We start from the raw sequence: 54,495 nt of genomic DNA, 5'->3' as shown, positions 1-54,495 counted from the left end.
ACATCGGCTCGATCGCGGTGATGGTCGTGCATCGCGGAGCCGTTGTTGCCGAATGGGGCGACACGTCCGCCACGACGCCGCTCGCTTCCGTGCGCAAGAGCCTGCTCAGCGCGCTGATCGGCATTGCGGTCGAGCGCGGCGAGATCAGGCTGTGGCAGCCGATCGGCGGACTCGGCATCGACGACAACGAGCCGTCGCTGACGGCCGAGGAAAAGAGCGCCACGGTGCGCGACCTCCTGATGGCGCGATCGGGCATCTATCACGCCACCCTGTACGAAACGGCGGCGATGGCGGCGCAGCGCCCGCGCCGCTACAGCCACAAGCCGGGCAGCTTCTGGTACTACAACAACTGGGATTTCAACGCGCTCGGCACGATCTATGAGCACGCGGTGCGCTCGTCGATCTTCGATGCCTTCGAGCGCGAGATTGCCCGGCCGATCGGCATGCAGGACTACCGGCCGTCCGACGGCGAGTATTTCACGGGCGCATCATCGGTCCATCCGGCTTATCCCATCAAAATGAGCGCCCGCGATCTTGCCCGCTTCGCCCTGCTCTACCTCCACAAGGGCCGCTGGCAGGATCGCCAGGTCGTCCCCGCGCAATGGGTCGAGGAGAGCACGCAGCCCTACTCGCGCTCCGAGTACGGCCCCGGCTACGGTTACCTGTGGTGGACCGGCCCGTTCGACGGCGGCTTTGCGCCTTCGGTCGAGCCACCCCAAGGCACCTTTTTTGCCCAGGGCGCTGGCGGTCAGTATGCCTTTGTCATCCCGGGCTACGACCTGGTCGTCGTTCGTCGTGGCCCCCACGTGGATGGCGGCGCGAGCTACAGGGAGATCGGCCGGCTGTTGTGGCTCGTGCTCGATGCTGGCGGCTTTCGCGACATCGGGCCGGATGCGTCGATCGCCGCGGCATGGACTGCGCCCGCCACGGGCGAGACGCTCCAGCGGATCCTGCCGGGCAAGACCTTGATCTATGGCGAGACGGCAAGCCAGGGCCCCTACCGGATCAGGCTCAATGCCGACGGCAGCGCCGTCGTTCTGCGGGGACGCGAGCTGACCGAGCTCGACACCGGCTCCTGGAGTGTCCGCGACGGCCAGCTCTGCCGGGCCTGGAAGAAGCTCGGGTCCCAGTGCTCCGCCGTCATCAGCGACGGCGCGAAAATACAGCTGTTCGATCGCGCCGGCCTGATGACGATCGACGGGCGCTTCGCCGATGATTGATCGATGGAGAGGGACTATGCGCGGTCGCATGCCAATGGTTGCTTACATCGTCGCAGCATTTCTGAGTGCCGTGACGTCCGTGGCGACGATCATCCAGCCTCAGTGGTTCGAGCTCCTGTTCGACGAAGCACCGGACGACGGCGATGGAAGCCTCGAGACCATCGTTGCCGTTGTCGTTGCAGCATTGGCCTGCGTCGCCTTCGCCCTGTTGGCTCGGCGAGAATGGCGGAGCGCGCGGCTCGCCCGCGGGACGGCGCCGGAAACCCGGGCCTGATCGCGATATCGTTGTTGCCGATACCAGCCTCCAGTGTCATGGGCCCGTATGACCTTGCGGCTGAACTTTGGCTTGCGCGCGCTTGATGGAGAACGCCAGTCGAGCCAGATCCGCGCCAGAACCGTGAAAGCGCGCGCGCCCGTCGATGTCTTCGATTTCAATGATCCGCTGTGGGTGAGGGCCGACGGCTTTGACCCAAAGGATGCGGTACCGGCCGTCGCAAATGAAACAGCTCTCGATCACTTGCGCCATGTGTCTTCCTCCCTTCGCCCGCCGAGGACGCGAACAGCCAGCGCGCTGCGCCACAGCGAGCCCAACTTCAGAGCCGCTTACCGCCCTCCACCTTCACGGACGACGAACCTCGCGACTTCGATGTCATCCTCCGAATAGAAACCCCGATCCAGGCCGATCCGGACCTGGTCGACAAATTCGTCTTCACCCGGACGGTCCTGGCATTCAATGACGACGGGATAGGAGCCTTTCAGGGTATCCCTGATAAAGACGTCGACAATCCTCCTCACCGGACCACTCCATTCGACAAGGGGCACCGCACAGCAATCGGTCCAGGGGACGCCCTCACCAATCTTGCGCGACCCCGAACGCAAACCCCCGCACCGGCGGGAGCTCTGCAGGGACTGCGTTCCCGTCCCAACGCGAATGCTGCTCAGGAGCAGGGGGATGGGCCGGGAGGGCCGGTACAGCCGATTGCGCATCCTCATCGCCGACTCGCCACCGCAGGACTGCCCTGATGCCTGCAATGGTCAGCGCCACCGAGCGGCCCTCGTGTACATTGAGCAAGCCGGCGGCCTGGGCGACCTCCAAGGCCCGCTTGAACTGATCATCGTGCATCCCTGCGCGTTTCACGGTGTCGCCAATCCACCGCCATGGCAGCGGCTCGTGCAGGGTGTCCTCGTAGAGAGCGCAGGCGAACCGCATGGCCAGGCTGTAGTCCACCTTTGGCATCGCGGACTGTCCGCACACGCGGCTCGCTCGCTTCATCTGTGCTTCCGGAGCCTTGGAAGGGCACGGCTTGGACGTGGGCGGCTTGGGCGTGGGCGGAAGGGGAGCCGGCAGCAAACAGGTCCTGCCCTTCGCATCCTTTCCCAGCCTGGGCACGTCGCCCAGGAAGGCCTGCAAGGCTTCGTTGGACGGCGGCACCCACTTCTGGTCGGGCAGCTGCTGTTCCACGTATGCGGCCAGGATCTGGCCGTCCGAGCTGTATTCGACGAACATTCTGGTCCCCCAATCCCGGCCTGCACGGGCCATCCCAAAACGACTTCGCCGTCACAACCTGCAGGCTGGTCCGGCCCCACCCGTGACGCCGTCACGAAATCGAGCCGTCGAGACGCGCGCGCGAGCACGCGCGTTGCCTACCGAATGGTTGTCACGAACACCCCAAGAGCCTGTTGCCGTTCGCCCTACCCAAAGCCACCGGCAACCGCGCCTCAATTAGCTTTCAGGGGTGCGTGCGGACAATCTTACTTTGACGACCTGGCCGCTGGGTCGCGAATTGTACGTCGGCTTTAGCCCCGACTGGCCGAAACGCAGCCTGCGTAGCGCCTCATCGTCGGCTTGTTCACCGGGGCGTCGACGCCCGAGAGACAGCTTGTTCGCGCCACTTGTACATTCCGTACCACTCCTGTCTCATGCGCCCAGGAGGATTCAAGACTTGACCGACCAGCAGCCGCGCCCCCTCAAAGGCGCATGGGGCATGACCGCCCTCCTCCTCCTGTTCATGCTGATCAACTTCGCCGACAAGGTGGTGGTCGGGCTGGCCGCCCAGCCGATCATGGCCGACCTGAAGCTCAGCCCCGAGCAGTTCGGCCTGCTGGGCTCGTCGTTCTTCTTCCTGTTTGCGATCTCCGGCGTCGTGGTCGGCTTCATCACCAATCGCGTCCAGACCCGCCACACGCTCCTGGTCATGGCGATCATCTGGTCGGTCGTGCAGTTCCCCATGCTGGGCACGGTCACGCTCGAGATGCTGATCGCCTGCCGGATCATCCTGGGCGCGGGCGAAGGGCCGGCCGCGCCAGTCGCCCTGCACTCCATCTACAAGTGGTTCCCCGACCAGCTGCGCGGCATGCCGACGGCGATCATCGCCCAGGGCTCGGCGCTGGGCGTCATCATCGCCGTGCCGACGCTCAACTGGATCATCGTCAACTATTCCTGGCACTGGGCGTTCGGCGCGCTCGGCATCGCCGGCCTTTGCTGGGTGGTGCTCTGGCTGATCTTCGGCCGCGAAGGCACGCTGGTCGACCAGCCGGCCCACGTCGCCGAGGGCATGGTCGAGCGCGTGCCCTACCGCCGCCTGCTGACCTGCCCCAGCATCGTCGCCGCCTGCTGTGCGGGCTTCGCCAGCTACTGGGGACTGGCGCTCGGCCTCACCTGGTTCACCTCCTACCTGGTCGACGGCCTGGGCTACAGCCAGACGGTGGGCGGCAACCTCACCATCCTGCCCTGGATCTTCGGCATGTGCGTGGTGCTGGCCGGCGGCTGGCTCTCGCAGCGCCTCAAGAAGGCCGGCGTCTCGAGTCGCCTCAGCCGCGGCGTTCTCGCCGCCTCCACCGTGGCCCTGGGCGGCTGCATCCTGCCCTTCGTCGGCAGCATGCCGACGCCCGGCCTCAAGGTGGCGTTCCTGGTGGTCGGCGCCGCCATCGGCAGCTCCATCTACGTGGTGACGCCGATGATCGTGAGCGAACTGACGCCGCAGCCCCAGCGCGCCGCCATGCTCGCGATCACCTCCTCGATCATCACGCTGGCCGGCGTCATCGCGCCGCTCGCCATGGGCGCCACCATCCAGAACGCGTCCTCGCCGGTCGTAGGCTACGAGCAGGGCTACGTCATCCTGGGCGGGCTCTTGCTGGCGGGCGGCATCATCGGGCTGCTGTTCATCCGGCCCGAAGCCGACCGGGCGCGGCTTGCGGCGCATACCGTCATGCTGCCGGTCGCGGTGCCGGCGCGCGCTTGACTAGAGGGCCGCTCAGACGGCGGCCAGCGGGTCGGGACCGTAGTCGTTCGGGCCGGGCGTGCCGCGCAGGAAGCCGCATTCGATCAGGTACCAAAGTCCGCCGATGACCGGCACGAAGACGATCAGCACCCACCAGCCGCTCTTGTTGCGGTCGTGGTAGCGCTTGATCGCGACGGCGACCGAGATCCAGGTTGCGATCACGACAAAAGCAAGGATCACGATACTGGCAACCGGCCCCATGGCCGCTGCGATCTTTTCGGGATCGCCTGACATTGCCGCTCCGCCCAGGATCACAGCGAACAGGATCACCTCGATGACGGCGATTCCGAGTGCGACCAGCCAGAACTTGGCGCGGTTGGCACGACCCTGAACGCTGAACAGAAGATTTGACATTTTGCCGTCTCCGCCGTTGCCCGAGATGGCGCCGACCTTACCGGGCTGCAGGGACGGCGACTGTGCCGTTTCTCACATCCGTTCAGCAGCCGCCCGTGTACGAGTCGAGACTACCGTCCAGGCTTGCGAGCGCATCATCATGGCCCGCACCCCATTGTTGAACATGCTCCTGAACCTGTCACGGGAGCGAGCCGCAGCCGAGCGATCGGCGCGGGCCAGAAACCGACCAGGATCCGCCGCGATCGGCCGTCGCACCGTCTTGCGCGGCGCGGCAGGCATCGCCCTTGCCTCTGCGCTGCCGCTCGCCGGCCTGGCGGCAACCGCGCGGATCGCCGTTGTCGGCGCGGGATTGGCCGGCCTGACAGCTGCGCGCGACCTGCGCAAGGCTGGACTGAACCCCGATGTCTACGAAGGCAGTACCCGGATCGGCGGCCGCTGCTATTCGGCCCGCGGCATTTTCGGCGACGGCCAGGTCGCGGAACATGGTGGTGAATTCATCGATAGCGATCACAAGGAGATACGCGAGCTCGCCAAGGACCTCGGCCTCGCCCTCGATGACGTGCTGCAGGCGAAGCCCCCGAACACGCATTCGCTCTACGTCTTCAACGACAGACCCTACAATCTCGCCGACGCGACGCGCGATTGGCAGCCTCTCTACCCGATCCTGCAGGCGCAGAACGCCGCGCTCGGCGAGTACAGCTACCAGGGCGCCAACGCCGAGGCCCGTCGGTTCGACGCGATGACCATCGCGCAATGGGTCGGCGCTTATGTCCCCGGCGGTCGCGGCGGACAACTCGGACAGCTCATTGAAACCGCCTTCGCGGAGGAGAACGGAGCCGACTCCGATCAGCAGAGCGCTCTCAACGTCATCTCCGTTCTGGCCGTCGACAAGCGAAGCCACTTCAATCTCTACGGCACCGAAAGCGACCAGCGCTTTCATGTCAGCGGCGGCAATGACCAGATTGCGACCCTGCTGGCCAAGTCGCTCGGCGACAACATTCGCACGGCAGCGCCACTGGTCGCGATCACGAGCCTGCCCGACGGCAAGGTTCGCCTTAGCTTCAAGCGCGACAGCGGCGTTGGCGACGCCGTCTACGACCGCGTGATCCTGGCGCTACCCTTCTCGGTGATGCGTGTTGCGGTGGACTATAAGCAGGCCGGATTCCGCCCGCTGAAGAACCAGGCGATCGCAACGCTGCCGATGGGCGCCTCGACCAAGTTCCAGCTCCAGTTCACGCGCCGCGCCTGGACGGACGCCGGCTGCAACGGCGAGATGCGCGTGCCGTCACAGACCTTCCAGACGACCTGGGAGGTGAGCCGTGCGCAGCCGGGCACGCGGGGCATCCTCAACTTCTTCTCCGGCGGCACGCTGGCCATCAATGCCGGCAAGACCGATTCCGTCACCCTGGCTTCCACGGTGATGGGCGAAGCGGCGCCGATCACGCCGGGGCTGAGCGAGATCTGGACCGGCCTGATGATCAAGGACGCCTGGAAGAACAATCCCTGGTCGCTCGGGAGCTACAGCTATTACTCGCCAGGCTACCAGACAGCGGTTCTCGGCATCGAACGCGAGCGCGAAGGCAACTGCTTCTTCGCCGGCGAGCATACGGCCGACCAGGGCGGCTTCCTGAACTCGGGCGTCCAGACCGGCATGCGGGCAGCCAGGGAGGTGATCGCCTCCCTGCGCTAGCCTGCAGTAGAACATCTGGAGCTTGGACTGGTGCTCGGTCCCCCTGTGCTTCCTGTTGCGGTGCCGGCGCGCGCCTGATCCAATCGAGCTGACGCAAAGGAGGATCGCATGCCCCTCTCGTTCGGCCGACGTCCCTTCCTCGCGGCCTTGCCGCTCGCTCCGCTCGCGACGGGCGGCGCCCAGGCACAGGGCGATCCGCTCAAGCGGCGCGAGGCCACCTTCAAGATCAAGGACTTCCACCTCGAAAGCGGCACCGTCATGCCCGAGGTCACGATCGCCTACGAGACCTACGGCACGCTGGCACCGGACGGGCGCAACGCCGTGCTGCTGACGCACGGCTACACGTCGGGCCAGCACATGGCCGGCCGCGCCGGCGCCAACGGCGCCGAAGGCTCGTGGGACGGGCTGGTCGGGCCCGGCAAGGCGATCGACACCGATCGGCTGTTCGTCGTGTCGTCGAACATGCTGGGCTCGTCCTTCGGCTCGACCAATCCCGCCTTCGCCAATCCCGCGACCGGCAAGCCCTATGGCCCGGACTTCCCCGACATCACCTTGATCGACATCGTCAACGCCCAGAAGGCGCTGCTCGAGGGGCTCGGCGTAAAGCATCTGGTGGCGGTCGCCGGGCCGTCGTTCGGCGGCTACCAGACCTTCCAGTGGGGCGTCACCCATCCCGATTTCATGGACGGGCTGGTGGCCGTCGTCAGCGCGCCCAAGGGCTCGGGCGGCGAGGCGGCGGTGAAATCGCTGGTCGATTCTCTGGCCAAGGATCCCAACTGGAACGGCGGCCGCTACTACGACAAGGGCGGCGTGACGGGCATCCTGACCGAGATGCGCGTGGCGACGCTGAAGCGCTACGGCATCGACGAGCAGCTCGCCGCCAAGTTCCCCGACAAGGAGGCGCGCGAGGCCGAGATCAAGCGGCGCGCCGAGACCTGGTCGAAGGTGTTCGACGCCAACTCCCTGGTCGTGCTGCGCAAGGCCTCGGTGCGCTTCGATGCCGAGAAGGACATGGTGAAGATCAAGGCCAAGGTCCTCTACGTGCTGTCGCGGACCGACAAGCTGTTCCCGCCGTCGATCGCGCCCGACGTCATGGCCAAGCTCACGGCCGCCGGCGTCAGCGCCGACTATTTCGAGATCGACAGCGACTTCGGCCACTCCGCCTCGGGCCTCGACGCCGCCAAGTGGGCGCCGCGGCTCAAGACCTTCATGGCGGGGCTGGAGAAGCGGAGCTGACCCTTGAACTAGGGCTGTTTGCTGACCAATACGGCGTCTGAAAGTCGAGCGCGCCAGTAGTCCTCGATTCGTGAAACCACACCCGGATGAAGCGCGACGTAACCGACCTCGGTTGCCTGCGTTTGACCTTGTTGCAGCCCCCAGCGGAAGAAATCCACGGCTGCTCTGGTGCGAGACGCGATCCGCGGCGTTGCGTACATCAAGGCGAACGAAGTTGCCGCAATGGGATAGGCGTCTTCACCGACAGGGTCGGTAATGACGACATCGAAATCCTGTGCGCTGCTCCAGTCCGAAGCAGCCATGGCCGCTTCGAATGCCTTGACGGTGGGGACCGGATACCGTCCGGCCCTGTTCTGGACGAGCGCATACGCCAGCCCAGTCCGCCGGGCGTAGGCGAAGTCGACATAGCTAATTGAATTCCTGGTCTGCTTCACGAAGGCGGCGACGCCGTCATTGCCCCTGCCGCCAACACCCACCGGCCAGGATACCGACAAACCCTCACCAACCTTGCCGCGCCAGTCGGCGCTCACCTTGGAAAGGTAGTTGGTCAGATTGAAGGTCGTCCCCGAGGCATCGACCCTGTGAGCGACGATGATCGTTGCGGCAGGCAAGCTGATGCCCGGGTTGAGCTCGGCAATCTTCGGGTCGTTCCACCTTGTCAGCTTGCCGAGATAAATGTCGGCGAGCAGCCCGCCGGTCAGCCGGACGTCGCCCGGTTTGACGCCGTCCAGGTTGAGGACCGGAACGACGCCCCCGACGACGAGGGGAAACTGCATGAAGCCAAGCCGCTGCAGCTCGGCGGGTTTCAGCGGGGCATCGGTGGCCGCGAAGTCGACCGTACCGGACCTCAGGCTCGAGATGCCGGCGCCGGATCCAATGCGCTGATAGCTCAGGCCTTCACCGCCCTTGGCGCTGTAGTCGGTCGACCACTTGGACAGAATTGGCGCAACAAATGTCGAGCCTGCGCCTGTTATGTCGTCTGCCTGTGCTGAACTCAGTTGCAGGCAAGCGGCGACTGCGCCAACTCCAATGTACCGGAACAGGCCCATTGCAATCTCCGCGCAACAATTCGTCGTATGGGGTGTAATCTTTCCCCGCCCCCATCGATGTGACTTTCACCACACCCGGGGGCGTGGCAGCCCATGCGCGAATGGGGCAAGCCTCCTAGGAGACCGACGCTGCGTTGCCTTCCAGCCAGCGGCTCGCAGTCCTTACGGTAGAAAAAACCCGCATTGGGCGTCGAGCCGAAAGCAGGACACCAAGAATTCGCGCAAGTTCCTCGCTTTGCCGCTGCCGTTCCGACACCACTACGGCCAAAGCGCCATGCGGCCGATCATGATAGCCTCTGGCCTCCGCAACCACTGACATCACTTCAGAAAAGTCCATTGCTGGCGTCCCGGCACGCCAATCGAAAAGCTTTCGATACTCGAGAGCCCCGGCACCAATTACCGCTTCCAGATAGGCATCCACATCGGCGCGCGTGATTGCGCCCTCTGCCGTAACGGAAACCAACCGCCGTCTTGAATCGATGAAGTAGTGCATCGGCATTTGCAAAGACTACCACGAAGGCGGCCCGAGCGGGAGGGTCGCTATCGGCAATGGTCTGTGCCAGCCTGGCGCGCATCCGGCCTTACGAGCGCCCTCACCACGCGGTGAGGTCGGTGACGAGATCTTTGTCCAGGGCCAGGCTTTCCATGCCGCTGGAAAGCAGAATACCGCCTCGACTGTGGTGTCCGCTCCCGGCGATGTTCCGTTTATGGTGCAGGAAGTGACCGATTTCGTGCGCCATGACGCCGATGAACGCTTCGCCATAGTCGAACACGGGGGGATTGCCGTCGTCGACGACCACGCATACCTGCTGGTCATCCAGATACTCCCCAGCCGCCTCGGTCGCCCTTGCATCATAGTCGCCGACGAGGAAGCAGGTGATATCGGCGCCTTTCGTCTTGTGAGGGACGATATACGTTCGAAAATCATCCCGCATGATTTTGGGTCCCAGGGCCTTCTTGACCGTGAACCACGAGGCGTCGACCTGGGTGAAAAAGATGTTCGCCTGGGCGCCGAAGATCCAGTTCAGCCGGGTGAGCATCCAGGGCGCGTCCTCCGGCTTCCATCTCGTGGCCTCGATCTCCTTGTTCGATTGATCGAGCTGCCTCAGGAACCTGAACGCGATCTTGAAGTCCTTGCGCGGCAGAAGGCCGACGTCCAGCTTGACGCTTATGTTGCCGCGCGTGGCCTTGAGCTCCGGAACACCTTTACCATTGGCCGTGACCTTGTAGCCGCGCGAGAGGCTATCCGGCGGTGCGGTGGCAAACAGCGCCGTACGTAGGCGCAGCAGCTGATCGTCGCGCTCCTGGCTTTTTTTCTTCCCATAGCGATAGTTGATGTATTCCAGAGCGACGCCTTCGACGTCATCGAAGCCGACACGTTCAACCTGCAATCGACTGTCGTGCGACAGGTTGACGTCCTTGCTGTCGCGCAGGCAGACCAGGTTGAAGCCCGGCCGGGGAACGATCATGAAGTCTTGCTCGGCGTATACACCAGAATGATTCAAGTACTGAACGAAGCGCGGCATGGCTTCCTCCCAACCTCAATTCACGATGGCGTCGCGCAGGGGCCGGCGATTCAGCCAGTGACAATCTGGCCGCCGACGACCTTGGGAAAGGTATCGAAGTGCGACTTGAATTTCGCCAAACGTGGCGTGCCGACGATGGCGGCCGTTCCCACGGCGAATTCGAGGATCATCAGCGCGATCGATTCTGCATTGTGCAGCTTGAACCACTTGCCGATCGACAGGAAATGCGGCTCGAAGGCATACGCATTGTCGTCGATCTCCAGGCCCGTGCCGTCGCGCGGCCCGACGAAATGGCACATCTCATGGATCACGGTCCATTGCTTCTCGATGGGGGCGGGCTGGTTCGTGAAGATCGGTCCGAGGAAGACGGTGTGGCCCGGCGCCTTTATGTTCACACCCTTCTCGACGTAGATCTGGAACTGCTTCGTCGACAACTTGTCGCCACCGCGCACGGTCCAGGCGATGACGCCGGCGTCGGCCTTCGGATCGAACATGATGATGCTGTCTATGCCCTGCGCGCCGAACGCATTGGCGCGCGAGACCTGGAAATGGATGGCCGAAACGATCCCGAGCAACTTGCTGGCTTCGCCTGGAGTGACCTTGACCTTCGCTGTCTCGAAATGCTTGTTCAGCCAGGCCATGGTTGTCGGCGTCTGATGCAGCAGCTTGAAGCGCAGCGACATCAACGAGCGCTCGAGGTCCTTCAGGATCTGCTTTCCTTCCGCCACCATTTGCGCACCAGTCTGGGGCGTCTTCGGCGCCGTCGAGGGAGAGCCGGCGGCCTGTCCCGGCCGACCGTCGAGGCCGAGGCGGCCGGGGGGAACGGAGGCCGAGTCGCAAATGAGCGTCGTCAGTGCCTTGATTGTCGGCCCATGCGGATCGATGCGCCCATCCGGCCGGCTCAGGACCTTCGCCTGAAACTTGTCGATCGCCGCCTGCGTCTTCGGGCCGATGAGTCCGTCTTCGGCCAGCAGAACCGCCGGCCCGCCCTCTTCCGGCGGCGTCGAATTCAGGAAAGCCTGCACAAGCTGGACATCAGCCTTCTTGTTGGTTCCGCCTTTTCCGACTGAACCGACGATCGGCTTGTCGGTCGCGTCGTTGCTGCAGAAGAAGCACTTCCTGTGTGATGAATGTGCGACCAGCGACATTGCCATCTCTCCCCAATCAAAAGGCTGCGGAACAGGCGACGTACGAGCATGCAATCATAAGCACGGCAGGCCTCGGCGCCAGAAGAGACCCGCTTGCTCGTCTTGAGTCGCAAGACCTCTAGAAGCGGCCTTGGATGCCGCCGGCAAACGAACCCTTGAGGTCAATCTGCGGTCGCGATTCTGCGGACTGGCTCGTCCAGTCAATCGTGCCCCTGAAGTCGCCCTGCACGAACAGGCCGAGCTGGGGCACCGTTGCCCCGGGCTTGTCGACCAGCTTCAGGACGTAGCGGGCATTCGCGGCACCGCCCACCGCGAACTGTATGGGCGGGCCGATCGACTTGAGATCAAACACCGGCTTGACGCCCCACTGGAAGCCAAAGCTCATGGGCGAAACCGGGTCGAGCTCGAGAGGCCCGACTTTCTGGACGGGTCTCGGCACGGCGCCAATGATCGTCCCACGGAAAGGAAACGACTGCGGCAGGTGATCGAGGAGCCGCATGATCTCGTTGAAGCTGCGCGTCGCCGGATCGATCGGATCATTCCGAACCGGCACCGTCGTAAGGAAGCTCACCGTCTGGCCCGCCGGTGTCAGCACCGGAATGCGGGAGAGCGAGTCGGGGGGAAGGAAAAATGGCGTCACGACTGGGGGCGTCAGCGGCGGCAACGTCAATGGCGGGATCAGACGTGGCGGCTGGATGCCGCGCGGAGACCCGCTGACGGTCGATCCCTGTTGAGGGACCAGAGCGAGCGCGATCGGCAGCTGCTCCTCCTCGAACAACTTGGCCATCGTCCGCGGCCCGACGATTCCATCCGCCGTCAGCTGGTTTGCCTTCTGAAACTCGACCACACGTGCGCGGGTCCGCGGCCCGAAGTCGCCATCTACCGCCAAAGGCTCAAGGCGGCGGATGTGGAAGTTCAGCACGTCCTGAATGGCACGGACGTCCTCGCCCTTGCAGCCCTGTTTGACCAACCGGCCCATCAGATCCTCCGTTCAAGGCCACCTCGTCCTCCCCAACCTTGGAGAGCCGGAAGCCGCTCGTTAGACCTCCACGATCTTTGCGTGGTGCGCGCGTGCTGGAAAGAGACCACGCGCATGGGCTGCTCGTGCCGAGGTGCTTCACATGGCGCGGTCGCGCCACGATATCGCAGCCGCTATTGTGGCGGGCTTTCCGCGTCGTAGATGTGATTTACCGCACATCAGCGAAGGAAGGCTGGCATCGGCTGACTGGAAGCTACGAGCGCGCAAAGGCGAGAAGCGGCCCCATGTCATGGTTGTCTGCTGCTCTCAGCGCCACGATGTAACGGCGGCGCAGCTCACTGGTATCGGCAAGCCTGCCGCCTCCCCAGGTGAAGGAAATTCCGCCCAGCCGCTCGATCAGGAGATCGGCCATCAGCCGCGAGTGGCGGCCGTTGCCGTTCGGAAACGGATGGATCGCCACCAGCCGGTGATGGAAACGCACGGCGATCTCATCCGGCGGATAAGTCCCGTTCCCTACCCAATAGCTCACATCACTGAGCAACTGCGCCACGTCCGGGCCAATGCGGTAGGCATCGACTCCGACATTGCGCGCCGTGGTGCGGTAAGTTCCCGCCCACTTCCAGACATCACCGAACATTCGCTTGTGCAACATGATGACGAAGTCAGCGGTCAACATGCCGGCCGGATCGCGGCTGCGCCGCCCGCGCGCCCAAGCCGCTCCGGCAATGATGTTCTCTTCCTCGGCGATGTTGAGATCGCCGCGGTTCGTAATCCAGCTTTGCCGGAGTTGTTCCCGCTCCTCGGCCTCGAGCGGCGTTGCATCCTCAGGCTCCTGGAAGAGATCCGTCATTTCTCATTCCAGAGGTCGCGGTCATTGAGCACTGTGCGGATGTAGGACTCGATCCGCTTCTCGGTCGAGGTGTCGCCCGTCTCCTGGGCTTCCAGCTTCATGGTGTGGGCGACGCGCCCAAGTTCGCGTATTGCGATTTTGCGGGCGCGTTCATTCACGGCCTCTTCCAGCGATTTCTTGGGGACCAGGACGTAGACGAGCGTGCAGTCGAGCGCCTCGGCAGCGCGCCGCAACGAGCTGATCTGGATCGACCCCGACACTTCGGATTTCTCAAGAGCTTCGACAGTCTGCGGCCGCACCTTCATGCGGGCAGCCAGTTGGACGCCCGTCATCCCGAGCGCGTCGCGGATCGCGCGGATCCAGCCTTTGGGCGGCGGCGCAAACCGGTCTTCTGGCTTGAGGGCCACAAGCCGCTCGTCGATCCTTTGTCGCGCCAGTTGTTTTAGTTCTTTTTTCATATCATAACCTGATTTTAACTATTTGTAATCAGTCTATAATGTGATTTATAAAACGACAATATCAGTCTATGGCCTGAGTCTCGTGGAGACAAACCAGCCTATGGTCTGATAATTCAAGCAAGGGCGCCGCGGCTCGAGGCCTTCAGAGGGACTGGAGAAGCGCAGCTAGCCTTTGACCGCCCCGGCGGTCAGGCCGGACGACATGTACTTGCGGAAGGCGTAGTAGATCGCGGCGGGCGGCAGGGCGTAGATGAAGCCCGCCGTCATCAGCAGCTCCCAGGGCGAATCGTCGGCCGACAGGAAGTTGCCCAGCGCCACTGGCAAGGTGATCGCCGTCTCGCGCGACAGCAGCAGGAAGGCGTAGAGATATTCGTTCCACGCCAGCAGGAGCGCATAGGTGCCGACGGCGATCAGCGACGGCACCATCAGCGGGATGTAGATCAGGCGGAAAAGCTGGAACGGCGAGGCGCCGTCGATCAGGGCGGCCTCGTCGAGCTCGACCGGCAGCTTGTCCGACGCCTGGCGCAGGATCCAGATGGCGTAGGGCGAGGCCACCGTCACCATCGCCAGAACCAGCGCCCAGTCGTTGTTGAGCAGGCCGTACATGCCCATGGTCTTGTACATCGGCACGGCGAGGAAGGCCGCCGGGATGAAATAGGTGAACAGCGCCAGGTTCATCACCAGGCGCCCGCCCTTCATGCGCAGCCGGCTGATGGCGAAGGCGGCGGCGCTGGCGATCAGCAAGGTCAGTACCGCCGTGCCGGCCGAGATCACCAGCGAATTGAACATCTGCAGCCAGAACTTGTAGAGGAAGTGGTGCTTCTGGCCGAACACGATCTCGAAGTTGCGCAGCGTCGGGTTGGTCGGCCAGAGCTGGCCCGAAAACGCCGCGTCCTTGGGCGAAATCGCGAACAGGAACATGTGGTAGATCGGGATCAGGGTCCACAGCAGGACCGGGATGCCGACCAGCAGCAGCGCGGCCTCTGTGCTGACGCCGCGCATGAGCCCGCGCATCCTCATTTGGACCTGCTCCTCATTTTGAGAGGCGCTTCATCATGAAGAACACCAGCGGCAGGATCAGCGGCAAGGCGCACACGATCGAAGCCATCGCGAGCCCGACCTGGTCGAGCCGGAGATAGCGGATTCCCAGCGTTGCCAGCACATGGGTGAGATCGGCCGGCCCGCCTCCCGTCAGCAGGTAGACGCTGTTGAAGTCGCCGACCGTGAAGATCATCGAGAGCAGCGTGCAGGTCACGTACAGCGTGCTGATCGACGGCCAGGTGATGAAGCGGAAGCGGTGCCAGGCGCCGGCGCCGTCAACTGAGGCTGCTTCGTAGAGCTCGTGCGGGATGGCGAGACGGCCGGCCAGCAGGATCAAGGTCCAGAACGGCAGCGACTTCCAGATGTGGACGGCCATGGAGAGCGACAGCGCCAAGGTCGGGTCGTTCAGCCAGTTGGGGCCGTCTTCACCGGTCAGCTTGAAGATCAGCGTGTTGATCACGCCCCATTCGGGATTGAGCATGAAGCGGATCGAAAGGATGGTCGGGATCGAGGGCACCGCCCAGGGCAGCACGAACAGCACCGCCAGCACCTTCACCCACCAGCGCTTCTGGGCGAAGAACCCCGAGAGGAACAGCGCCATCATCATCTTGATGTTGATGGCCACGATCAGGAACACCAGCGTGTTGACGACCGTGCGCAGGAAGATCGGGTCGTCGGCCAACTCGACGTAGAGATGCGGGCTGCGCGCCAGCCAGAAGGCGTAGCCCACCGGAAAGACGACGAAGCCCAGGAACACCGCAATGTAGGGCGCGGTGAACAGCAGGCCCCAGACCTGCCTCTGCGACAGGGCAAGGCCGGCCCGCCCCGCCCCTGGCCTTGGCTTGGGGCGGGCCGCTTCGTCGATCGTCGTCGTTGCCGTCACTACGCGTTACCCTATACGCGGACCTGGGTGAGGTAGGATCAGCCCGCCACCTGCTTGATACGGGCGATCAGCTCGTCGACCGCCTTTTCGACCGAGACCTTCTCGTTGACCACGCGATTCATCGCCTTGGCCCAGACGTTCTCGTTGTTCAGGATGGTGAACTTGTAGTTCTTGGTGAACTCGAACGGCGTCGTGCCGGCCTTGAACTGGTCGTACACCGCCTTGCGATGCTTGTCGGCCTGCCAGAACGGGCTCTCCTGGCTCGCCTTGGTCACCGGGAACCAGCGGCCGAGCGCGCCTTCGACGTAGGGGCGGAGGTTGTCCTCCTCGAGCATGAAGGCCAGGAACTCACGGGCCCGCTTCTTGTTCTTGGAGCCGGCAAAGATCACGCCGACCTTCACCGCGGTGCGATAGACCATCGGCGAGCCGTCCGGCTTCTTGGGGAAGCCCGCGGTGGCGATCAGCTCATCGTAGGCCTTGCGGCCGGCGGCGCGCTGTTCGGGCGTGAGCGTCTCGTTGTTGGCATCGTCCAGCCACTTGGCGGCGATCGAGATCGTGTAGTTGTGCGTCATCGCGGTCGTCTTGTTGTGGAAGGCGACGTTGTTGTCGGGGTCCTTCCAGGTCGTCGACGACGGCGGCGAGCAGCCCTTGGTGTAGACGTCGGTGTAGTCCTTGAGCGCCTTGATCAGGCCTTCGCGGACCTTGGGGTCGTCGACCAGGAGCTTGCCCGAATCGTCGACCAGCTTGACGTTGTAGGCGTCGACCCAGCTCAGGAACGACTGGAACGAGTCGGTCGATTCCACGCCCATCGGGCTGCCGATGCCGTAGATGCGCTGGCCGGTGGCCTTGCGTAGCGCGGGCTGCACCTTGTCACACCAGAACGACCAGTATGCGGTCCAGTCGCCCGGGATGTCGCTTTCCTTGAAGCCGGCCTGGGCCAGCATGTCCTTCCAGTACTGGATGTGCAGCGTCTGCTGCTTCAACGCGAAGCCGTAGTAGGCCTTCTTCTTGGCGACGTCGTTCCACAGGAACGCGGTCTCGATGGTGACCGGCGCGAAGCGGTCCTTCATCGGGCCAATGACGTCGGAAATATCCTCGAGCTTGCCGTCGAACGCCCACTTGCCGGCGGTCTGCACGTCATAGGTGTCGGAGTAGGCAATGTCCGGCGGCGTGCCGGCGTCGAGCGCGGCCACCGACTTGGCGTTCATGTCCTGGACCGCGTACTGCGAAAGCTCGACCTTGACCCCGGTCTTGGCCTCGAACTTCTTGATGGCGGCGTAGAGCGCCTCGTCCTCGGACTTGTAGAAGCCCTTGACCCACCACACGGTGAGCGTTTCCTGGGCGAAGCTGGGGGCGGCAGCCAGGGCGACACTAATTGCAGCGGCTGCAGCCAATACGCGGCGTCTCATTGTTCCCTCTTACTTACGTTGTTGCCAATCCTCTCCGGGCGGCAGGCGCGAACGGATATCAGCCCGTTGCATGGGAGTCGAGAAAAGTCATCTCCGACCATGGTCGGAGACGGCACAACCCCGAGACGAACAAGCATACTCAGTGCATTGAGGATCGACCGTACAGTGGAATAGAGTGTCGCGATCGAGGGAGAAGAGTGTTTGGCGAAATCGCCGGTGCCCCCAAACGAGCTTTCGGATGTCGAACTGGTCGACAATGTCCTGCGGGGCGCCCCGGGTGCTATCGACGCGTTCTACCACCGTCATAGCCGCCTGATTTATCACTGCATCCGATCCCGGACGGGGAGTCAGGATGTCGACGACATCTTCCAGGCCTTCTTCGAGCGCCTGCTGAAGAGTGGCTTCCGCGCCCTGCAGCTCTGGCAGCGCGGCAGTTCCCTGCCGGTCTATCTTTCCAGCGTGATCCGCAATTTCGTGACCGACTTCCACCGCTCGAAGCGCCTGCGGGAAGAAGCGGTCGGCGGCACGATGGAGCTCGAGCCGCTCTCCGGCGCGGCGGCCGAGACGATCACCGCGACCACGCACCTTAAGGAGCTGAGGCATATCGGCATCCGTGCCTGGGCCGTGCTCGAGGCCAGGGACCGCCGGCTCGTCTGCGACCGGCTGCATCGCGACCTCGACAACGAGACCATCGCCAACCGCCTGAAACTCTCGATGGGAACGCTGCGGACCGCGATGTCCCGGGCGCAGGCGCGCTATCTCGCCCAGGTGCGGCAGCTGGCGCCGGAATTCTTTCCGGACCGGGCGTAACGACATGGCGACCGGGTCCGTCCTGTTGATTGATGGTAGGATCAAACCATGAACGCTCGCCCGCCCGACGGAAGCGACGAACCGGAGGCCGTTGACCAGGTGATGCTGGCCGTCCTGTCAAATCGCGGGCGCGACGCCACCGTGCTGTCGGCAGACCAGGAGCGTCTGCTCGACGACTGGGTGGCGGGCCGCCTTGCGCCGGATGACGCCGAGCGCGCGGCCGCCCTTGTCAGGCAGAATAGGCTGGCAGCCGAGCGCGTTCTCGAATTGCGGTTGCAGGCCGCCACCCGCGAGAGTCCGCCGGTTCCCGAACAGCTCACCGCACAGATCCTCAAAGCGAACGCGCCACCAAAGGCATCAACACGAGGCGCCTGGTGGCGGTCGCTCGGCCGCTGGCAGTTGACCGGCATCGCCGGGGCGGCGGCCTTGGCGTCGATCCTGGTCGTCGCCGGCCTGCCGGCGCTGCAGCAGCTGATGAGCGGCGGCGGGCCGTTACAGGTGGCGATGGTGACGATCAACGATCGCAGCCCGCTGTTCGAAGCGTCGGACATTCGTATGAGAGGAACACAACCGCAACAAGGCGATCCTGCCGAGCAACGTTTCCGCGACATCGAGGTGCCTACAGCAATTCTCAGGTATTTGCTGGCGAAGGCTGCCGCTGGTGGTGCCGCACCCGAGCTCGAACCCTACCTGCCAAAATCCTCGGATGCCGGCGACCAGCCTGCGCGTGTCATCATCGATGCTGCGCTGAAAGAAAAGCTGGAGGCTAGCGACGGGCGTCCGCAAATGATGGTGCGCCTCTACGACCTGAAGGACCCACGGACTGCCAATATCCGCGAAATATCTGGCCCTCTGCCAAACGGTGAGCGTCAGTACTTACTGACGGTCAAACCATGATGGCCCAGACAACAGTCGTGTTGGGCCGTTGCCTGAGCATTATTGCCATTCTTCTGTGTCTCAACGTTGCTCTTTCGCAAGCAGCCTCGGCTCAAGGCGAAAAGCTGCCAACAACACAGAGAAATATCATTCCAGACGTGTTGGCTGGCCGGAATGTCGACGCGGTGGAGAAGGTGAAGCGCGCCTTGGAGAGTGCGCCGCCTTCCAACCGTCAGGACTTCTTCCAGCTGGCCATTCGAACTTGCATCGCGCTGGATGACTTGGAATGCGCCACTTACCTCGGCAATCGTGATTTCCTTGCCACCTTGACGCCAAGCAGCATGCGGCCATCGACGGCCGGACACGCCTTTTTGCTGTGGTCGTACATCCAGATGGCGACGGGAAATCATCAAGCAACCGAGCACAAATTCGAGCGCGACTTTCCCATCGAACTCGCAAATCCGCTTGTAAGTCCAGTTCTCTTCGCCGACTTGCAGCTCCTTGCAGCGCGACGGTCGCGACTTGTCCTCGACTTCGAAAGCTCCCGCGACCACGTCGAAAAAGCGCTGGCAGCCACCTTGTCATTGGTGGATGAGGGATTTGATGCAGCGCGCCTTATCGTCCGCATCTCCAATCAACTCCTGGAAAACTATGATGTCGAGCGGGCACTGCGGCTGGTCGCTGCGGCGACGCCGCTCCTCGTGAAAATTCCACCAGACAGCTTCCTGGCGTACGAATTCGGGCAACTGACGGTCACTCTGCTGCGCTACCGCAAGGACTTTGTTGGTGCGGCGGACGGCCTTCGGCACGTTCTTTCGGCGTTGGATCGGCTTCAGCTCAAACCGGAGCTGAAAACCTATCTCATGGCCTATACTTACAACGAGTTGCTGGCTTCGGAAGTGCTACGCGGCGACCTCCCTGCCGCCCGCGATCTACTGCAGTCGCATCCTCTGATGACCGGCAAGCCTGGCATTATTGCGCGCGGCTATTTCGCAAACGCGATCGAATTCAACTTTGCCCTGGCGGAGGAACTCGTCCGCCTAGCTCTGCAGGACACCTCAGACACCGGATGGGGCGACCTCATGACGATGGCGCCGCGCTGGACAGCAGATGTCGAGAGAATCCAGGACATCCGGGTGTTCGGCCAGGCCGCCGTAGGACTTCGTCTCCTCAGAATGGGTCGAAGAGACGACGCCCTCCGACATTTTGTCGAAGCCGGCAAGGCGCGACTGGCAGTCCTGATGGATCACTACCAAAGGTCGACGTATTCAGCACCACTGCCCCATTGGGCCGATCAACTGCTCCTGGAGTTCGCCGTTGCCGCCACGGTCTCCCCCGGCCAGTCGCCGGACCATGACTTGCTTCTGCAAGCAAACATCGTTCTCAGCCGCTCCCTCGAGACAAGCCCGGACGACGTTTTGACAAGTCAGGCCGTTCAGGATTCGGATGATAAAAAACGCATAGTCCAAAGCTTGCGCACGATCGGCTATCAGCAGGCAGCCTGGGAGAAGGCAAAGGTCTCGGCGCTCATCGGCCGCCTGTCGTCTACCGTCAACTCTAGTGATGTCTGGCAGGAGCGGACGGATGTCCTTTTCAACGCCGACGCGTTCGCGACGGCGCATAAGCGCATGCGCGACGTCCTTGCAGGCAAGGACGGAAACGTCGGTGTTGCCTCCATCATGAACCTGGCGACGTTGAAGCAGTCGTTGCTCCCTGATGAAGCCCTCATCTTCTACGTCCCAATGCTGAACGCGGTCGCCAAGATGTGCATTCGGATGGACAAGTTCGTCGTATCAACGCAGGAGACTGACCAGACTGTCGTTGCAGATGCCCGCATTCTCAGAGCCGCGTTGACGGCAGCCCATCCGCCATCAGTCGAAGCAGACAGCCAGTTTCCAGCAGCCGGCGCCGTTCGGCTGTACAGGATACTGTTCGGCGGACTGGACGAATGCCTGCATTCGAGCCGACGAATCTATCACATTGCGCCAAGTGGTCCGCTGGGGCAGGTACCACCGGCCGCTCTACTCAGCGAACTGCCCCCGACGATGGGGTCCGGCTTTAATCTCCGCGCCGCACGCTGGCTGATCCGCACACACTCCTTTGTCAAGACAAGCTCTATTGGTGCCTTCATCGCAGCAAAGAGACTCTCCCGCGCCAAAGGCGCCACGCTCGATTATCTCGGCGTTGGCGATCCAACCCTCGAATCTCGCAACGTGGCGGGAACGCCGTCGGCGACCCTTGCAATTCGAGGAAGCCTTCCGGTCCAGTCCGGTGCTCTAACATCATTGCCGGAACTGCCGGAGACATCGGAGGAACTACGGTCGGTTGCGCGACTGTTCGATGCAGCGAAAGTGCGGATCCTTCTACGGGAGACCGCGGGTGAAGAAGAGTTCCGTTTGCAGCCGCTGTCGGAATTCGACGTCCTGCACTTCGCTACGCATGGTCTGGTGAGGGAAGAACTGCCGGGCGTGAAGGAGCCAGCCCTGGTGCTCACACCGAACCCACGAGGCGACGCCTTCAGTGATGGACTGTTGACGAGTTCTCAAATCGCCGCGCTACCATTGCGAGCGCGCCTGGTCGTCTTGTCCGCTTGTAATTCGGCAAGATACGACCCCTCCATCATCGATAGTGGCATTCAGGGCCTCGCCACATCATTTGCTGTTGCGGGCGTTCCAACGATGATTGCCTCACTATGGCCCATCGAAAGCTCGCTCACGCGCGATCTCATCACTGCTACATTCCGCGCGGCCCGCAGCGACAATAACGTTGCGATCGCCGATTCGCTTGCCGTAGCGGTGCGCAAGCACTTGGATGGCCCGACAGCCAAGCCGCTGTTGCATCCGCGCTTCTGGGCGGCACTAGCCGTACTCGGCGACGGCTCTATGAGACTCGATACGCCAAGTCGAGAAAGTCGCGATCTCGGCGCCTTTGCTAAGGTGAATCCTTCGGCAGACGAGGAGATATTGTTCGCCGGAGCACTGAATGGCGACTTTGTCAGCTCGGCGTTCGGTGAATGGAATGGCAAGAGATCACCATCGCTTGTACGCCGGCAAACCATTGATGGCACCGCCAAATGGGAGGTAAAGGATCCCGACATTGGCGTTGGCCCGGTGGCCGCGACAAACCAGACGATCTATGTCGGTGGGTACCTATCACCTTCGCCAGCTGACCCCGGGTACAGCGTACCGATACTCCGCGGGCTAACAACCGATGGAACGGTTTTGTGGTCGCGCAGACTGACCAACTCTGCAAAGACCGACAAGGTAGCGGCTTTGGCTGTCGCATCCGATCAAACGGCGCTTGCGCTCGTTGGACCAAGTCTTGGTGAGCGCACAGGAGCAGAGTACCGTTTGACCAGAGTCGACTTCAATGGCTCGGAGACCAAGCGTATGCCAATCGCGCTTGTTGGTGATGGTCTATCATCGCTTTCCAGCGCCGTCTATGTCGACAAGACGCTGGGTGGTCTGACGATCATCAACCGAGATCCACTTCCGACTGACAAGCCAGATGTGCCAAGTGGCCTGGGTCTGCCTAGATTTTGTTTTGAGGGAGACGCCGCCGAAGTTGTCTTCTTTGACGTCGCCGAACTCAAAGAAGCAAAGCGCCTGCGGATAGATCGCTTCAAAGCAAGAGGATCGGTCGCGACAGCCGATGGCTGGCTTGTGGTTGGAACCTTGAGAGATGTTTGTTGGCTGGAAACTCGAGCTGCCGCGTATCTCTTGAAAAGCGACGGCTTTGTGCAACTACTTTGGCGGGACGCTTCCCCGTTCGAGAGCTATGCAACAGCTGTGCAGCAAGTCGGGGACGCTTACGAGATCGTCGGCCATATCAAGCGTTCGGTCGCGATCCGCGAAGAACGAAGTCATTTCACCATGCCCGATTTCAGCACCAAGCGCTGGGGTAACGAAGGCTACACATCGGACGAAGTCTTTTCCGTGCGCCTGTCCAAAGCCGGTCGGGAGCTACACAGGGACTTTGTCGGAGCGGGCCTTCCCATCATGCCCATGGGAATGGCCGCCACGCACGATCGCAGTGTCATTTTCGGATCGATCGGATCGAGACCACTCTGGCTCAGTCGCTAATCAACCCGTGACCTTCTTGATGCTCCTACGATCGAGAAACGCCCGCAGCAACGACGCACACAGCCCGGCATGGGAATAGGGGAGGCCGTGGCGCGACCGGCCGATCACGTTGAGCTCCGCAGCGGGCAGCAGCCGATGCAGCTCCGCCATGATTGGCACCGGGATGAAAGGGCTGCCGTCGGGGTGCAGCAATAGCGTCGGGCAGATGATGTCCTTCAATCGCGGCGAAAGGTCGGTGCCGATCAGTACGCGCAGGGCATTGAGGATCGACTCGCGCGGCCAATTCTCCTGCTGCGCGGCGAACCAGCTGCGCTGTTCAGGCGACAACGCATCGTCGTGGAAGCGATCCCGCAGGAAGGCGTCGGACCACGCCTTCACCCCGCCCTCGTCGAGCTGGCGGCGCCAGGCTTCGACGCGCTGGATCGACGCGCCGAGATGAGCCCCGTTGCTGACCGTGAGCGTGGCTATGCGTTCGGGCTGCGCCAGTGCGGCGGCCAGCGCCACCGTGCCGCCGATCGACTCGCCGACCAGATGAAAGCGCGGTAGGCCGGCGGCATCCGCCACGGCGAACAGGTCTTCGACCATGAGATCGAGCGACCAGGCGAAGTCAGGCCCCGGGATGTGCGAGCGGCCGTAGCCGCGCATGTCGAAGCTCACCAGCCGATGGGCATCGGCCAGCGCCGGGAACCAACCGGCCCACATTTCCGCGCTGGCGCCGATCCCGTGGTGGAACAGGATCGCTTCACGCGGCTGATGCCAGGGCGCGACCTGATCGGCGATCTCGTAGTGCAGGCTGCCCTGTCGGGTCGTTGCGATCGGCATGGCCTAGTCGGCGCGTATGCCGGCCGCCTGGATGACCTCCGCCCACTTCTTGCGGTCGGCGGCAATCGTGGCCTTGAGCTCGGCTGGCGAGCCGATGACGTTGTCCATGCCGTTGTCGACGAAGCGCTTTTGCATGTCGGGCTTGGCGACGGCAGCGCGCAGAGCCTTGTTCCAGACGTCGACGATGTCGGCCGGCGTGCCCTTCGAGCCAAACACGGCGAACCAATTCACCACCTCGAATCCGGGCAGGAACTGCGAGATCAGCGGCAGGTTGGGGAACATCGGCGAGACCCGTGGCGAGCCGAAGGCGATGGGGATCAATCCGCCGCCGCCGATCTGGCCCAGGAACTCCGGCATGTTGCCGAACATCATGTCGCAATTGCCCGCCACCATGTCCTGGATGGCGGGCGCGCCGCCGCGATAGGGAACATGCAGCAGGTTCACGCCGGCCAGCTTCTTGAACAGCTCACCCGCGAGATGCTGCGAGGTGCCGTTGCCGGCCGACGCGTAGGTGAGCTTGCCGGGGTTCTTCTTCGCCTCCTCGATCAGCTCCGGCACGATCCGGATCTTCATGTGCTTGCCGAACACCAGCATGTTGTACACGCCGGCGATATTGGCGATCGGCGTCAAGTCGGTGTCGACATTGATCGGCAGCTTCTGCCCCGGCATGACGGGCGACACGCACATCGCGGCCATCGCCGCGAGGCCGATCGTCCGCCCGTCCGGTACGGCGTTGGCGACAGCCTCATTGGCGATGAAGCCCGAGGCGCCGGTCTTGGTTTCGACAATCACGTTCTGACCGATTTCGGGCTTCAATGCGTCGGCCAGGATACGGCACAGCAGATCGGCGGTGCCGCCGGGGGCGAAGCCGCAAAAGAAGCGCACGTCGCCGCCAATCTTGGCCTGCGCCCAGGCTGGCGTGCCGGCAAGGCCAAGCGCGGCGGCGCTGCCCGCCGCCAAAACAGTCCTGCGTTTCATTTTGTTTCCTCCCAAAAGCGCGGTGAGCCTAGCATACTCTGCGCATGATCAAGCTTCGTCGCCGCGCCGCGCTCAGCGGCCTTGCCGCTCTGCCGCTGGCCCATGCAAATGTCCGTGCTCAGACGGTAGATTTTCCCGATCGGCCGCTGCGCCTCGTCGTCGGCTTTCCACCGGGTGGGCCGAACGATCTTTTAGCGCGCATCGTGGCGCCCGGCATCGGCGAACGGTTGAAGCGCTCCGTCGTCGTCGAGAATCGCGCCGGCGCCAACGGCGAGATCGCCGCGGCCTCCGTCGCCAAGTCGCCAACCGACGGCAGCGTCATCATGCTGGCGTCGAACGGCTCGACCACCATAGCGCCGGCGCTCAACCCGAACATGACGTACGATATCCGAACCGATTTTGCTGCCGTCGCACCGATCGGCATCAATCCCATGCTGCTGGTGGTGCGCAACGACCTGCCCGCGAAGAACGTGGCTGAACTGCTGGCGCTGGCGCGCGCCCAGCCCGGCAAGCTCAACGGCGCATCGGCCGGCGCCGGTGGCGCCACGCATCTGGCGCTGGAGCTATTCAAGTCGATGGGCAAGGCCGACATCGTGCACGTGCCCTACAAGGGCGGCGGACCGGCCATGGCCGACCTGATGGCGGGCCTGGTCGATATCTATTTCGGCGGCCTGTCGACGGCGTTGCCACACGTCAAGGCCGGCAAGATGCGCGCGCTGGGGCAGACCTCGCTCGCCCGCTCGGCGGCGGCGCCCGATATTGCGACCATCGCCGAATCCGGCCTGCCGGGCTACGAGGCGGCGATCTCCTACGGCATCTTCCTGCCGGCCGGTGCCTCGCCGGCTTTGGTCGAGCGTCTGCACGCCGCAGTGGATGCGACGGTGCGCTCTCCCGACGTGGCGCAAAAGTTTACCGACCTCGGGGCCGATCCCCAATTCGGCACGCCGAAGGAGTTCGCGGGCTACGTGGCCGACGATCTCGCAAAGTGGGCCCGCCTCGCCAAGCAGGCGGGCCTCAAGTCAGAATGACAAAGGACGCGAGTTCGCGTCCTTTGTCATCCTGAGCGCAGCGAAGGATCTTTTCGTTACCAGAAAGATGTTTCGCTTCGCTCAACATGACAGCTTCGCTGTCACTTAACTGACGAGTAGTTCGTCGGAGTCAGGAACTGATTCGAGACGTTGGCGACGATGGGCCCGTCCTTCTCGGTCTCGGCGCGCTTGGCCAGCCACTCGGGATCGGCCTGGAAGGCGTTCCACTTCTTCTCGCGATCGGCCAACGATTCCCAGGCCAGCAGATAATGGAGTTCCTGGTTGGACTCGCCTATCAGCGTGGTCCAGAAGCCGGCCTGCTTGATGCCGTGCTTCTCCCAGATCTTCAGGGTGATGTTGGCGAAACGGTTGTTGAGCGCCGGCAGACGGCCGGGCACGCACTTGTAGACACGCAGTTCGTAGATCATTTCCTTCCCCTTCTAAAAGCTACCGTCAAATCGCGGCACGAAGCCGCTTCCCTTGTGATCAATGTGGCAGGTGAATGGTGCCCCGAAATGGCAGGGCATCAGACGCGCGGCTGAGCCGGCGCAATGCTCCAGCGCCGCGCGCCGGCTCTTGCGTGCACCGATGGCTTCGGCGCAGGCGAAGCTGTTCCACTCCGGATGATAGACTTGCAACGCATGATGCAGGATGTCGCCGCAGAACAACGCCTTCTCGCCGCGCGATTCGAACTTGATGGCGATGGTACCGGGTGTGTGGCCGGGCGCAGGCTCGACCTCGAGGTTCTCGTCGAGCCGAGCCGCCCCGTCGACCAGTTGCGATAGCCCAGCTTCGACGACCGGCAGCACCGAATCGCGGAATGAACCGGCATTGGCCGGCGTCGTCTTGGGATCGGTGTCGACCTTGAGGTAGTGATCGTAGTCGGCGCGGCTGAACACGTATTTCGCGTTCTTGAAGGTCGGCACCCATTTGCCGTTCTCGAGCCTGGTGTTCCAGCCGACGTGATCGACATGAAGATGGGTGCACATCACCATGTCGACCTGGTCGGGCTCGACGCCGGCCGCCTTCAGCCGCGCCAGGTAGGGCGTCTCCATCAAGTGCCATTTGGGCCGGTGCGGCCGTGACTTGTGGTTGCCGACGCAGGTGTCGATCAGGATGCGCTTGCCGCCGACCGTCAGCAGCCAGCTATGGACGCTGAGCTTCAGGAAGCCCGAGGGCTCGTCGTAGTGGTTGGGCAGCAGCCAATCGCGATGCTCTTGCACCACGCCGGGCTGCCAGTCGGGAAAGAACATCTTGGCGTCGAAGTTGGGCTCGTAGGACTCCTCGATGCGCTGCACCGTGGCGCCGCCCAGCTTCACTTCCGTCATGCTTTTCCTCCCACCCGGGCGAGGAACTTAGCGTCGCCGGATGGGCTTCGGAAAGGCCGCCGTTTCGTCGGCTAAAACAGCCTGGTCGCCATCTTGACGGCGCGGCCACGGCCGCCGATCGCCGACACCACGCCCACGGCAGAACCGAACAGCAGCAATGCACCGAGCCGAAATCCCATGTCGTTCGAATCGATGCTGCCCGGCGCCAGGACGGCCAGGGCGATGGTGGCCGAGAACAGAGTCGCCACCATTACCAGGTTGCCGAGCAAGCCCATCAGCCCGGCGTAGAGCGTCGACCGCGCCCGACGTCCCGCCGCCAGGCCGATGAAAATCCGCTCCGATCGTGAGATAGTACAAAGCCGCCGCCACGGTGACGCTCTCCGATCGTTGGACCGATCGAAAGGATACGCCGCTTCGGCGGCCGATCACGGCATGCGTTGTATCAATTGAAGGGTCGGCAGCCGCCGAGGCAGGAGCCAGGTCAGAACGGCAGGCGCCGCGCCTCGACCTTTTCCAGATGGCGGTGTTCAAGGACGGCAATGGCGGCGCTGCCAAGCGGCACCACCATCAGCAGTACGATGAAATGGATACCGAGCATCCAGCCGTCGAACATCCCGGGGACAACCGCACCGATGGCGACCGTCGTGATGAAGAACAGGACGGCGAAGGCGAGACCGCAGACCCCACCCATCAAAGCAGCCGCCAAGGTCGTCGACGTCATGGAGCGGCCGACGTAGTAGCTGAGGGCGAAAGCGACGCCAGCGGCAACGATGGCGGTGATGCTTTCCATAACGGGGCACTCCTCCAATACGCTCTCGACTGCGAGAAATCAGAGTTCGACTCTGTGCTTGGAATGCTAGTTTGAGCCAATTGCACAACCTGGGAACCCACGAAAAACGCATGTCTGATCACCCCTCCACATGGATTTCCGCATCGGAACTCACAACACTTTACGCCCGCAAGGTGCTTTCCCCGGTTGACCTCATCGATGCGATGGTAGAGCGCGCATCGCGACTGCAACCTTCTCTCAATGCTTTTGTCCTGATCGATGGAGACGGTGCGCGGGCGGCGGCGAAGGACTCGGAGGCACGCTGGCTCAAGGGCCAGCCCCTGTCCGCACTCGATGGCGTCCCAACCACGATCAAGGATACGACACCGGTCAAAGGATGGCCCACCCGCTACGGCTCGCATGCCACGGACGAGACGGCCGCCGGCGAGAACGCGCCGATCGTCGACCGCTTCCAAGCCGCGGGCCTCATCCTCCTTGGCAAGACGACAACCCCCGAGTTCGGCTGGAAGGCCCTGACCGATTCGCCGCTGCAGGGCACCACGCGCAATCCGTGGAACCTGAAGCACTCGCCGGGCGGCTCGTCGGGCGGCGCTTCGGCACTGACGGCCGCGGGCATAAACCCGTTCAATCATGGCAATGACGGCGGCGGCTCGATCCGCATCCCTGCGGCTCATACCGGCCTGGTCGGGCTGAAGCCGAGTTACGGCCGCATCGCCCAATACCCCGCCGACGCGCCGTTCGCCGATGTGATCAGCCAGGGTGTGCTGGCGCGTTCCGTGCTCGACACGGCGCTCGCGCTCAACACAACGGCCGGGCCCGATCCGCGCGACTGGCGCTCGCTACCCGCCGATCGCCGCGACTACACAGTCGGCCTCGACGACGGCGTACGCGGCTGGCGGATCGGCTTGAGCCTCGATTTCGGCCACGTCAAAGCCGATGCGGAGGTGCGCGAGCTGGTCGCGGAGGCGGCCCGCCATTTCGAGGCGCTCGGCGCGCATGTCGAGGATGTCGGCCCACTGATCGAGCCGCTGCAGAACAGCTTCGAGCCGCTGTGGATCGGCAGCTTCGCCACCCGCCTGCGCCAGATCCCGACCCAACTCCATGGCAAGCTCGACCCGGGCTTCCGCGCCGCTGCCGAAAAGGGCCTGGCCATCACCCTGGCCGACTACGCGCGGTCCTACGAAGCCAAGTCGAAGCTCGCCCGCGATCTCGCCCTCTGGCATCGCAAGTACGATCTCTTGCTGGCGCCGGTCACGCCGACTGCCGCGCCGCCGGTCGAGACCCTCTACAACTCCGACGCCTTCCCGCGATGGACCAAGGGCGCCCCCTACACCCTGCCCTGCAATCTCACCGGCCAGCCGGCGGCGTCGATGCCTGCCGGCCTCACCAAGGCCGGCCTTCCCGTCGGCATCCAGCTCATCGGGCCGCCGCGCGCCGACCATCTCGTGCTGCGCGCCATGCGGGCGTACGAGGGCTCCTGCGGCTGGACCTGGCCGCAGCAGAGGGTCGTGGAGACGCTGACGGCGCTCTGACCGCCGACCCCACGCGCTTGTGAATTGGGCAGTGGCCGCGCCTCGGCCACTGTTCACTCCCTATGAATAACGCATGGGAGGTATGGATGCGCAGAGAGATCAAGGTGGCCGCGCTGGCCATGACCACGGCGGCCTTGGCGTTCACCGGCGGCTCGCAGGCCCAGCAACCGCCGCCGCAATTTCCCGACATGACGTTCTTCATCACCAGCGTCGGCGGATCGCAAGGCGCCAACTTCGGCGGCCTCGAGGGCGCCGACCGCCATTGCCAGGCGCTGGCCACCAAGGCCGGCGCCGGCAGCAAGACCTGGCGTGCCTATCTCAGCACCCAGGCCGTCGGCGGCGCCACCGCCGTCAACGCCAAGGACCGCATCGGCAAGGGCCCTTGGACCAACGCCAAGGGCGTCGTCATCGCGACCAGCGTCGAGGACCTGCACTCGCCCAACAACAAGATCACCGCCGAGACCAACGTTGCCGAGACCGGCCGCCTGATCCCGAGCCGGTTCTACACGGTCAACCAGCACGACATCCTGACCGGCTCGCAGGCCGATGGGACCGCGTTCCCGCCGGACAAGGATATGACCTGCGGCAACTGGACCAAGAGCGGCGAAGGCAATGCCATGGTCGGGCATGCCGACCGCATGGGCCTGCGCGACGACGACGCGTCGAAGTCGTGGAACGCCTCGCACCCGTCGCGGGCATGCGATGCCGCGTCCCTGGTCGCAACGGGCGGTGCTGGCCTGCTTTACTGCTTCGCCGCCAACTGACGCTGAGGCCGGCGCCCGCGCCGCAAGCCGGGCGTCGGCCACTCTGGTGCGGGCGCACGGTGCGCCCTAATCTCGGGTCGTCATGCGCCACGTTCTGCTCTGGCTGGCCATTGCGCTGTTCGCGACACAAGCGGCCGCCGAGAGCGTTCATTTCCCCAGTGCCACGACGCCGCCGACGCCGCTGCAGCAGCGCCTCGCTCGCGAACGCGGTGAGACGATCGCTCAGCAGCCAGGCATAGAACTTTCCGGAGAGCTGTACCGACCGGCTGGTGATGGTCCATTTCCGGCCGTCGTCATGTTGCATGGCTGCGGCGGCCGCTTCTCGCGTGCCGTCGAGGACACATTCGGGGCTGACTTCACGGCCCTCGGCTACGTTCTTCTGATCGTCGACAGCTTTGGGCCGCGCGGCGTCCGCCATCGCTGCACGGGGGAAGGTCCGACCGTCGACCGCATCATGGATGCTTATGGCGCCTTGCTTTGCCTCGCCGAGCAGCGTTTCGTCGATGCCGACCGTATCGCCGTCGTTGGCTACTCGCAGGGGGCGATGGTGGCCTTGTCGGCCGTCGAACTGAACGGCGCCGGAACGCTCTTCGACCGTCATTTCCGTGCGGCTGTCGCCTACTATCCACTGTGCGGCGATATCGCCGTTGCCGCCCCGACGGTGATCATGATCGGCGAACTCGACGACTGGACGCCGGCGCGCGATTGTCGCAACGCCGTGGCAAGACGCAGTAGTGAGGGGTCACCGGTCAAGCTCGTTGTCTATCCTGGCGCCTACTATGGCTTCAATTTTGCGCGCGACAAACCGGTGACCTCGTTCGGCCATCACATCGAATACAACGAAGCGGCCACTCGCGCCGCGTGGACCGAGACGATGGCAGCGCTCCGCGCGGCGTTCGGGCGCTAGAGTAGGCTTTAGGACTCGACCTTCACGCCTGCAGTCGTGATGACCTTCTCCCACTTGTCGATCTCACTTTGCAGGAACTTGGCCGTGTCGGCGGGCGTGGCACCCACCGGCACGACCGCCTGCTCAGCCAGGCGTTTGCGCAGCGCCTCGTCCTTGACCGCCTTGGCAACGTCGGCGGCCAGCCGATCGATGATCTCCTGAGACGTGCCGGCGGGAGCCAGGAACATCACCCAGGACGAGGATTCGATCGGAGGCCCGCCCGATTCGACGATGGTCGGCACTTCTTCCGCGCCGGGCACGCGCTCTTTCGACAGCATGCACAGTGCCTTGATCTTGCCGGCACGCACCTGGGACATCACGCCGATCGGAACGTCGAGCAGCAGCTGGATGTTGCCCGAGACAAGGTCGGCCAGCGCCGGCGCCGTGCCTTTGTAGGGAACATGCACCATGTCGATCCCGGCGACCTGCTTGATCAATTCGCTGGTGAGATGGGCAGCAGCGCCGACACCGGATGATCCGAATGAGATCTTGCCCGGGTTCTTCTTCGCGTAGGCGATGAACTCGGCCATGTTGTTGACCGGCAGCGAGTTCGACACCGACACCATGATCGGTGCAATGGCGACCAGCGAGATCGGCGCGAAGCCCTTCACGAGGTCGAACTTCAGCTTGCCCGCATAGAGCGTCTTGTTGGCGGCATGGGCCGCGATCACCGTCAGGAAGGTGTAGCCGTCAGGTGCCGCGTTGGCGACCATCTCCGCGCCGATCAGCGAATTGGCGCCGGGCTTGTTGTCGACCACGAAGTTCTGGCCAACATTCATCTTCTCGAGCGTCAGCCGCGTCACCACGTCGGTCAGCCCGCCCGCGGTGTAGGGCACCACCCATTTGATCGGCTTGCTGGGCCAGGACTGCGCGCGCAGCGCTCCAGGGAACAGGGACGCGGCCGCGCTCGCCGCCAGGACGCTGCGGCGGTTCACCTTCTTCATGATCTCGTCCTCCCTCTCGACAAAAGACCTCACCCTGAGGAGGCGCGAAGCGCCATCTCGAAGGGTGGGCCGCAGTCCCCTTCGTTGCCCACCCTTCGAGACGCCGCGTGGAGCTTACCCCGAGGTACTCGAGGGGCGCGGTTCCTCAGGGTGAGGTCGTACCTGATCCTTGCCCAGGCTAGTCGAGATCCAGTCCATTCATGCCGGCGTTCTTGCGCGCCTTCTTGGCGAGCTCGGTCAGGATCTTGCCCGCGGCGCGCGGGTCGAGGATCGGCTTGGATTCCGGTCCCTTGTGCCAGCCTTCGGCGACGGCGAACTGGCCGTTGCCCGCCTGGAAGACGCGGCCGGTGATCTCGCGGCTCTCCTCGCTCGCCAGCCAGGTGGCGACAGGCGCGATCCATTTCGGACTGCGCGTCTCCTTGTCTTCCTCCGTGTAGGTGCGCAGGTCCTCGGTCATGCGTGTGAAGGCCGAGGGCGAAATCGAGTTCACCGTGATGCCGTAGCGGCCAAGCTCGCGCGCCGCGATGACCGTGAAGGACGCAATGCCGGCCTTGGCGGCGCCGTAGTTGGTCTGGCCGATGTTGCCGTAGATGCCCGACACCGAGGTCGTGGTGATGATGCGCGCATCGACCGGCCCGCCCTTGATCTTGGCCTGATCACGCCAGTAGGCGGCGGCATGCCGCGCCGGGGCGAAGGTGCCCTTGAGATGCACCTTGATGACAGCGTCCCATTCGTCCTCGGTCATGTTGACCAGCATCCGGTCGCGCAGGATGCCGGCGTTCAGCACCACTGCGTCGAGCTTGCCGAAGGCCGAGACCGCCTGGTCGATCATGCGCTTGGCGCCGTTCCAGTCGGAGACGTCGTCGCCGTTGGCCACCGCCTCGCCGCCCTTGGCCTTGATCTCATTCACGACCTGCTGGGCGGGGCCGACGTCATTGCCCTTGCCGGCGCGATCGCCGCCCAGGTCATTGACCACGACCTTGGCACCGTGCTCGGCCAGCATCAGGCAGTGTTCCCGGCCGACGCCGCGCGCCCCGCCCGTCACGATTGCCACGCGGCCCTCGCACAATCTTGCCATCGCTCCCTCCCGTTTCTGGCGTGTCTGCAGGCGATTTCCTGCGCTAGTCTGGCGGCTCACGCAAGGAGGATCGCCATGGACACGCTGCCGCTCGTAGCCCCCGAACAGGTCGGACTTTCCGCAGCGCGGCTCGATCGCGTTCGCAAGTGGATGAACGGCTGGGTCGACAGCGGCCGCCTGGCGGGAATGGTGACAGTCGTGATGCGCCGCGGCGAGCTTGCCTTCGCCGAGACGGCCGGCAAGGCCGACGTTGAGCGCAACAGGCCGATGCGGCCGGACACGATCTTCCGCATATACTCCATGACCAAGCCGCTTACCTCGACGGCGATCATGATGCTGTACGAGAAAGGCCGCTTTCAGCTCGACGATCCGATCTCCAAGTTCATCCCGGCCTTTGCCAATCCGCGCGTCTATGCCGGCGGCAGCCGCGGCAAGATCGACAGCGTACCGGCCGAGCGCGAGATCACTTTCCGCGACCTGCTGACCCATACCTCGGGCCTGACCTACGGTTTCATGGAGAGCAATCCGGTCGACGCGCTCTATCGCTCCAAGACCAATGGCGTCGACTTCCAGACCGCCACGACCAGCCTCAAGGATCTCGTCGAGCGGCTCGGGACCTTTCCGCTGATCGCCCAGCCCGGCAAGGCGTGGAACTACAGCGTCGCCACCGACGTGCTGGGCTACCTGGTGGAGGTCATCTCCGGCCAGCCCTTCCAGACCTATCTCAAGGAAAAGGTTCTTGCGCCGCTCGGCATGGTCGACACCGACTTCCATGTGCCGGCCGACAAGCATGAGCGCTTCGCGGCCAACTACCAAGCAGGACCCGGCGGCAACCTCGAGCTGATCGACGACCCCGGCAAGAGCCGCTATCTCGCCCCACGCGCCGTGAACTCCGGTGGCGGCGGCCTGGTGTCGACGGCAGCAGACTATCTGCGCTTCTGCCGGTTCATGCTGAACAAGGGCGAGCTCGACGGCACGCGCCTGCTCGGCCGCAAGACGGTCGAGCTCATGACCATGAACCATCTCAAGGGCGACATGGCCGACATGGGCATGCCGCGCTTCTCGGAATCGACTTATTACGGCGTTGGCTTCGGGCTCGGCTTCTCGGTCATGATCGATCCGGCCAAGGCGCATATCCTCGGCACGCCCGGCGAGTACGCCTGGGGCGGTGCGGCCTCGACCGCCTTCTGGTGCGATCCGGCCGAGGACATGGCGGTGGTGCTGCTGACGCAGCTCATGCCTTCCTCGACCTATCCGATCCGCCGCGAGCTGCGCGTGCTCACCTATCAGGCGATCGTCGACTGATGAGAAATACCGGCCCCCTCAAGGTCACCAAGGTCCACCCCCTGTTCGGGGCGGAGGTCAGCGGCATAGACATCACGCGTCCCTTGTCGGCGCGCGAGTTCGGGCCGATCCGCGCCGCGTTCGAGGAGCATTCGGTGCTCCTCTTCCGCGATCAGCCGATGGACGACGAGAAGCAGGTCCAGTTCAGCGAGCTGTTCGGCCCGCTGGAGACGACCGGCAGCTCCAATCCCGCCGCCGGCACCAAGTTCCAACGCCAGTCGAACCTCGACATCATGACGGGCGAGCCGATCCCGCCCGACGACATGCGCATGATCTACCAGAAGGCCAACTACTTCTGGCACTCCGACTCCTCCTTCAAGCACGTGCCCTCGCTGTGCTCGATCCTGACCGCACGCGTCTGCCCGCCCGAGGGCGGCAACACCGAGTTCCTGTCCATGCGCGCGGCATGGAATGCCCTGCCACCGGCGCTGCAGGCGACCATCCATCCCCTGATCGCCGAGCACTCGCTGCAGTACTCCCGCGACCGTGTCCAGAAGGGCATCCTGAGCGCCAAGGCGATCGCCGAGCTGCCGCCGGTCAAGCAGCGGCTGTTCCGGGACAATCCGGTGAACGGGCGGCGCGCCCTCTATATCGGCGCCCATGCCGGGTTCATCGTCGGCTGGCCGCGGGCGACCGGCGAGGCCCTGCTCTACGAGCTCTCGCAGCGTGCCGACCAGCCCGAGTTCCGGTTGTCGCACGCCTGGCGCGAAGGCGACGTGATCGTGTGGGACAACCGTGCGGTATTGCACCGCGCTACGTACTACGACACGGTGAAGTACAAGCGCTTCATGCAGCGCACCACCATCGGCGGCGACCTGCCGACGGTGCCGCAATAAGAGATGGCTGCACCGGCTCCGGCATCAGTACCGCTTCCCGACGGAATGCCCCCTGGCTGGCCACGCCGGCTGGCGGTGGCGACCATCACCATCGGGCTGATGATGTCGGTGCTCAGCAACTCGATGACCAACCTGGCGCTGCCCTACATCGCCAAGGACCTGAACATCACGGCTGAAAGCTCGATCTGGATCGTCAACGCCACCCAGATCGCGCTCATCATCTCGCTGCTGCCTGTGGCGGCGCTGGCCGACATCGTGGGCTACCGCCACGTCTACCGAATCGGCCTGGTGCTGTTCTCGCTGGCCTCGATCGGCTGCGCGTTCGCGCCGTCGCTGCCCTGGCTGCTGCTGGGGCGCACCCTGCAAGGCCTGGGGGGTGCCGCCATCATGTCGGTCCAGCCGGCGCTGGTGCGCGCCATCTACCCACGCGCCCAACTCGGCCGCGGCCTTGGCTTCAACACGACCGTCGTCGCCACGTCACTGGCCGCCGGCCCTTCGATCGGAGCGGCCGTGTTGTCGATCGCTCCATGGCCGTATCTGTTCGCCGTCTACGCGCCGCTCGGACTTATCTCTTTCGTGCTGGCCGAGCGGTACCTGCCGCGCACGAGCCACACCCATCGACCCTTCGATTGGACGTCGGCAGCGATGTCGGGCGCCACCTTCGGCCTCCTGATCTTCGGCATCGACGGACTGGCGCATGGTCATCATCGTCTCATCGTCGCCTCCGAATTCGTCGCTGCGGCCGTCCTGGGGACGCTCTTCGTCCTGCGGCAGAAGACGCTGGCCGATCCGATGATGCCGATCGACGTCTTCAAGCGCCCCATCTTCTCGCTCTCGATCACCGCAGCGGCCTGCACCTTCACAGCCCAAGGCCTGGCGTTCGTCAGCCTGCCGTTCTTCTTTCATACAGTGCTGGGTCGGGACGCCACGAGCACTGGTATCCTGCTGACAGCATGGCCGCTGGCGCTGGCCACCGTCGCGCCGATCGCCGGCCGCCTGGCCGACCGGCATCATGCCGGCCTGCTGGGCGCCATCGGCCTCACCAGCATGACCACCGGCCTCGTCCTGACGGCGCTGCTGCCGGAGAATCCGTCGAGCGCCGACATCATGTGGCGACTGGTCCTGTGCGGTGCGGGCTTCGGCGTCTTCGCCTCGCCCAATAACCGCCTGATGATGAACTCCGTGCCGCGCGAGCGCAGCGGCAGCGCCGGCGGCATCATCGCCACGGCGCGTACGTTCGGGCAGACCCTGGGCGCCGCCCTGGTCGCGGTCGTGTTCGGGCTGTTCGACTTCTCCAGCGGAGGCGCCGCCGATGCCGCCCGCGCCGCGATCTGGCTGGGCGCCGTCTTCGCCGCCGCAGCGCTGGTGATCGGCAGCCTGCGGCTGAGGCATTAGGGACGCCGTCGTGCCAGCCAAGCTTGTCGCCGCGGCCGCCATCGTCGCCTTGGTCGTCGGCTACTTCCTCGGGCTGTGGTCGGACCTCGGCGGATGGCTGAGCGACCTCTGGTACTTCCTCGCCGCCTCGACGCTCGTGCCGAACTGGCTGCTCGGCATTTTTGCGATTTGCGCGATCGTCGTCGCCGGACTGCTCGGCGCCGGCTTGCGCCCCACACGCAACAGTCGCCGCCCCTCGCCGATCAGCACTCAGGACAACTTCTTCAATATCCGCTGGCGTTGGTCATACGACGCATCAGGCGGCGTGCAGGACCTGAGCCCCTACTGCCTGCGCTGCGGGAATCGTCTCGTGCTCAAGCACGTCGGCGCTACCCGGCCTGCCGATCGATATGAATGCCGATGCGATCGTTGCGGCGCCGTCGCCTGTGAAATCGACTGCTCAGTCGAGGAATTCGAGAGCCGAGTCCTGCAAAAGATCCATGAGACGAGCTCCGGCTAGAGGCAACATCGCCGCTATCGCACTCGTGATTGGCTGGCCGCGCAGCCAGCTGCGATGCTGGGTCGGAAACGAAGGGGGCGACGATGTCGCTTCGATCGATCTCGGCTCTCGCCGCATTGATCCTGTTGCAGCTCTGCGGCTGCGCCACCACGAGCAAGACGTCAGACCCGTCGGTCAACGAACTGGAACATCGTCACGACGAGATGATGCAGCGCATGGGCGGCAGCGGTAGCGGCATGTAACGAACAGCGCGAGCGTCATGCCGCGCGGTGCATCTCGCGGAACAATGACGGCGCCATGCCGAAGCGGCGCTCAAAGGCCTGGCCCAGTCGCGCCGGCGAGGTCAGCCCGACCTTGCCGGCAATCGTCTTGATGGGGAGGCCTCGCGTCAGCAGTGTGCGCGCCGCGTCGAGCCGCAGGCCCTCGACGAAATGCGCCGGCGTCTTGCCGGTGGCCTCGGTGAACTTGCGATAGAAGCTGCGCTCGGTCAGGCCGGCGCGGGCCGCGAGAGTCGGCACGTCGAGCGGCTGGTCCAGGTTCTCCTGCATCCAGTCGATCAGCTTGCCGAAGGGTGCCTCTGCCGTGGTCTGTGCCTGCAGCAGTGGGCTGAACTGCGACTGATAACCGGGCCGACGTGCGTAGAGCACGAAGTGCCGTGCGATCAGATTCGCCGTGGCCGCGCCAAGATCCTCCTCGACCAGGGCCAGCGCCATGTCGATACCTGTCGTGACCCCGGCCGAGGTCCAGACCTTGCCGTCGACGACGTAAAGCGAATCGGCGTCGACCTCGAGCGCGGGGAACTTTCGGGCCAGGCGCTCACAATGTGCCCAATGTGTCGCTACGCGCTTTCCATCCAGAAGCCCGGCTGCCGCCAGCACGAATGCGCCGGTGCACACCGAGCCGAAGCGTCTCGCCTTGGGCGCCACCGAGCACAGCCAGCGCCGCAGATCGTCGCGCGCCATCGTCGCTTTGAGGCCGAGAGAGCCACCAGCGACCAGCAAGGTGTCGGGCTGGCCGCCGATCTTGCGGCTCTGGATCGCCACGCCGCAGTTGGACGTCACCGCGCCGCCACCGGGTGAGACGATGACGAGATCGTAGAAGTCCTGGCCATGCCCTTCATTGGCCGCGCCGAACACGGCGGCGGGGCCGGTGACATCGAGAAGTTGGCAGCCTTCATAGGCCAGGATGAAGATGCGGTGTTTGGGCATTGGCAGAAAATAGACCTTTTTTGTCATTTCTGCCAATGCGATCCATGCCTAAGGTACGGGCAATCACGGAGGTCCCCATGGCTGAGCCCATCCAGATCGGCATTCTGCTCTATCCCAACGTCACCCAGCTCGATGCCACCGGCCCCGCGCAGGTCCTGTCGCGCGTGCCGGGAGCCCAGATGCATATGATCTGGAAGACGCGCGATCCGGTGCCGACCGATGCCGGCTTCTCGATCGTACCGACCACGACCTTCGCCGACTGCCCGCAGCTCGACGTGGTCTGCGTGCCCGGCGGCGGCGGCCAGGTCGCGGTGATGGGCGATCCCGAGGCCCTCGACTTCCTGCGCAAGCAGGCGGCAAAGGCGCGCTATGTCACCTCGGTCTGCACCGGTTCGCTGATCCTGGGCGCGGCGGGCCTGCTCAAGGGCTACAAGTCGGCCTGCCACTGGGCGTGGCGCGACATGCTGAAGGATTTCGGCGCCACGCCGGTCGCCGAGCGCGTGGTGCGCGACCGTAACCGCATCTCGGGTGGCGGCGTAACCGCTGGAATCGATTTCGGTCTCACCGTGGCGGCCGAGCTGGCCGGCGAGGAGGTCGCCAAGTCGATCCAACTTGTGCTTGAGTACGATCCGCAGCCGCCGTTCGATGCCGGCTCGCCGGAGAAGGCCGGCCCCGAGCGGGTCAAGCGCATCTATGAGCGCCTGGCGCCCCTGCTCGAGAGCCGGTGCAAGGCCAATGCCGAGGCAGCGGCGCGGCTCAACTGACGGGCACCGTCAGAGCAGCGCCGCGGTGAACAGGATCGCGGACAGCACCGGAGCCACGGCGCGTACCGTGTTCCACATGGTCCATTCGCTGAGATAACGTGTCCACAAGGCGGTGCCCTCGGGTGTGCCGAGAGTCACCGCCGTGAGGGCATTGTTCAGCGGCACGTTGCGCAGCATCGTCACGCCGATGCAGCCGACGAGGTAGATCACGCTCGCCAGCAGCACGAGCGTGCCGCTGGTTGCCGTCCATCGCAAAGCGACACCAGCTGACGCCGCCAGGCAGAGCGCTGCCGTGCCGAAGAAGGCCAGGAAGAAACCCGGATTGATGACAGTGACGTTGATCGCGTTCATGGCGGCGATACCGTGATCCGACGGCAGGCGACCCAGCGCCGCCATGACGAAGGAAGAAAAGGCAAAGAAGATTCCCGCAACGAGGCCGCAGCCGATGGCAGCGGCGAAGATAAGCACAAAGACAACGTGGCTGATCACGACGAAGCCTCCGACAGACGACGGTTCCCGCTATCACGGCAGTGCCCTTCGCATAAGTACGCACAATTTTTATACTGGGTGCCAAACATGGAGACGACATGGCGACCAAGACACCCTGGTGCGCAGTGGCGGCGACGGTCGAGGTGATCGGCGGGCGATGGAAGCCCACCATCCTGTTCCATCTCAAGGATCAGCCGCGGCGCTTCAATGAACTGCGCCGGCTGGTTCCGGGCATTACCCAGCGCATGCTGACCCTGCAACTGCGCGCGCTGGAGCAGGACGGCATCGTGGCGCGCACGGTGCACAACAGCGTGCCGCCTCACGTCGAATATTCATTCACGCGGAAAGGACTGACCCTCGGCCCCATTCTCGACGCCATGGAAGTCTGGGGCGAGGCGAACGGCCAGCGACGCCGCCGCGCCTGAGATCACGGTGACGCTTTTGATACAAAGCGATGGTGGGCCGCGCGACACGCATGGATGAAAATGGCGCAGGGAGAACCGCGTTTTGCCCATCCCGTCTGCCTCGCTTCGTGTTTTCGGCCGCACTGCAGCCACCCTCGGCATGCTGCTGTGCAGCGCCGTCCAGGCCCAGACGATGGGTGTGTTTCCCTACCGATGGAACGATGGCCCCCCTGCCGACGCCATAACCCCGGCCGACATCCGAGAGGCCCTGGTATGGACCGGCCATCTCGACTTCTTCTTCAAGGGAGAACTCAGCGTGGCGGTGCGCAAGGGGACCCAGGCCTGGCAAAAGTCGAAGGGCTACCAGCAGACTGACAGGCTGAGTGACGAGCAAACGGCTCAGCTCGTCAAAGACGCCCTCAAGGAACGCGACTCCGTCGGCTGGTCTATCCTGCGCGACCCCGCGGTAGGCTTCGCAATCGGCGTGCCGACCAAGCTCGCGAGCTTCGGCACGCCACACATCGACGGCAGCACGCTCTACTACTACGCCGCAGGCACGATCACCCAGTCGATCGCCTTCATCCCGGCTATCCGACCTGCCAGACCTTGGGCGGCTACTATCCTTCTGTGACTGCCGGTGCCGCGGTGCGCGTCCGCGCGGACAACTGGTTCGCCGCCGTGTTCAACCGTGGCGACGGCAAGAACTACCTGAAGGTGAAGTGTCACCAGGCCGGGTCGATCGTCATGGAGATGACCGTTACCGACGCGACGCTGGAAAAGCACCCCGGCTTGTTCTTCGCCATGGCCAGCAGCCTGATGCTGAACCGTGTGCCCGACTCCAGCGTGCGGCCGCGGCCGCGCATCGACGATCTACCGTCCGCGCCATCCGGCTTCTCCGACGAGCAGATTGCCCGTCCACAACCGAAGGCAAAAGCGGCCAAGGCCTCGCCCATCGACGATTCCGGCAAGACCGGCGCGCTCAAGCTCGAAACCCGCGACGGCGCCGACCTGCGGGCCGATGAGGTATTCGACAAGGCGTCCGGCGCTGTCTACGTCGTCAAGGCCGACCGGCGTCTCGGTTCGGCAGTGGCGATCAGCGACAACGAACTTCTGACCAACTGTCACGTCACAGGGGACCTGGCCGAGGTCAAGATCGCGCGCGCCAAGGACGAGATGCCCGCCAAGGTCATCTCGCGCAATGCCGACGCCGATCGCTGCGTGTTGCGCACAGACACCAAGCTCGCCAAATGGGTCGCTGTGCGCCCCTACGACGACATCAAAGTCGGCGAACGCGCCATCACCATCGGCACACCGCAGGGCCTTGAGTTGACGGCGGCCGAAGGCATCGTCTCGTCGAAGCGCGTCTTCAACCAGACTCGAGTTGTTCAGACCTCGGCACCGATCTCGCCGGGCTCTTCAGGCGGTGGCCTGTTTGACGCCCGCGGGCATTTGCTCGGTATCACCACATTCCATTTCAGAGGCGGCCAGAACCTTAATTTCGCCATCGCTGCCGAGGAGTACGCGCAGGAGCGCGAGGAATCGGCCAACCGCTAAGAGACCGTGGGCGCCCCGCCCGCGGTCTGCGCACGAGATCAGCGCCGTCCCGAACTAAAAGTCTTCGTTGCGCGTAAGGCCGCGCCGCAAGGTGCGGCCTGTATGCCAGGCCCAGCGCAACGGCAGGCCGATCGGAGTCGTACGCAGACGCCGCCAAGCCGGCGACTCAGCCACCCTGTCCTTCAATCCTGGACGCAAAAATTGGAGGAAGGCGACAGGCTGGCCCAGGAACTCAGTGGTCGTGGAAGTCGATCCCGTTGCCGCGACTGCATCGTGATAGATGCCACGGTGTGATGGCCGGCAGAAATAAGTCTTGTTGGCGCCGATCGCGAAGGGAACGAGGTTGGGCTGGCGCTCGAAGTAGCGACGCACGCCATCGCCGACGCCAGGCCACTGCTCGTTGAACACGTCGTCGACCACGATGACGCCGCCCTCGGCGATCGCCGCTTCGGCCGTAGCGAGGTCATGCGCCGTGATCTCCGCAGTGTGGCCACCGTCGACGCTGACGAAACGCAGCGGTCCATCTGCCAGTCGCGTGAGGATGGCGCCGGAAAGATCCATCGAATTGCCCTGATGCAGCACCAGTCGCGCGTTGTCGGCGTGCCGTTCGAGGTTGCGGCGGAACTTCGCGAGGTCCCCGCTGCCCGATTTGTCGATGTTCAGGTGCTGATCCTCGAACAGGTCAATCGCGACCGCCTTTTCCGACGCTTGGCAAAGCAGGTAGAGCAAGATGAAGAGCTTGCCGTGATGAACGCCGATCTCGGCGACACCGCCGGCGATGCCGAGCGATCGCTGGCGCTCGGTCAAGGCGACGACGATTTGTGCCGCTTCGCTGTGCAGCCAGCCGTCGATGTAGAACCTGCCGCGGCGAATGTAGTTTTCGACTCGGGAATCCATGGCGGAAACTCGCCGCCGCGACACGAACGGTCAACGCAACGGCGATGACCGATCTGTGAGAACCCGAATGCTACGCGCGGCCGGCGGTCGCACTCTCGATGGTGATGGCCTTGCCGGCGGCGGTATCGAATTTCAGCCGCTGCACGTAGTCGAGATCGCGGCCGGTGACGCGCACGAAGCGGCTGCCCTCGGGATAATCGATGGCGTGGATGGCGCCGACGTCATAGACGCCGGCATGGCCGGGTTCCAGCCGATAGCTCTTGACCTTTTCGAGCTTGGCCGCGCCCTCGCCCTCGCCACCGTCGAGCCGCTTGTACTCACTCATGTCGGTGTACTTGATCGCCTGGCCGTAGACCGCCCAAGAGCTGCCATGATCGTGCGGCGGGCTTTTATGCGGCTTGGGATTGCAATGCGCCAGCACAACGAAGCCGAGATCCTTGTCCTCGTAGAGCTTGCGCGTGCCGATCGGTGCGGCCGGTCCCACCGCCTCGTCGACGAAGGACTTGTTGGTCAAAAGCTTCTCCAGGAGCACGCGCACCTTCTCGCGGCCGGCCGGACCTTCGTTGTCCTCGAGGGCCGATTTTGCGTCCTTGATGAAAGCGTCGAGCGTGTAGGTCATTTGGCACTCCATCCGAGCAGGCCGAAAGCATCGGCCTGCCGGCGGTCGACTGTCAACGGCCGCCCAGGATGCGCCGCGCGATCACCATGCGATGGACCTCCGACGGACCCTCATAGACCCGCATGGTGCGCACCTTCTGCGCCAGCCACGACAGCGGCAGCTCCTGGGTGACGCCCATGGCGCCGAACGCCTGCTGGGCGTGGTCGATGATCTCGGTCGCCATCTCGGTGGCGAAGACCTTGATCATCGAGGCCTCCATACGCACATCGCGGCCTTCGTCCTGCTTGACTGCGGCGTCCATCACCATGAGCCGGCAGGCATGCAGCTTGGTTGCCGCGTCAGCCACCCACCACTGGATGGCCTGGCGATCGGCGAGCTTCTCGCCGAAGGTCACGCGCTGGTTGGCGTGGTCGACCAGCATGTCGAGCGCACGTTGCGCCATGCCGATGCACCACGCGCCCATCTGCAGGCGGCGAACGGTGAGACGAAGCTGCATGGGCGCAAAGCCCTGGCCGATGCGGCCGAGCACCTGCGTGTCGGGCACGCGGCAATCCTCGAACACCACCTCGTAGGTGCGCTGGCCGGCCAGCATCGGGATGGCGCGCGCCACGACCAGGCCGGGCGTGCCCTTGTCGACCAGGAAGGCGGTGATGCCGCCGCGCGAACCCTTCTCCGGATCGGTCACCGCCATGGCGATGGTGAAGTCGGCCTTGGCGATGCGGCTGATCCAGATCTTGCGGCCGTTGATCACCCAGTCGTTGCCGTCCTTGACCGCGCGCGTCTTCATGCCGGCCGGATCGCCGCCCGCGCCGGGCTCGGAGATCGCAATGGCCGACGTCGTCTCGCCGGCGGCGTAGGGTTCCAGGTACTTCTTGCGCTGCTCGGGGCTAGCCGTCGCCAGCAGCATATGCAGGTTGGGCGAGTCCGGCGGGAAGGTGAAGGGGACGGCGGTGTATCCCAGCTCCTCGTTGACGCCGACCAACGCGGTCCACGGCAGGTTGGCGCCGCCCACCTCCTCCGGCACGTCGAGCGCCCACAGGCCGAGATCCTTGCATTGCTTGAAGAGCTTCTTGTTCTCCTCGTCCGACAGCGCGGCCGGCTGACCGGAAGCAAAGCGGTCGAGGATGTTCTTCTCCAGAGGCATCAGCTCGTTGCGCACGAACTTCTTCACCAGATCGCGCAGCATCCGATGTTCTTCACTGACCTGGTACATGCCGCTCTCCTATGCCTTTCCGATACCCTTGTTCACGAATTCCAGCGTATGGCTGCGCCTGACGTCGAGTCCCGGCGGCAGCACGCCGACCGCCACCATGGCGTCGTAGAAGCTTTGCCAGCGCTCGCTGGTCATGGCGCCGATGCCGTCCTTGAGCGCATCGCCCGACATCACGATACCGCGCTCGTTCAACACTTTGAGGGCATAGGCGAGGCGGTCGTCGGTCTGCTCCGGGTTGGCCTGCTTGATCATCGCATTGGCTGCTTCGATGGCAGGCCCGCCCTTCATGTACTGCGCCCAGCCCTCGAGCGTGGCGTCGACGAAGCGCTGCACGAGATCCTTCTTCTCCTCCACCAGCTTGCGCGAGATCGCGATCGTGTTCTGGTAGGGGGTGTAGCCCGCATCGGCGATCAGCAGCACCGACGGCGGCAGGCCGAGCGCCTGGGTGATCGGATAAGGTTCGGACGAGAGGAAACCTTGCTGGATCAGGTTCTTGTCGGCGAGGAACGGCGCCAGGCTGTAGTTGTAGGGCCTGAGCTGGCTGTCGGAGAGCCCGTATTTCTGGCGCAGATAAGGCCAGTAGGTCACGCGCCCGCCGGCGCCAATCATGATCTGCCGGCCTTTGAGCTTCTCGAAAGAATCGAAACCCGTGTCCGGATGACCGATCAGGACCTGGGGATCCTTCTGGAAGATCGAGGCAATGGTGAAGAAGGGCGCGTTCTCGCGGACGAAGGTAAAGGCCTCGAAACTGCCCGACATGGTCATGTCGACCCGGCCGGCCATGAGGAGCTGGCTGATGTTGAGGCTGGGTCCGCCCGGGCGCACATCGCACTCGATGCCGGCCTTGCGATAAAGACCCGCGGCGATCGCCTGGTAGTAGCCGCCATGCTCGGCCTGGGCGCGCCAGTCGGTCTGGATGCTGAGCTTGTCGAGCGTCTGGGCGTGCGGGCGGCGGCCGATCGGCAGCAGCAACGGGCCGGTCGCGGCCAGGCCCATCGTGAGACGAAGGGCGGTGCGGCGGTGCAGACGACAGGAAGCGCTGGTCATCAAATCTCTCCGCGGCGATCTAGCAGCAAGGCGACGTGCTCGCGCAAGCTGATGCTCGACCACGCCATGGCGGCGATCGACGGCACCCAGTTGTCCCAGGACGGCCGCGCCTCGGCCGGCAGGCGCCAGTCGGTGGGAAAGGCGCCGACATTGAGGTTGCCCTGGCGCGCGATCTTCAGCGCACGCGGCATGTGAAAGGCCGACGTCACCAGCGCCACGCGCGCCTCCCCAACCATCTGCCGCACATTGCGGATGTTCTCGAGCGTGTTCATCGAATTGCCTTCGGAGACGATCGCCTCCGAGGGCACGCCCAGGTCGACCAGGAATCGGCGCATGGCCTCGGCCTCGGTCTTCGCCGGCTCGCTGTTCCCGGCGAGCAGCGAGCCGCCGCTCACGATGACGCGGCGCGCGATACCGCGGTGATAGAGCCGGGCGGCATACCAGACGCGATCAGCGGCGTCGGCGAGGTCCGGATCCATGAGGAAAGGCGGCGCCGCCGGCGTCACGCCGCCGCCCAGCACCACGATCGCGTCGTAGCAGCAGGCGGGCGCCTCGGCCGCCGCCGCCCGCGCCTTGGCCTGCAGGGGCTCGAGCAGCGCGTCGGACACTGGAGGGAATGCCATCACCAGGGTCTCACCGACGGCCAGCGCGGCGACCAGCACGCCCAGTCGGCGCAGACCCACCAGCGCCAGTATGCCACCCAACAACAATCCGACAGCCATCGATGCCGGCGGCATGGCGAACTGGGTCAGATATTTCAGGAGCGTGAAAGTATCCATACAGGGCGAGACGCCCGGCTATACAAGGCTCGCTCGCGCCCCGCAAAGAGTTCCCGCACCGTCGTTCGCTTCACAAAAAGAAGGGCGGGCCCGGCTCGCGCCGGGACCCGCCCGATCTTTCCCCGTCGAGGATATCGATGAGGCCTAGATCGCTTCCTTGAGATCCTTGGCGACGCGGAAGGCAACCTTCTTCGACGCCTTGATCTTGATCGCCTCGCCGGTCGCCGGGTTGCGGCCCATGCGCGCCGGACGGTTGCGCACCTGAAGGATGCCGAGGCCCGTGATGCGGACCTTGTTGCCCTTCTTGAGATGCTTCACGACCAGGCCGACGAAATCGTCGAGGGCGCCGGTGGCGTCCTTCTTGGTCATGCCCGTCTTTTCGGCCAATTCGGCCGCCACCTTCGACAGCGGGACGGTTGGAGCAGACGGTTTGGTTGCGGTAGCCATGATGAGGGGTCCCTTAGGTTTTTCGTTCGCCAACGTCTTCCTGACGCCCCAGGACAGCGTTGACGTGCCCAAGGTTATCCACGAATCGATCCCCCGCAAGTCCCCAATGCACGAAAAATGTCGATTTATGGGGCTTTTTCGGCCATTTGAAGCAGTCATCCACAGAAAGCAGAGAGCGCGTAGCGTGTCGAGCCCTGGCCTGATCCCGACTTTCAGCACCGCCGTGAACACTTGGCAGTGCGATGAAAACGACCATTTGAACGTCCAGTTCTATACCGAGTTCGGCCACGAGGCGTCGGCTCACTTGCTGGCCGCGCTCGGTCTCGGACCACGCGCCCGGCGCGCCTCCGCGCTGGACGTCCGCGTCGCCTCCGACCACCTCCGCTACCTGCGCGAGTTCCGCGAGGTCGATCCCGTGCAGGTTCTGTCGGCTCCGATCGAGGTCGGCGAGCGCCACCTGCTCGCCTATCACGAGATCCGCAATCCATCCGACGGCACCGTCGCGGCAACGGTGCGCCGGCGCATCGACTGCGACCGACCGTGGCCCGACGCGTTCCGCGCGCGAGCCGGGAAGGCGATCGTGGCGCTCCCTGACAACGCCAGGCCTCGCAGTGTCGGCAAGCTCGACTTGCCAGACCTGACGCTCGACGATGCCGCAGGACGCGGCCTGATCGACATCGGCCGCAGCGTCATCGCGCCTGCCGAGTGCGACGAGAACGGCGAGCTCCTGCCGCATCATCAGTTCGGTCGCTACTCCGACGGTGCACCGCTGCTGTGGAACCATCTTGGCTTCGATCGCGCCGCCATGCAGAACCGACAGGAAGGTTCGGTCGTCGTCGAGATGCTGAACCACTATCGTCGTCCGCTGCGTGCCGGCGATCTGGTGGTGGTGATGAGCGGGCTTGCCGCGTTCTCCGACAAGGTGCTTACCTTCACGCACTTCCTGTTCGAGGCCGAGACCGGCACGCTTGCTGCTTGTGCCGAGGCTGTCGGCATGAAGCTCGATCAGAAGATCCGCAAGACCATGACGTTCACCACGGAAGACCAGCAGCGCCTCGGCGAGCGCCAGCTTCGCCTCGCGGCTTGAAGGAGGTTTCATGGACGACAAGATCCGGCTTGCCGCCGGTATCGCCAAGCAGCTCCAGGGGCTCAGCTACGACGACAAACGCCTCGCCGAGATCGCAGCCGAAGTCGAAGTACTGAACGAAGCGGTCCGTAAGGCCGCCAACCAGCGCCTCACCTTCGACGACGATCCCGCTGCCTTTGCCAGCGTGCTCGCGAAGGAAGCAAAATGATCAACGACGATCTTGCCCTGCGCGATCTCAGTGAGATCGCCGACGCCATCGCCGCCGGCCGCATCACCTCGCTGCAGGCAACAGAAGCCTGCCTGGCGCGCATCGCAGTGTGGCAGCCGCGCACCAACGCCTTCCTGCGTCTCAACAAGGAGAAGGCGCTTGAGCAGGCGCGCGTCCTGGACAAGGAACTTGCCGCCGGCAAGCGGCGCGGGCCCCTGCACGGCGTGCCGATGGCGCACAAGGACATGTACTACCGCGCCGGCGAGATCTCGACCGGCGGCAGCGCCATCCGCCGCAACTGGGTGGCGCCCGTCACCTCGACGGTGCTGCAGAAGCTCGATGCTGCAGGCGTGGTCGAGCTGGGCTTCCTCAACATGGCCGAGTTTGCCGCCGGCCCGACCGGGCACAACGTGCATCACGGCCATTGCCGAAATCCCTGGGACGACAAGCGCGTCACCGGCGGCAGCTCCAGCGGGTCGGGCGCGTCGGTCGCCGCGCGCATGGTCTATGGTGCGCTGGGCTCGGACACCGGCGGCTCGATCCGCCTGCCCGCTTCGGCCTGCGGCGTCGTCGGCATGAAGGCGACCTACGGCCGCGTCAGCCGCGCCGGCGCGGTGCCCCGCTCCTGGACGCTCGACCATGTCGGGCCGCTCACCCGGACCGTGCGCGACAACGCCCGCATGCTGGCCGTTGTCGCCGGCCACGATCTCGACGATTCAACGACCAGCGAAAAGCCGGTGCCGGACTACGAGGCTTTGCTCGAGGGCGGTGTGCGCGGCCTCAGGATCGGCTTCGCCTTACCCGAGGCGCTGGTGCCGATCGATGCGCAGATCGGCGCTGCCATGCAGGCCGCAGCGGATGCGCTGGGCAAGCTCGGCGCCACCATTGTTCCGGCAACGATGCCCGACTTCACCGATCTCTACCGGTCCGCAGAAGTGATTGTGAAGTGCGAGGCGGCGTCCATGCACCGGCCATGGATGGAGGCCGACGCGCCTTACGCCAACCAGGTGCGCACGCGCACGGACGCGGGCTACTTCATCCCGGCGACGCAGTACATCGATGCACTGCGGCTACGCGCCCACTTCGTGCGCGAGTTCCTGGCGCAGGCGATGGATGGCGTCGATGCCGTCCTGCTGCCGGCCATCCCCTTCCCCGTGCCGACCCTCGAGGAAACCGATGTCGAAGCCTCGGGTGGGCCGGCGACGCTCAAGATGGTGGCGCGCTTCACCGGGCTGACGCGGCCGTTCAACACGCTGGGACTGCCGGCGCTGTCGGTGCCGTGCGGCTTCGACAGCAACGGCGCGCCGATCGGCCTGCAGCTGATCGGCCGGCCGTTCGACGAGGCCCTGCTCTATCGGATCGGTCACGCCTACCAGGGCGCGACCGATCATCACCGGAAGGTGCCGACCTAGCGCCGCACGTCGAGGTTCACCGTGACGTTCTTGCGCTGGGTGAAGCTGTCGAGCATGCCCTCGAGTGAGAACTCGCGGCCGATGCCGCTCTGTTTGTAGCCGCCGTAGGACATGCCCGGCACCTGGCCCAAACCCTGGTTGACCTGCACCCAGCCCGATTCGATGGCATGCGCGGTCCTGAGGCCCGTGCCGATGTCGTGCGTCCAGACATAGGCCGCGAGGCCATAGTGGCTGTCGTTGGCCATGCGGATCGCCTCGGCCTCGTCGCTCCAGCGGATCGCCACCAGCACCGGTCCGAAGATCTCCTCGCGCGCCAGCCGCCAGTCGTTCGAGCGATCGGCGAACACCGTGGGGATGGCGAAGTAACCCTCGCTCAACGGACCGCTCTTGGGCGGCAGGCCGCCGAACACCAGCTTGGCGTCGGAGCGCTTCAGGCCCTCGTCGACATACTTGCAGACCTTGGTGAACTGCTTGTTGTTGATGATCGTGCCGATGTCGGTCTTCTCGTCGAGCGGATCGCCGATCTTGAGCGATGTCGTCTTCTTCTCGAGCTTGCCGAGGAAGGAATCGAAGATGTCCTCGTGCAGGAAGAGCCGCGAGCCCGCCGTGCAGCTCTGGCTTTGCCGCGTGAAGCGCATGGCGGCGATGATGCCGTCGACCGCCCAGTCCTCGTCGGCGTCAGGATAGACGATCGACGGGCTCTTGCCGCCGAGCTCAAGCGACACCGGCACGATGCGCTCGGCCGCGGCGCGCATAACGATCTTGCCGACCTCGGTCGAGCCCGTGAAGGAGAGCTTGCGAATGCCGGGATGGTTGAGCAACGGCCCGCCCACTTCCTCGCCGTAGCCGGTCAACAGGTTCAGCACGCCGGGCGGCAGGAACTGCTGGCAGATCTCGGCCAGCAGCAGCACGCCGATCGGCGCGTCCTCGGCCGCCTTCATCACCATGGTGTTGCCGGCGCACAGTGCCGGCGCGATCTTGAGCGCGGCCAGCATGACCGGTGCGTTCCACGGGATGATGGCGCCGACCACGCCCAGCGGCTCGCGGCGGGTGTAGGACAGCACATGCTCGCCGAGCGGGATGGTCTCGCCCTTGAGCTCGCCGCCCAGCCCACCGAAGTAGCGGAAGATGTCGGCCGTGAGGTTGGCCTCGCCGCGCGCCTGAGTGCGCAGCGCATTGCCGGTCTCGAGCGCGATGGTGCGCGCCATCTCCTCGGTGCGCGCTTGCAGCGCCTCGGCGATCTTCAGCAGCACCTTGCCGCGCTCGCGCGGCGGCACCTTGCGCCACTCGGCATAGGCTTTGGTCGCAGCCGCCACGGCGCGATCGACGTCGGCGGCGTTGCCGCGCGGCACTTGGGCGACTGCGGTCTTCTTGGCGGGATTCTCGACGGTGAGGCGCGCGCCCGAGGCGCTGTCGACCCATTGGCCGCCGATCAGCATGCCCTTGGGAGAAACGGAGTGAGCCTGCGGGTTGCTTTGTGTGGCGGTCATCGACATGCGGGTCCTCCGGGTACCAAAAACGGCCCGGAGTTTGGCCCGCATGTCGTGACGCTACAAGACGACGCTGCCCCCTCTACGCCGCTTGGGCCAGCGGTGTGGCCAACGCCTCTTCCGCACTGAGCGTGCGGGCAACGGCGTGGACCGTCGCGGCGATGCGCACCGCGGCCTGGATCTGCTCGGCGGAAAGGCCGTGCTCGCGGCAGACCTTCTCGTGTGCTTCCAGACACATGCCGCAGCCGTTGATGGCCGAGACCACCAGCGACCACAGCTCGAAGTCGACCTTGTCGACGCCGGGCTTGGCCATGGCAGTCATGCGCAGCTTGGCCGGCAAGGTCTTGTAGTCCGCCGCGTGCACCAAGTGCACGAAGCGGTAGTAGATGTTGTTCATCGCCATCAGCGACGCCGCGATCTTGGTCGCGTTCAGCGCTTCCGGCGTGAGCTCGCCCGCGAAAGCATCGACCACGGCTTGCGTGGTTGGTGCGTGGTTCGCCGCCAGCGCGGCAGCGATGAAGCTGCCGGCTTTCTGCTGCGGGCTGAGAAGCTGCTCGGACGCCAGGCTCGAGAGGTTGAGCTTGAGGTCGCGGGCATACTCCGGCAGCCGGTCCTTCAGGACGTCGATCGACATGGTTGGCTCCTTACGCGGCCTTCAGGACCTCGTCGCCCTTCTGCCAGTTGCAGGGGCAGAGCTCGTCGGTCTGCAGCGCGTCGAGCACGCGCAGCACTTCCTGCGGGTTGCGGCCGACCGAAAGGTCGTTCACCGACACGAAGCGGATGATGCCCTCGGGATCGACGATGAAGGTGGCCCGCAGGCAGACGCCCTCGCTCTTGTCGAGGATGCCGAGCTCCTGCGACAGCTCGCGCTTGATGTCGGCCAGCATGGCGAACGGCAGCGCCTTCAGGTCGGCATGGTTCTGGCGCCAGGCCAGGTGCACGAACTCCGAATCGGTCGAGACGCCGTAGACCACCGCGTCGCGCTCGGCGAAGTCCTTGTTGATCTTGCCGAAGGCGGCGATCTCGGTCGGACAGACGAAGGTGAAGTCCTTCGGCCAGAAGAACACGACCTTCCACTTGCCGGCGTCGCTCTTGTCGGACACCTGCTTGAAGGCCGTCTTTGCGTCGGTGCTCACCACCGCCTTGAGGTCGAAGGAAGGAAACTTGTCGCCAATGGTCAGCATGAAACGCTCCGGTAAACAGATTAGAACGTTTCTAAATATGCTGCACTCGCACTGAATTGCAAGTCATTCGCAGAACTATTTCAAGGAAAAAATTTACGCCTTCTTTTTCAATGACTTACGCTTTCGCTTCGCCGTCAGTTCACCGTACTTCATGCCCTCCAGCTTGATGCCATCCGGGTCGAGGAAGAACACCGCATAGTAGTCCTCGTAGTACTCGTCGGCCGGGTCGACGATCTTCACACCCTCCTCCTCGAGCCAGGCCTGCAGGGCATCGACGTCCTTCCGGTTGCGCAGCTCGAAGGCATAGTGGTGCAGGCCGACATCGCCGATGCGGTAGCTCTTGCGGCCCTCGGCCGGCGCGATCCAGTAGCGCGTCTTGCCGTTGGTCCAGCCGATCGTGCTGGGATACTCGTCGGAGATCTCGAAGCCCAGGAAGTCGAACAGCCGGCCGTAGAAGGCCTTCGACTTCTCGTAGTCTTTGACGCGGATGGAAATGTGGTCGATGCCGACCACCTTGCAGGCAGGCTTGGCCATGATGCCTCTCCAATTCCTGTAGTCACAACGGCACGGATGTCGGATTGTTTCCCGACCATCCGGGGGGAAGACGATGAGCGCACTATCCAAGACGTTCGGCGCACTGACACTGGCAAGCACCGTATGGTTCGTCGGCGAAGCCGTCGGCCAGACGCCACCGACCCTCGACCAGATTCGCTCCAGCAAGACGCTGCGCATCGCCTACGATGCCGATGCGCCGCCCTTCTCCTACATCGCGCCCGGCAGCCCGGCCACCGCCGCGCCGCAGGGCTACTCGGTCGATCTCTGTCGCGCCGTCGCCGACCAGTTCAAGGAGCAGCTCAAGATTCCCGACCTGAAGGTGGCCTACGTTTCGGTCAATTCGGTGAACCGGTTCGACAGCATCGTCGACAACAAGGCCGACCTGCTCTGCGAATCCTCGACCGCGACCCTGTCGCGCCGCGCCAAGGTCGATTTCTCCATCCCGATCTTCATCGACGGCGCGAGCTTCGCCATCGGCCCTAACGGCCCGCGTGACGTGAAGCAGCTTGCCGGCAAGAAGGTCGCCGTGCTGCCCGGCACCACGACCGAGCAGGAGCTGCGCCGCGCACTGACCGGCACGCAGATCAATGCCGAGCTGGTCCTGGTGAAGACCAACCAGGAGGGCATCGACCTTCTCGCCAAGGGACAGGTCGAAGCCTATTTCGCCGACCGGGCGACGCTCACCTTCCTGCTGCGCAAGGAGAAGGAAGCGGCGAGCCTGCTGATGGCCGACACCTATCTCAGCATCGAGCCGATCGCGCTCGCCGTGCGCCGTGGCGACAGCGATTTCCGCCTCGCGGTCGACACGGCTCTGAGCCACATCTATCGGCGCGGCGAGATTGTCCAGGTTTTCAAAGGGGCTTTCGGGCCGCTTACGACGCCGAGCCCCCTCCTGAACGCCTTGTTCCAGATCTCGGGCTTGCCGGATTAGCCGAAGCGGGCCATCTGCAGCGTATGCGTCTTTCCGTTCTCGATCAGTCGATCGCCGTCGCCGACCGCCCTCAGGACCAGTCGATCCGCAACACCGTCGCGCTTGCCAAGCATTGCGAAGCCCTCGGCTACGAGCGCTTCTGGGTTTCCGAGCACCATAACCATCCGACGATCGTGGGTACCGCGCCCGAGATCGTGATCGCAGCCATCGCCGCCACGACCGATCGCATCCGCATCGGCAGCGCCGGCATCATGCTGCCGCACTATGCGCCCTTCAAAGTCGCCGAGGTGTTCCGGGTGCTCGATGCGCTGGCGCCTGGCCGCATCGACCTGGGGCTTGGCCGCGCACCGGGCTCCGACGGCCGCACCGCCTTTGCCCTCAATCCCGCCGCCAACGAACGGCCGGAGCATTTTCCAGCAGACGTCCGCGATCTCATTGCCTGGGTCCATAACGAGCCCCTGGTCGATCGCCATCCCTTCGCGGCGGTAAAAGCCTTCCCGCAGGGCGACACGGCACCCGAGATCTGGATCCTCGGCAGCTCCGACTATGGCGCCCAGGTCGCCGCCTTGTTCGGCTTGCCCTATTGCTATGCCTGGTTCTTCAGCGACGGCGCCGGCGGCGAGCGCGCCATAAAACTCTACAAGGAGAAGTACCGGCCAAGCGCGCGCCATCCCGAGCCGCGCTCCGGCCTCTGCGTCTGGGCGCTGGCGGCCGAGACCATGGAAGAGGCGCAGTACCACTTCACGTCACGCGCGCTCTCACGCATGAACCGCGACCGCGGCATCCTCGTGCCGCTGGATGCACCCGATGTCGCCGCCAAGGCGCTGGAGGCCTATGATCAGGATCGCGTCGCGCGCTTCCGTCGCGATTCCTTCGTCGGCACCGGACCAGAGGTCGCGGCCCGCATCGAAGAGCTGAAGAACCAGGTCGGTGTCGATGAGATGGCCGTCGTCACCTGGACCCACGACGAAGAGGTGCGGCGGGCGAGCTACACGCATCTCGCCCGCGCCATGGGTTTTGCTCCGAAGAGC

The 54,495-nt window shown here is 64.4% G+C and carries 59 protein-coding genes (1 of these 59 only partly in view); 26 read left to right on the top strand and 33 right to left on the bottom strand.

The annotated features are described in order from the left end of the window. Together RSO01_RS27290 and RSO01_RS27285 are read left to right on the top strand one after the other, a co-directional pair. On the top strand, positions 1-1,220 hold the 3' portion of the coding sequence (locus tag RSO01_RS27290; protein WP_147153416.1) for a serine hydrolase domain-containing protein. 169 nt of this gene lie to the left of the window's left edge; the window shows 1,220 of its 1,389 coding nt (coding positions 170-1,389); its start codon lies beyond the left edge, outside the window; it ends in the stop codon at positions 1,218-1,220. Positions 1,221-1,248: 28 nt separating this feature from the next. After that, the gene (locus RSO01_RS27285) at positions 1,249-1,494 is read left to right on the top strand and encodes an ABC transporter permease (RefSeq protein WP_147153414.1); all 246 of its coding nucleotides are present in this window, start codon (positions 1,249-1,251) and stop codon (positions 1,492-1,494) included. 36 nt (positions 1,495-1,530) lie between these two features. Here the strand turns inward: RSO01_RS27285 and RSO01_RS27280 are convergent, their stop codons facing one another. Both RSO01_RS27280 and RSO01_RS27275 read right to left on the bottom strand, forming a co-directional pair. Next, a complete protein-coding gene (locus RSO01_RS27280; protein ID WP_147153412.1) occupies positions 1,531-1,746 on the bottom strand; it encodes a hypothetical protein in 216 nt (71 codons plus the stop codon). A 324-nt stretch (positions 1,747-2,070) separates the two neighbouring features. Next, the gene (locus RSO01_RS27275; protein WP_147153410.1) at positions 2,071-2,727 is read right to left on the bottom strand and encodes a hypothetical protein; all 657 of its coding nucleotides are present in this window, start codon (positions 2,725-2,727) and stop codon (positions 2,071-2,073) included. Positions 2,728-3,205: 478 nt separating this feature from the next. Here RSO01_RS27275 and RSO01_RS27270 point away from each other — a divergent pair, with 478 nt between their 5' ends. Beyond that, entirely contained in the window at positions 3,206-4,462 is a 1,257-nt protein-coding gene (locus RSO01_RS27270) for an MFS transporter (protein ID WP_147153408.1), read from the top strand. A gap of 12 nt (positions 4,463-4,474) precedes the next feature. Here RSO01_RS27270 and RSO01_RS27265 read toward each other — a convergent pair whose 3' ends face one another. Beyond that, complete coding sequence (locus tag RSO01_RS27265) at positions 4,475-4,855, bottom strand: DUF805 domain-containing protein (protein WP_147153406.1); 381 nt, start codon at positions 4,853-4,855, stop codon at positions 4,475-4,477. Between the two features lie 259 nt (positions 4,856-5,114). Between RSO01_RS27265 and RSO01_RS27260 the strand changes: the two genes are divergently transcribed. Both RSO01_RS27260 and RSO01_RS27255 read left to right on the top strand, forming a co-directional pair. Continuing rightward, positions 5,115-6,545 carry a flavin monoamine oxidase family protein gene (locus RSO01_RS27260; protein WP_170303394.1) on the top strand — a complete coding sequence of 477 codons (1,431 nt, stop codon included), beginning with the start codon at positions 5,115-5,117 and terminating at the stop codon, positions 6,543-6,545. A 108-nt stretch (positions 6,546-6,653) separates the two neighbouring features. After that, entirely contained in the window at positions 6,654-7,781 is a 1,128-nt protein-coding gene (locus RSO01_RS27255; RefSeq protein ID WP_147153402.1) for a homoserine O-acetyltransferase family protein, read from the top strand. A gap of 8 nt (positions 7,782-7,789) precedes the next feature. Here RSO01_RS27255 and pstS read toward each other — a convergent pair whose 3' ends face one another. From pstS to RSO01_RS27205, 10 genes are all read right to left on the bottom strand, one after another. Continuing rightward, the gene (gene pstS / locus RSO01_RS27250; protein ID WP_147153400.1) at positions 7,790-8,830 is read right to left on the bottom strand and encodes a phosphate ABC transporter substrate-binding protein PstS; all 1,041 of its coding nucleotides are present in this window, start codon (positions 8,828-8,830) and stop codon (positions 7,790-7,792) included. 115 nt (positions 8,831-8,945) lie between these two features. Beyond that, positions 8,946-9,329 (bottom strand): hypothetical protein, encoded by a 384-nt coding sequence (locus RSO01_RS27245; protein WP_147153398.1) that lies wholly within the window; start codon positions 9,327-9,329, stop codon positions 8,946-8,948. Positions 9,330-9,423: 94 nt separating this feature from the next. Beyond that, positions 9,424-10,356, bottom strand: a complete 933-nt coding sequence (locus RSO01_RS27240) for a hypothetical protein (protein WP_170303393.1) — start codon at positions 10,354-10,356, stop codon at positions 9,424-9,426. A 50-nt stretch (positions 10,357-10,406) separates the two neighbouring features. Next, complete coding sequence (locus RSO01_RS27235) at positions 10,407-11,504, bottom strand: peptidoglycan-binding domain-containing protein (RefSeq protein ID WP_147153396.1); 1,098 nt, start codon at positions 11,502-11,504, stop codon at positions 10,407-10,409. Between the two features lie 118 nt (positions 11,505-11,622). Continuing rightward, positions 11,623-12,483 (bottom strand): peptidoglycan-binding domain-containing protein, encoded by an 861-nt coding sequence (locus RSO01_RS27230; protein ID WP_147153394.1) that lies wholly within the window; start codon positions 12,481-12,483, stop codon positions 11,623-11,625. Positions 12,484-12,736: 253 nt separating this feature from the next. Further along, a complete protein-coding gene (locus RSO01_RS27225) occupies positions 12,737-13,333 on the bottom strand; it encodes a mobile mystery protein B (RefSeq protein ID WP_147153391.1) in 597 nt (198 codons plus the stop codon). Next, positions 13,330-13,791: a mobile mystery protein A gene (locus RSO01_RS27220; RefSeq protein WP_147153389.1), complete on the bottom strand. Its 462-nt coding sequence runs from the start codon at positions 13,789-13,791 to the stop codon at positions 13,330-13,332. The genes RSO01_RS27225 and RSO01_RS27220 overlap by 4 nt, the downstream gene beginning before the upstream one ends. Before the next feature lie 165 nt (positions 13,792-13,956). Then, complete coding sequence (locus tag RSO01_RS27215) at positions 13,957-14,805, bottom strand: carbohydrate ABC transporter permease (protein WP_373867953.1); 849 nt, start codon at positions 14,803-14,805, stop codon at positions 13,957-13,959. A 19-nt stretch (positions 14,806-14,824) separates the two neighbouring features. Beyond that, a complete protein-coding gene (locus RSO01_RS27210) occupies positions 14,825-15,715 on the bottom strand; it encodes a carbohydrate ABC transporter permease (protein ID WP_246158851.1) in 891 nt (296 codons plus the stop codon). A 38-nt stretch (positions 15,716-15,753) separates the two neighbouring features. After that, the gene (locus tag RSO01_RS27205) at positions 15,754-17,124 is read right to left on the bottom strand and encodes an ABC transporter substrate-binding protein (protein WP_147153385.1); all 1,371 of its coding nucleotides are present in this window, start codon (positions 17,122-17,124) and stop codon (positions 15,754-15,756) included. Positions 17,125-17,325: 201 nt separating this feature from the next. Between RSO01_RS27205 and RSO01_RS27200 the strand changes: the two genes are divergently transcribed. The 3 genes from RSO01_RS27200 to RSO01_RS27190 are packed head-to-tail and all read left to right on the top strand — an operon-like array spanning position 17,326 to position 22,892. Beyond that, on the top strand, positions 17,326-17,934 hold the full coding sequence (locus RSO01_RS27200; RefSeq protein WP_170303392.1) for an RNA polymerase sigma factor: 609 nt from the start codon (positions 17,326-17,328) through the stop codon (positions 17,932-17,934). A gap of 48 nt (positions 17,935-17,982) precedes the next feature. Further along, positions 17,983-18,831 carry a hypothetical protein gene (locus RSO01_RS27195; RefSeq protein ID WP_147153382.1) on the top strand — a complete coding sequence of 283 codons (849 nt, stop codon included), beginning with the start codon at positions 17,983-17,985 and terminating at the stop codon, positions 18,829-18,831. After that, the gene (locus RSO01_RS27190) at positions 18,828-22,892 is read left to right on the top strand and encodes a CHAT domain-containing protein (protein ID WP_147153380.1); all 4,065 of its coding nucleotides are present in this window, start codon (positions 18,828-18,830) and stop codon (positions 22,890-22,892) included. The genes RSO01_RS27195 and RSO01_RS27190 overlap by 4 nt, the downstream gene beginning before the upstream one ends. Here RSO01_RS27190 and RSO01_RS27185 read toward each other — a convergent pair whose 3' ends face one another. Together RSO01_RS27185 and RSO01_RS27180 are read right to left on the bottom strand one after the other, a co-directional pair. Then, on the bottom strand, positions 22,893-23,714 hold the full coding sequence (locus tag RSO01_RS27185; protein ID WP_147153378.1) for an alpha/beta fold hydrolase: 822 nt from the start codon (positions 23,712-23,714) through the stop codon (positions 22,893-22,895). It abuts the gene before it with no gap. 3 nt (positions 23,715-23,717) lie between these two features. After that, the gene (locus RSO01_RS27180; protein ID WP_147153376.1) at positions 23,718-24,692 is read right to left on the bottom strand and encodes a Bug family tripartite tricarboxylate transporter substrate binding protein; all 975 of its coding nucleotides are present in this window, start codon (positions 24,690-24,692) and stop codon (positions 23,718-23,720) included. A 44-nt stretch (positions 24,693-24,736) separates the two neighbouring features. Here RSO01_RS27180 and RSO01_RS27175 point away from each other — a divergent pair, with 44 nt between their 5' ends. Next, positions 24,737-25,720 carry a Bug family tripartite tricarboxylate transporter substrate binding protein gene (locus tag RSO01_RS27175; protein WP_147153374.1) on the top strand — a complete coding sequence of 328 codons (984 nt, stop codon included), beginning with the start codon at positions 24,737-24,739 and terminating at the stop codon, positions 25,718-25,720. Positions 25,721-25,821: 101 nt separating this feature from the next. On the opposite strand, the gene RSO01_RS27170 is transcribed toward RSO01_RS27175, so the two are convergent. The 4 genes from RSO01_RS27170 to RSO01_RS27155 form a co-directional block, all read right to left on the bottom strand. Beyond that, positions 25,822-26,148 (bottom strand): NIPSNAP family protein, encoded by a 327-nt coding sequence (locus RSO01_RS27170; RefSeq protein WP_147153372.1) that lies wholly within the window; start codon positions 26,146-26,148, stop codon positions 25,822-25,824. Positions 26,149-26,160: 12 nt separating this feature from the next. Beyond that, on the bottom strand, positions 26,161-27,048 hold the full coding sequence (locus tag RSO01_RS27165; protein ID WP_147153370.1) for an MBL fold metallo-hydrolase: 888 nt from the start codon (positions 27,046-27,048) through the stop codon (positions 26,161-26,163). Between the two features lie 71 nt (positions 27,049-27,119). Further along, complete coding sequence (locus tag RSO01_RS27160; protein ID WP_147153368.1) at positions 27,120-27,323, bottom strand: hypothetical protein; 204 nt, start codon at positions 27,321-27,323, stop codon at positions 27,120-27,122. A 206-nt stretch (positions 27,324-27,529) separates the two neighbouring features. Further along, positions 27,530-27,838: a hypothetical protein gene (locus RSO01_RS27155; protein ID WP_147153366.1), complete on the bottom strand. Its 309-nt coding sequence runs from the start codon at positions 27,836-27,838 to the stop codon at positions 27,530-27,532. 110 nt (positions 27,839-27,948) lie between these two features. Between RSO01_RS27155 and RSO01_RS27150 the strand changes: the two genes are divergently transcribed. The 3 genes from RSO01_RS27150 (at position 27,949) to RSO01_RS27140 (ending at position 31,041) form a co-directional block, all read left to right on the top strand. Next, positions 27,949-29,370 carry an amidase family protein gene (locus RSO01_RS27150; protein WP_147153364.1) on the top strand — a complete coding sequence of 474 codons (1,422 nt, stop codon included), beginning with the start codon at positions 27,949-27,951 and terminating at the stop codon, positions 29,368-29,370. 86 nt (positions 29,371-29,456) lie between these two features. Beyond that, entirely contained in the window at positions 29,457-30,134 is a 678-nt protein-coding gene (locus RSO01_RS27145) for a hypothetical protein (RefSeq protein WP_147153362.1), read from the top strand. A gap of 82 nt (positions 30,135-30,216) precedes the next feature. Further along, entirely contained in the window at positions 30,217-31,041 is an 825-nt protein-coding gene (locus RSO01_RS27140) for a dienelactone hydrolase family protein (RefSeq protein ID WP_147153360.1), read from the top strand. Between the two features lie 8 nt (positions 31,042-31,049). Here RSO01_RS27140 and RSO01_RS27135 read toward each other — a convergent pair whose 3' ends face one another. After that, on the bottom strand, positions 31,050-32,024 hold the full coding sequence (locus RSO01_RS27135; RefSeq protein ID WP_147153358.1) for a Bug family tripartite tricarboxylate transporter substrate binding protein: 975 nt from the start codon (positions 32,022-32,024) through the stop codon (positions 31,050-31,052). A gap of 178 nt (positions 32,025-32,202) precedes the next feature. Continuing rightward, positions 32,203-33,102, bottom strand: a complete 900-nt coding sequence (locus RSO01_RS27130) for an SDR family NAD(P)-dependent oxidoreductase (RefSeq protein ID WP_147153356.1) — start codon at positions 33,100-33,102, stop codon at positions 32,203-32,205. Between the two features lie 75 nt (positions 33,103-33,177). On the opposite strand from RSO01_RS27130, the gene RSO01_RS27125 reads away from it, so the two are divergent. From RSO01_RS27125 to RSO01_RS47550, 5 genes are all read left to right on the top strand, one after another. After that, a complete protein-coding gene (locus RSO01_RS27125) occupies positions 33,178-34,407 on the top strand; it encodes a serine hydrolase domain-containing protein (protein WP_147153353.1) in 1,230 nt (409 codons plus the stop codon). Then, the gene (locus RSO01_RS27120) at positions 34,407-35,282 is read left to right on the top strand and encodes a TauD/TfdA dioxygenase family protein (RefSeq protein WP_147153351.1); all 876 of its coding nucleotides are present in this window, start codon (positions 34,407-34,409) and stop codon (positions 35,280-35,282) included. The genes RSO01_RS27125 and RSO01_RS27120 overlap by 1 nt, the downstream gene beginning before the upstream one ends. 45 nt (positions 35,283-35,327) lie before the next feature. Further along, a complete protein-coding gene (locus RSO01_RS27115) occupies positions 35,328-36,677 on the top strand; it encodes an MFS transporter (protein WP_246158849.1) in 1,350 nt (449 codons plus the stop codon). 10 nt (positions 36,678-36,687) lie between these two features. Next, positions 36,688-37,176, top strand: a complete 489-nt coding sequence (locus tag RSO01_RS27110) for a hypothetical protein (protein WP_147153348.1) — start codon at positions 36,688-36,690, stop codon at positions 37,174-37,176. Positions 37,177-37,259: 83 nt separating this feature from the next. Continuing rightward, positions 37,260-37,418 (top strand): hypothetical protein, encoded by a 159-nt coding sequence (locus tag RSO01_RS47550; RefSeq protein WP_170303390.1) that lies wholly within the window; start codon positions 37,260-37,262, stop codon positions 37,416-37,418. A gap of 15 nt (positions 37,419-37,433) precedes the next feature. Here the strand turns inward: RSO01_RS47550 and RSO01_RS27105 are convergent, their stop codons facing one another. Then, positions 37,434-38,384, bottom strand: coding sequence for a GlxA family transcriptional regulator (locus RSO01_RS27105; RefSeq protein ID WP_147153346.1), 951 nt, complete (start codon positions 38,382-38,384; stop codon positions 37,434-37,436). A gap of 77 nt (positions 38,385-38,461) precedes the next feature. Between RSO01_RS27105 and RSO01_RS27100 the strand changes: the two genes are divergently transcribed. After that, complete coding sequence (locus RSO01_RS27100; protein ID WP_147153343.1) at positions 38,462-39,148, top strand: DJ-1/PfpI family protein; 687 nt, start codon at positions 38,462-38,464, stop codon at positions 39,146-39,148. A gap of 9 nt (positions 39,149-39,157) precedes the next feature. Here the strand turns inward: RSO01_RS27100 and RSO01_RS27095 are convergent, their stop codons facing one another. Then, positions 39,158-39,637: an anthrone oxygenase family protein gene (locus tag RSO01_RS27095; RefSeq protein ID WP_147153341.1), complete on the bottom strand. Its 480-nt coding sequence runs from the start codon at positions 39,635-39,637 to the stop codon at positions 39,158-39,160. 98 nt (positions 39,638-39,735) lie between these two features. Between RSO01_RS27095 and RSO01_RS27090 the strand changes: the two genes are divergently transcribed. The 3 genes from RSO01_RS27090 (at position 39,736) to RSO01_RS27080 (ending at position 41,595) form a co-directional block, all read left to right on the top strand. Further along, complete coding sequence (locus RSO01_RS27090; protein ID WP_147153339.1) at positions 39,736-40,062, top strand: winged helix-turn-helix transcriptional regulator; 327 nt, start codon at positions 39,736-39,738, stop codon at positions 40,060-40,062. 82 nt (positions 40,063-40,144) lie between these two features. Then, entirely contained in the window at positions 40,145-40,672 is a 528-nt protein-coding gene (locus RSO01_RS27085) for a hypothetical protein (protein WP_147153337.1), read from the top strand. Next, positions 40,669-41,595 (top strand): S1C family serine protease, encoded by a 927-nt coding sequence (locus RSO01_RS27080; protein ID WP_147153335.1) that lies wholly within the window; start codon positions 40,669-40,671, stop codon positions 41,593-41,595. The genes RSO01_RS27085 and RSO01_RS27080 overlap by 4 nt, the downstream gene beginning before the upstream one ends. 54 nt (positions 41,596-41,649) lie before the next feature. Here RSO01_RS27080 and RSO01_RS27075 read toward each other — a convergent pair whose 3' ends face one another. The 6 genes from RSO01_RS27075 to RSO01_RS27050 form a co-directional block, all read right to left on the bottom strand. After that, entirely contained in the window at positions 41,650-42,492 is an 843-nt protein-coding gene (locus RSO01_RS27075; RefSeq protein WP_147153333.1) for a class I SAM-dependent methyltransferase, read from the bottom strand. Between the two features lie 70 nt (positions 42,493-42,562). Next, positions 42,563-43,111, bottom strand: a complete 549-nt coding sequence (locus RSO01_RS27070; RefSeq protein WP_147153331.1) for a cupin domain-containing protein — start codon at positions 43,109-43,111, stop codon at positions 42,563-42,565. Between the two features lie 52 nt (positions 43,112-43,163). Then, the gene (locus RSO01_RS27065; RefSeq protein ID WP_147153329.1) at positions 43,164-44,324 is read right to left on the bottom strand and encodes an acyl-CoA dehydrogenase family protein; all 1,161 of its coding nucleotides are present in this window, start codon (positions 44,322-44,324) and stop codon (positions 43,164-43,166) included. Between the two features lie 9 nt (positions 44,325-44,333). After that, entirely contained in the window at positions 44,334-45,371 is a 1,038-nt protein-coding gene (locus RSO01_RS27060) for an ABC transporter substrate-binding protein (RefSeq protein ID WP_170303389.1), read from the bottom strand. After that, positions 45,371-46,150 (bottom strand): YdcF family protein, encoded by a 780-nt coding sequence (locus RSO01_RS27055; protein ID WP_147153327.1) that lies wholly within the window; start codon positions 46,148-46,150, stop codon positions 45,371-45,373. Before RSO01_RS27055 ends, RSO01_RS27060 begins: the two co-directional genes overlap by 1 nt. A 144-nt stretch (positions 46,151-46,294) precedes the next feature. After that, on the bottom strand, positions 46,295-46,597 hold the full coding sequence (locus tag RSO01_RS27050; RefSeq protein ID WP_147153325.1) for an HU family DNA-binding protein: 303 nt from the start codon (positions 46,595-46,597) through the stop codon (positions 46,295-46,297). Between RSO01_RS27050 and RSO01_RS27045 the strand changes: the two genes are divergently transcribed. Genes RSO01_RS27045 through RSO01_RS27035 form a run of 3 tightly spaced genes read left to right on the top strand, consistent with a single transcriptional unit; the run spans position 46,518 to position 49,304 of the window. Continuing rightward, a complete protein-coding gene (locus tag RSO01_RS27045) occupies positions 46,518-47,684 on the top strand; it encodes a thioesterase family protein (protein WP_246158853.1) in 1,167 nt (388 codons plus the stop codon). The genes RSO01_RS27050 and RSO01_RS27045 overlap by 80 nt on opposite strands. Positions 47,685-47,694: 10 nt before the next feature. Then, on the top strand, positions 47,695-47,892 hold the full coding sequence (locus RSO01_RS27040) for a hypothetical protein (protein WP_147153321.1): 198 nt from the start codon (positions 47,695-47,697) through the stop codon (positions 47,890-47,892). Then, on the top strand, positions 47,889-49,304 hold the full coding sequence (locus RSO01_RS27035; protein ID WP_147153319.1) for an amidase: 1,416 nt from the start codon (positions 47,889-47,891) through the stop codon (positions 49,302-49,304). The genes RSO01_RS27040 and RSO01_RS27035 overlap by 4 nt, the downstream gene beginning before the upstream one ends. On the opposite strand, the gene RSO01_RS27030 is transcribed toward RSO01_RS27035, so the two are convergent. The 4 genes from RSO01_RS27030 to RSO01_RS27015 all read right to left on the bottom strand — a co-directional run bounded on the left by RSO01_RS27030 (position 49,301) and on the right by RSO01_RS27015 (position 52,512). Continuing rightward, positions 49,301-50,800 (bottom strand): aldehyde dehydrogenase family protein, encoded by a 1,500-nt coding sequence (locus RSO01_RS27030; RefSeq protein ID WP_147153317.1) that lies wholly within the window; start codon positions 50,798-50,800, stop codon positions 49,301-49,303. The two genes, RSO01_RS27035 and RSO01_RS27030, sit on opposite strands and share 4 nt — an antisense overlap. 76 nt (positions 50,801-50,876) lie before the next feature. Next, the gene (gene ahpD, locus RSO01_RS27025) at positions 50,877-51,428 is read right to left on the bottom strand and encodes an alkylhydroperoxidase, AhpD family (RefSeq protein WP_147153315.1); all 552 of its coding nucleotides are present in this window, start codon (positions 51,426-51,428) and stop codon (positions 50,877-50,879) included. A gap of 10 nt (positions 51,429-51,438) precedes the next feature. Further along, positions 51,439-51,978, bottom strand: coding sequence for a peroxiredoxin (locus tag RSO01_RS27020; RefSeq protein WP_147153314.1), 540 nt, complete (start codon positions 51,976-51,978; stop codon positions 51,439-51,441). A gap of 93 nt (positions 51,979-52,071) precedes the next feature. Continuing rightward, positions 52,072-52,512: a VOC family protein gene (locus RSO01_RS27015; protein ID WP_147153312.1), complete on the bottom strand. Its 441-nt coding sequence runs from the start codon at positions 52,510-52,512 to the stop codon at positions 52,072-52,074. Positions 52,513-52,585: 73 nt separating this feature from the next. Here RSO01_RS27015 and RSO01_RS27010 point away from each other — a divergent pair, with 73 nt between their 5' ends. After that, complete coding sequence (locus RSO01_RS27010; RefSeq protein ID WP_147153310.1) at positions 52,586-53,464, top strand: amino acid ABC transporter substrate-binding protein; 879 nt, start codon at positions 52,586-52,588, stop codon at positions 53,462-53,464. A 23-nt stretch (positions 53,465-53,487) separates the two neighbouring features. Next, positions 53,488-54,495 (top strand): LLM class flavin-dependent oxidoreductase (locus tag RSO01_RS27005; protein WP_147153308.1); only part of this gene is annotated, 1,008 nt, incomplete at its 3' end.

Source organism: Reyranella soli, from assembly GCF_007992495.1.
Lineage (GTDB): Bacteria > Pseudomonadota > Alphaproteobacteria > Reyranellales > Reyranellaceae > Reyranella > Reyranella soli.
Note: the sequence above shows the minus strand (reverse complement) of the source record. Positions and strands in the feature narration are given on the sequence as shown.

Bases quoted from the DNA above. Each gene is read 5' to 3' on its own strand.
- RSO01_RS27285 (WP_147153414.1), top strand. From the start codon at position 1,249: ATGCCAATGGTTGCTTACATCGTCGCAGCATTTCTGAGTGCCGTGACG.
- RSO01_RS27280 (WP_147153412.1), bottom strand. From the start codon at position 1,746: ATGGCGCAAGTGATCGAGAGCTGTTTCATTTGCGACGGCCGGTACCGC.
- RSO01_RS27275 (WP_147153410.1), bottom strand. From the start codon at position 2,727: ATGTTCGTCGAATACAGCTCGGACGGCCAGATCCTGGCCGCATACGTG.
- RSO01_RS27270 (WP_147153408.1), top strand. From the start codon at position 3,206: ATGACCGCCCTCCTCCTCCTGTTCATGCTGATCAACTTCGCCGACAAG.
- RSO01_RS27265 (WP_147153406.1), bottom strand. From the start codon at position 4,855: ATGTCAAATCTTCTGTTCAGCGTTCAGGGTCGTGCCAACCGCGCCAAG.
- RSO01_RS27255 (WP_147153402.1), top strand. From the start codon at position 6,654: ATGCCCCTCTCGTTCGGCCGACGTCCCTTCCTCGCGGCCTTGCCGCTC.
- pstS (WP_147153400.1), bottom strand. From the start codon at position 8,830: ATGGGCCTGTTCCGGTACATTGGAGTTGGCGCAGTCGCCGCTTGCCTG.
- RSO01_RS27245 (WP_147153398.1), bottom strand. From the start codon at position 9,329: ATGCCGATGCACTACTTCATCGATTCAAGACGGCGGTTGGTTTCCGTT.
- RSO01_RS27240 (WP_170303393.1), bottom strand. From the start codon at position 10,356: ATGCCGCGCTTCGTTCAGTACTTGAATCATTCTGGTGTATACGCCGAG.
- RSO01_RS27235 (WP_147153396.1), bottom strand. From the start codon at position 11,504: ATGTCGCTGGTCGCACATTCATCACACAGGAAGTGCTTCTTCTGCAGC.
- RSO01_RS27230 (WP_147153394.1), bottom strand. From the start codon at position 12,483: ATGGGCCGGTTGGTCAAACAGGGCTGCAAGGGCGAGGACGTCCGTGCC.
- RSO01_RS27225 (WP_147153391.1), bottom strand. From the start codon at position 13,333: ATGACGGATCTCTTCCAGGAGCCTGAGGATGCAACGCCGCTCGAGGCC.
- RSO01_RS27220 (WP_147153389.1), bottom strand. From the start codon at position 13,791: ATGAAAAAAGAACTAAAACAACTGGCGCGACAAAGGATCGACGAGCGG.
- RSO01_RS27215 (WP_373867953.1), bottom strand. From the start codon at position 14,805: ATGCGCGGGCTCATGCGCGGCGTCAGCACAGAGGCCGCGCTGCTGCTG.
- RSO01_RS27205 (WP_147153385.1), bottom strand. From the start codon at position 17,124: ATGAGACGCCGCGTATTGGCTGCAGCCGCTGCAATTAGTGTCGCCCTG.
- RSO01_RS27195 (WP_147153382.1), top strand. From the start codon at position 17,983: ATGAACGCTCGCCCGCCCGACGGAAGCGACGAACCGGAGGCCGTTGAC.
- RSO01_RS27190 (WP_147153380.1), top strand. From the start codon at position 18,828: ATGATGGCCCAGACAACAGTCGTGTTGGGCCGTTGCCTGAGCATTATT.
- RSO01_RS27185 (WP_147153378.1), bottom strand. From the start codon at position 23,714: ATGCCGATCGCAACGACCCGACAGGGCAGCCTGCACTACGAGATCGCC.
- RSO01_RS27180 (WP_147153376.1), bottom strand. From the start codon at position 24,692: ATGAAACGCAGGACTGTTTTGGCGGCGGGCAGCGCCGCCGCGCTTGGC.
- RSO01_RS27175 (WP_147153374.1), top strand. From the start codon at position 24,737: ATGATCAAGCTTCGTCGCCGCGCCGCGCTCAGCGGCCTTGCCGCTCTG.
- RSO01_RS27170 (WP_147153372.1), bottom strand. From the start codon at position 26,148: ATGATCTACGAACTGCGTGTCTACAAGTGCGTGCCCGGCCGTCTGCCG.
- RSO01_RS27165 (WP_147153370.1), bottom strand. From the start codon at position 27,048: ATGACGGAAGTGAAGCTGGGCGGCGCCACGGTGCAGCGCATCGAGGAG.
- RSO01_RS27160 (WP_147153368.1), bottom strand. From the start codon at position 27,323: ATGGGCTTGCTCGGCAACCTGGTAATGGTGGCGACTCTGTTCTCGGCC.
- RSO01_RS27155 (WP_147153366.1), bottom strand. From the start codon at position 27,838: ATGGAAAGCATCACCGCCATCGTTGCCGCTGGCGTCGCTTTCGCCCTC.
- RSO01_RS27150 (WP_147153364.1), top strand. From the start codon at position 27,949: ATGTCTGATCACCCCTCCACATGGATTTCCGCATCGGAACTCACAACA.
- RSO01_RS27145 (WP_147153362.1), top strand. From the start codon at position 29,457: ATGCGCAGAGAGATCAAGGTGGCCGCGCTGGCCATGACCACGGCGGCC.
- RSO01_RS27140 (WP_147153360.1), top strand. From the start codon at position 30,217: ATGCGCCACGTTCTGCTCTGGCTGGCCATTGCGCTGTTCGCGACACAA.
- RSO01_RS27135 (WP_147153358.1), bottom strand. From the start codon at position 32,024: ATGAAGAAGGTGAACCGCCGCAGCGTCCTGGCGGCGAGCGCGGCCGCG.
- RSO01_RS27130 (WP_147153356.1), bottom strand. From the start codon at position 33,102: ATGGCAAGATTGTGCGAGGGCCGCGTGGCAATCGTGACGGGCGGGGCG.
- RSO01_RS27125 (WP_147153353.1), top strand. From the start codon at position 33,178: ATGGACACGCTGCCGCTCGTAGCCCCCGAACAGGTCGGACTTTCCGCA.
- RSO01_RS27120 (WP_147153351.1), top strand. From the start codon at position 34,407: ATGAGAAATACCGGCCCCCTCAAGGTCACCAAGGTCCACCCCCTGTTC.
- RSO01_RS27115 (WP_246158849.1), top strand. From the start codon at position 35,328: ATGCCCCCTGGCTGGCCACGCCGGCTGGCGGTGGCGACCATCACCATC.
- RSO01_RS47550 (WP_170303390.1), top strand. From the start codon at position 37,260: ATGTCGCTTCGATCGATCTCGGCTCTCGCCGCATTGATCCTGTTGCAG.
- RSO01_RS27105 (WP_147153346.1), bottom strand. From the start codon at position 38,384: ATGCCCAAACACCGCATCTTCATCCTGGCCTATGAAGGCTGCCAACTT.
- RSO01_RS27100 (WP_147153343.1), top strand. From the start codon at position 38,462: ATGGCTGAGCCCATCCAGATCGGCATTCTGCTCTATCCCAACGTCACC.
- RSO01_RS27090 (WP_147153339.1), top strand. From the start codon at position 39,736: ATGGCGACCAAGACACCCTGGTGCGCAGTGGCGGCGACGGTCGAGGTG.
- RSO01_RS27075 (WP_147153333.1), bottom strand. From the start codon at position 42,492: ATGGATTCCCGAGTCGAAAACTACATTCGCCGCGGCAGGTTCTACATC.
- RSO01_RS27070 (WP_147153331.1), bottom strand. From the start codon at position 43,111: ATGACCTACACGCTCGACGCTTTCATCAAGGACGCAAAATCGGCCCTC.
- RSO01_RS27065 (WP_147153329.1), bottom strand. From the start codon at position 44,324: ATGTACCAGGTCAGTGAAGAACATCGGATGCTGCGCGATCTGGTGAAG.
- RSO01_RS27060 (WP_170303389.1), bottom strand. From the start codon at position 45,371: ATGACCAGCGCTTCCTGTCGTCTGCACCGCCGCACCGCCCTTCGTCTC.
- RSO01_RS27055 (WP_147153327.1), bottom strand. From the start codon at position 46,150: ATGGATACTTTCACGCTCCTGAAATATCTGACCCAGTTCGCCATGCCG.
- RSO01_RS27045 (WP_246158853.1), top strand. From the start codon at position 46,518: ATGCCCGTCTTTTCGGCCAATTCGGCCGCCACCTTCGACAGCGGGACG.
- RSO01_RS27050 (WP_147153325.1), bottom strand. From the start codon at position 46,597: ATGGCTACCGCAACCAAACCGTCTGCTCCAACCGTCCCGCTGTCGAAG.
- RSO01_RS27040 (WP_147153321.1), top strand. From the start codon at position 47,695: ATGGACGACAAGATCCGGCTTGCCGCCGGTATCGCCAAGCAGCTCCAG.
- RSO01_RS27035 (WP_147153319.1), top strand. From the start codon at position 47,889: ATGATCAACGACGATCTTGCCCTGCGCGATCTCAGTGAGATCGCCGAC.
- RSO01_RS27030 (WP_147153317.1), bottom strand. From the start codon at position 50,800: ATGTCGATGACCGCCACACAAAGCAACCCGCAGGCTCACTCCGTTTCT.
- ahpD (WP_147153315.1), bottom strand. From the start codon at position 51,428: ATGTCGATCGACGTCCTGAAGGACCGGCTGCCGGAGTATGCCCGCGAC.
- RSO01_RS27020 (WP_147153314.1), bottom strand. From the start codon at position 51,978: ATGCTGACCATTGGCGACAAGTTTCCTTCCTTCGACCTCAAGGCGGTG.
- RSO01_RS27015 (WP_147153312.1), bottom strand. From the start codon at position 52,512: ATGGCCAAGCCTGCCTGCAAGGTGGTCGGCATCGACCACATTTCCATC.
- RSO01_RS27010 (WP_147153310.1), top strand. From the start codon at position 52,586: ATGAGCGCACTATCCAAGACGTTCGGCGCACTGACACTGGCAAGCACC.